General features: G+C 67.3%; 51 protein-coding genes (2 of these 51 running past the window's edge). 19 read left to right on the top strand and 32 right to left on the bottom strand.

Translation table 11 applies throughout. From position 1 onward, the window contains the following. A protein-coding gene (locus tag ACT2FV_RS10860; protein WP_444503834.1) for a methyl-accepting chemotaxis protein crosses the window boundary here: on the bottom strand, window positions 1-1,513 show its 5' portion. It extends 116 nt beyond the left edge of the window; the window shows 1,513 of its 1,629 coding nt (coding positions 1-1,513); the start codon lies at window positions 1,511-1,513; the stop codon falls past the left edge of the window. 271 nt (window positions 1,514-1,784) lie between these two features. Between ACT2FV_RS10860 and ACT2FV_RS10855 the strand changes: the two genes are divergently transcribed. Continuing rightward, entirely contained in the window at window positions 1,785-2,228 is a 444-nt protein-coding gene (locus ACT2FV_RS10855) for a PaaI family thioesterase (RefSeq protein ID WP_059467287.1), read from the top strand. Between the two features lie 274 nt (window positions 2,229-2,502). Here ACT2FV_RS10855 and ACT2FV_RS10850 read toward each other — a convergent pair whose 3' ends face one another. The 5 genes from ACT2FV_RS10850 to prpB form a co-directional block, all read right to left on the bottom strand. Beyond that, the gene (locus ACT2FV_RS10850) at window positions 2,503-3,555 is read right to left on the bottom strand and encodes a CaiB/BaiF CoA transferase family protein (protein ID WP_444503833.1); all 1,053 of its coding nucleotides are present in this window, start codon (window positions 3,553-3,555) and stop codon (window positions 2,503-2,505) included. A gap of 421 nt (window positions 3,556-3,976) precedes the next feature. Continuing rightward, window positions 3,977-5,167, bottom strand: a complete 1,191-nt coding sequence (gene prpF / locus ACT2FV_RS10845; RefSeq protein ID WP_174906861.1) for a 2-methylaconitate cis-trans isomerase PrpF — start codon at window positions 5,165-5,167, stop codon at window positions 3,977-3,979. A gap of 26 nt (window positions 5,168-5,193) precedes the next feature. Further along, window positions 5,194-7,788 (bottom strand): Fe/S-dependent 2-methylisocitrate dehydratase AcnD, encoded by a 2,595-nt coding sequence (acnD, locus tag ACT2FV_RS10840; RefSeq protein WP_444503832.1) that lies wholly within the window; start codon window positions 7,786-7,788, stop codon window positions 5,194-5,196. Between the two features lie 82 nt (window positions 7,789-7,870). Next, a complete protein-coding gene (gene prpC, locus ACT2FV_RS10835) occupies window positions 7,871-9,043 on the bottom strand; it encodes a bifunctional 2-methylcitrate synthase/citrate synthase (RefSeq protein ID WP_059598931.1) in 1,173 nt (390 codons plus the stop codon). A 115-nt stretch (window positions 9,044-9,158) separates the two neighbouring features. Beyond that, window positions 9,159-10,052 (bottom strand): methylisocitrate lyase, encoded by an 894-nt coding sequence (gene prpB, locus ACT2FV_RS10830; RefSeq protein ID WP_059598930.1) that lies wholly within the window; start codon window positions 10,050-10,052, stop codon window positions 9,159-9,161. A 171-nt stretch (window positions 10,053-10,223) separates the two neighbouring features. Between prpB and prpR the strand changes: the two genes are divergently transcribed. After that, complete coding sequence (prpR, locus tag ACT2FV_RS10825) at window positions 10,224-12,203, top strand: propionate catabolism operon regulatory protein PrpR (RefSeq protein ID WP_059598929.1); 1,980 nt, start codon at window positions 10,224-10,226, stop codon at window positions 12,201-12,203. Between the two features lie 52 nt (window positions 12,204-12,255). Here the strand turns inward: prpR and ACT2FV_RS10820 are convergent, their stop codons facing one another. After that, window positions 12,256-12,900, bottom strand: coding sequence for a CGNR zinc finger domain-containing protein (locus ACT2FV_RS10820; RefSeq protein ID WP_444503831.1), 645 nt, complete (start codon window positions 12,898-12,900; stop codon window positions 12,256-12,258). Between the two features lie 100 nt (window positions 12,901-13,000). Here ACT2FV_RS10820 and ACT2FV_RS10815 point away from each other — a divergent pair, with 100 nt between their 5' ends. Continuing rightward, complete coding sequence (locus ACT2FV_RS10815) at window positions 13,001-13,384, top strand: VOC family protein (RefSeq protein WP_059508454.1); 384 nt, start codon at window positions 13,001-13,003, stop codon at window positions 13,382-13,384. A 199-nt stretch (window positions 13,385-13,583) separates the two neighbouring features. Here ACT2FV_RS10815 and ACT2FV_RS10810 read toward each other — a convergent pair whose 3' ends face one another. After that, the gene (locus tag ACT2FV_RS10810; RefSeq protein WP_444503830.1) at window positions 13,584-14,432 is read right to left on the bottom strand and encodes an ureidoglycolate lyase; all 849 of its coding nucleotides are present in this window, start codon (window positions 14,430-14,432) and stop codon (window positions 13,584-13,586) included. Window positions 14,433-15,098: 666 nt separating this feature from the next. Here ACT2FV_RS10810 and ACT2FV_RS10805 point away from each other — a divergent pair. From ACT2FV_RS10805 to ACT2FV_RS10795, 3 genes are all read left to right on the top strand, one after another. Next, entirely contained in the window at window positions 15,099-15,920 is an 822-nt protein-coding gene (locus ACT2FV_RS10805) for an IclR family transcriptional regulator (protein ID WP_059598963.1), read from the top strand. Window positions 15,921-16,167: 247 nt separating this feature from the next. Then, window positions 16,168-16,719 (top strand): hypothetical protein, encoded by a 552-nt coding sequence (locus ACT2FV_RS10800; protein WP_059598926.1) that lies wholly within the window; start codon window positions 16,168-16,170, stop codon window positions 16,717-16,719. Between the two features lie 568 nt (window positions 16,720-17,287). Further along, entirely contained in the window at window positions 17,288-17,422 is a 135-nt protein-coding gene (locus tag ACT2FV_RS10795) for a hypothetical protein (protein WP_444503829.1), read from the top strand. Here ACT2FV_RS10795 and ACT2FV_RS10790 read toward each other — a convergent pair. The 5 genes from ACT2FV_RS10790 to ACT2FV_RS10770 form a co-directional block, all read right to left on the bottom strand. After that, window positions 17,400-19,757, bottom strand: a complete 2,358-nt coding sequence (locus tag ACT2FV_RS10790; RefSeq protein ID WP_151049302.1) for a GNAT family N-acetyltransferase — start codon at window positions 19,755-19,757, stop codon at window positions 17,400-17,402. The genes ACT2FV_RS10795 and ACT2FV_RS10790 overlap by 23 nt on opposite strands. Window positions 19,758-20,327: 570 nt before the next feature. Beyond that, window positions 20,328-20,624, bottom strand: a complete 297-nt coding sequence (locus ACT2FV_RS10785) for an H-NS histone family protein (protein WP_059467298.1) — start codon at window positions 20,622-20,624, stop codon at window positions 20,328-20,330. Between the two features lie 103 nt (window positions 20,625-20,727). After that, window positions 20,728-21,012, bottom strand: a complete 285-nt coding sequence (locus ACT2FV_RS10780; RefSeq protein WP_226115234.1) for a hypothetical protein — start codon at window positions 21,010-21,012, stop codon at window positions 20,728-20,730. 61 nt (window positions 21,013-21,073) lie between these two features. Then, window positions 21,074-21,601 (bottom strand): BON domain-containing protein, encoded by a 528-nt coding sequence (locus ACT2FV_RS10775; RefSeq protein ID WP_059598924.1) that lies wholly within the window; start codon window positions 21,599-21,601, stop codon window positions 21,074-21,076. 66 nt (window positions 21,602-21,667) lie between these two features. Then, on the bottom strand, window positions 21,668-23,155 hold the full coding sequence (locus tag ACT2FV_RS10770) for a sigma-54 interaction domain-containing protein (RefSeq protein ID WP_444503828.1): 1,488 nt from the start codon (window positions 23,153-23,155) through the stop codon (window positions 21,668-21,670). Between the two features lie 326 nt (window positions 23,156-23,481). Between ACT2FV_RS10770 and ACT2FV_RS10765 the strand changes: the two genes are divergently transcribed. Beyond that, window positions 23,482-24,885: a GntP family permease gene (locus ACT2FV_RS10765; RefSeq protein ID WP_059598922.1), complete on the top strand. Its 1,404-nt coding sequence runs from the start codon at window positions 23,482-23,484 to the stop codon at window positions 24,883-24,885. A gap of 476 nt (window positions 24,886-25,361) precedes the next feature. Then, window positions 25,362-25,613, top strand: coding sequence for a DUF4148 domain-containing protein (locus ACT2FV_RS10760; protein ID WP_059598962.1), 252 nt, complete (start codon window positions 25,362-25,364; stop codon window positions 25,611-25,613). A 48-nt stretch (window positions 25,614-25,661) separates the two neighbouring features. Here the strand turns inward: ACT2FV_RS10760 and ACT2FV_RS10755 are convergent, their stop codons facing one another. Next, window positions 25,662-27,257 carry a thioredoxin family protein gene (locus ACT2FV_RS10755; protein WP_444503827.1) on the bottom strand — a complete coding sequence of 532 codons (1,596 nt, stop codon included), beginning with the start codon at window positions 27,255-27,257 and terminating at the stop codon, window positions 25,662-25,664. 257 nt (window positions 27,258-27,514) lie between these two features. Beyond that, window positions 27,515-28,015, bottom strand: a complete 501-nt coding sequence (locus ACT2FV_RS10750; RefSeq protein ID WP_151050607.1) for a GNAT family N-acetyltransferase — start codon at window positions 28,013-28,015, stop codon at window positions 27,515-27,517. Window positions 28,016-28,593: 578 nt separating this feature from the next. Between ACT2FV_RS10750 and ACT2FV_RS10745 the strand changes: the two genes are divergently transcribed. The 3 genes from ACT2FV_RS10745 to ACT2FV_RS10735 all read left to right on the top strand — a co-directional run bounded on the left by ACT2FV_RS10745 (window position 28,594) and on the right by ACT2FV_RS10735 (window position 32,565). Continuing rightward, complete coding sequence (locus tag ACT2FV_RS10745) at window positions 28,594-30,903, top strand: phosphocholine-specific phospholipase C (RefSeq protein ID WP_444503826.1); 2,310 nt, start codon at window positions 28,594-28,596, stop codon at window positions 30,901-30,903. A gap of 236 nt (window positions 30,904-31,139) precedes the next feature. After that, on the top strand, window positions 31,140-31,409 hold the full coding sequence (locus ACT2FV_RS10740) for a hypothetical protein (RefSeq protein ID WP_059598918.1): 270 nt from the start codon (window positions 31,140-31,142) through the stop codon (window positions 31,407-31,409). A 163-nt stretch (window positions 31,410-31,572) separates the two neighbouring features. Further along, window positions 31,573-32,565: a DedA family protein/thiosulfate sulfurtransferase GlpE gene (locus tag ACT2FV_RS10735; RefSeq protein WP_059528794.1), complete on the top strand. Its 993-nt coding sequence runs from the start codon at window positions 31,573-31,575 to the stop codon at window positions 32,563-32,565. Between the two features lie 64 nt (window positions 32,566-32,629). On the opposite strand, the gene ACT2FV_RS10730 is transcribed toward ACT2FV_RS10735, so the two are convergent. The 7 genes from ACT2FV_RS10730 to ACT2FV_RS10700 form a co-directional block, all read right to left on the bottom strand. After that, window positions 32,630-34,102: an OprD family porin gene (locus ACT2FV_RS10730; protein WP_444503825.1), complete on the bottom strand. Its 1,473-nt coding sequence runs from the start codon at window positions 34,100-34,102 to the stop codon at window positions 32,630-32,632. Window positions 34,103-34,262: 160 nt separating this feature from the next. Next, window positions 34,263-35,285, bottom strand: a complete 1,023-nt coding sequence (locus ACT2FV_RS10725) for an ABC transporter ATP-binding protein (RefSeq protein WP_059528798.1) — start codon at window positions 35,283-35,285, stop codon at window positions 34,263-34,265. Further along, window positions 35,282-36,274, bottom strand: coding sequence for an ABC transporter ATP-binding protein (locus ACT2FV_RS10720; protein WP_124901733.1), 993 nt, complete (start codon window positions 36,272-36,274; stop codon window positions 35,282-35,284). Before ACT2FV_RS10720 ends, ACT2FV_RS10725 begins: the two co-directional genes overlap by 4 nt. Before the next feature lies 1 nt (window position 36,275). After that, window positions 36,276-37,178, bottom strand: coding sequence for an ABC transporter permease (locus ACT2FV_RS10715; protein ID WP_444503824.1), 903 nt, complete (start codon window positions 37,176-37,178; stop codon window positions 36,276-36,278). Between the two features lie 13 nt (window positions 37,179-37,191). Beyond that, the gene (locus ACT2FV_RS10710) at window positions 37,192-38,130 is read right to left on the bottom strand and encodes an ABC transporter permease subunit (protein ID WP_059598913.1); all 939 of its coding nucleotides are present in this window, start codon (window positions 38,128-38,130) and stop codon (window positions 37,192-37,194) included. An 11-nt stretch (window positions 38,131-38,141) separates the two neighbouring features. Further along, window positions 38,142-39,755: a peptide ABC transporter substrate-binding protein gene (locus ACT2FV_RS10705; RefSeq protein ID WP_124624504.1), complete on the bottom strand. Its 1,614-nt coding sequence runs from the start codon at window positions 39,753-39,755 to the stop codon at window positions 38,142-38,144. Between the two features lie 177 nt (window positions 39,756-39,932). Beyond that, a complete protein-coding gene (locus ACT2FV_RS10700) occupies window positions 39,933-40,514 on the bottom strand; it encodes a cupin domain-containing protein (protein ID WP_059448921.1) in 582 nt (193 codons plus the stop codon). Between the two features lie 497 nt (window positions 40,515-41,011). On the opposite strand from ACT2FV_RS10700, the gene ACT2FV_RS10695 reads away from it, so the two are divergent. Further along, complete coding sequence (locus ACT2FV_RS10695) at window positions 41,012-42,535, top strand: peptide MFS transporter (protein ID WP_059680248.1); 1,524 nt, start codon at window positions 41,012-41,014, stop codon at window positions 42,533-42,535. A 120-nt stretch (window positions 42,536-42,655) separates the two neighbouring features. Then, window positions 42,656-42,862, top strand: coding sequence for a hypothetical protein (locus tag ACT2FV_RS10690; RefSeq protein ID WP_059598910.1), 207 nt, complete (start codon window positions 42,656-42,658; stop codon window positions 42,860-42,862). A gap of 87 nt (window positions 42,863-42,949) precedes the next feature. Here the strand turns inward: ACT2FV_RS10690 and ACT2FV_RS10685 are convergent, their stop codons facing one another. From ACT2FV_RS10685 to ACT2FV_RS10675, 3 genes are all read right to left on the bottom strand, one after another. Then, complete coding sequence (locus tag ACT2FV_RS10685) at window positions 42,950-44,074, bottom strand: OpgC domain-containing protein (protein WP_151050597.1); 1,125 nt, start codon at window positions 44,072-44,074, stop codon at window positions 42,950-42,952. Between the two features lie 387 nt (window positions 44,075-44,461). Continuing rightward, a complete protein-coding gene (rarD, locus tag ACT2FV_RS10680; RefSeq protein ID WP_059598908.1) occupies window positions 44,462-45,361 on the bottom strand; it encodes an EamA family transporter RarD in 900 nt (299 codons plus the stop codon). A gap of 12 nt (window positions 45,362-45,373) precedes the next feature. Then, complete coding sequence (locus ACT2FV_RS10675) at window positions 45,374-45,670, bottom strand: acylphosphatase (protein ID WP_012367074.1); 297 nt, start codon at window positions 45,668-45,670, stop codon at window positions 45,374-45,376. 202 nt (window positions 45,671-45,872) lie between these two features. Between ACT2FV_RS10675 and hpnA the strand changes: the two genes are divergently transcribed. Both hpnA and ACT2FV_RS10665 read left to right on the top strand, forming a co-directional pair. Beyond that, entirely contained in the window at window positions 45,873-46,880 is a 1,008-nt protein-coding gene (hpnA, locus tag ACT2FV_RS10670; RefSeq protein WP_444503823.1) for a hopanoid-associated sugar epimerase, read from the top strand. A gap of 108 nt (window positions 46,881-46,988) precedes the next feature. Then, window positions 46,989-48,374, top strand: a complete 1,386-nt coding sequence (locus ACT2FV_RS10665; protein ID WP_444503822.1) for a phage tail protein — start codon at window positions 46,989-46,991, stop codon at window positions 48,372-48,374. Window positions 48,375-48,479: 105 nt separating this feature from the next. Here ACT2FV_RS10665 and ACT2FV_RS10660 read toward each other — a convergent pair whose 3' ends face one another. After that, the gene (locus ACT2FV_RS10660; protein ID WP_059680243.1) at window positions 48,480-49,667 is read right to left on the bottom strand and encodes a glycosyltransferase; all 1,188 of its coding nucleotides are present in this window, start codon (window positions 49,665-49,667) and stop codon (window positions 48,480-48,482) included. A 418-nt stretch (window positions 49,668-50,085) separates the two neighbouring features. Between ACT2FV_RS10660 and ispH the strand changes: the two genes are divergently transcribed. Together ispH and hpnH are read left to right on the top strand one after the other, a co-directional pair. Further along, a complete protein-coding gene (gene ispH, locus ACT2FV_RS10655) occupies window positions 50,086-51,027 on the top strand; it encodes a 4-hydroxy-3-methylbut-2-enyl diphosphate reductase (protein ID WP_059598904.1) in 942 nt (313 codons plus the stop codon). A gap of 12 nt (window positions 51,028-51,039) precedes the next feature. Next, the gene (gene hpnH, locus ACT2FV_RS10650; RefSeq protein ID WP_044844979.1) at window positions 51,040-52,200 is read left to right on the top strand and encodes an adenosyl-hopene transferase HpnH; all 1,161 of its coding nucleotides are present in this window, start codon (window positions 51,040-51,042) and stop codon (window positions 52,198-52,200) included. A 150-nt stretch (window positions 52,201-52,350) separates the two neighbouring features. Here the strand turns inward: hpnH and ACT2FV_RS10645 are convergent, their stop codons facing one another. The 4 genes from ACT2FV_RS10645 to ACT2FV_RS10630 all read right to left on the bottom strand — a co-directional run bounded on the left by ACT2FV_RS10645 (window position 52,351) and on the right by ACT2FV_RS10630 (window position 53,877). Continuing rightward, window positions 52,351-52,611 (bottom strand): hypothetical protein, encoded by a 261-nt coding sequence (locus tag ACT2FV_RS10645; protein ID WP_151052503.1) that lies wholly within the window; start codon window positions 52,609-52,611, stop codon window positions 52,351-52,353. Between the two features lie 182 nt (window positions 52,612-52,793). Beyond that, window positions 52,794-53,273 carry a hypothetical protein gene (locus tag ACT2FV_RS10640; RefSeq protein ID WP_444503821.1) on the bottom strand — a complete coding sequence of 160 codons (480 nt, stop codon included), beginning with the start codon at window positions 53,271-53,273 and terminating at the stop codon, window positions 52,794-52,796. Further along, window positions 53,270-53,485 (bottom strand): hypothetical protein, encoded by a 216-nt coding sequence (locus tag ACT2FV_RS10635; RefSeq protein ID WP_444503820.1) that lies wholly within the window; start codon window positions 53,483-53,485, stop codon window positions 53,270-53,272. The genes ACT2FV_RS10640 and ACT2FV_RS10635 overlap by 4 nt, the downstream gene beginning before the upstream one ends. A 14-nt stretch (window positions 53,486-53,499) precedes the next feature. Continuing rightward, window positions 53,500-53,877 (bottom strand): hypothetical protein, encoded by a 378-nt coding sequence (locus ACT2FV_RS10630; RefSeq protein ID WP_059598959.1) that lies wholly within the window; start codon window positions 53,875-53,877, stop codon window positions 53,500-53,502. A 492-nt stretch (window positions 53,878-54,369) separates the two neighbouring features. Here ACT2FV_RS10630 and ACT2FV_RS10625 point away from each other — a divergent pair, with 492 nt between their 5' ends. Together ACT2FV_RS10625 and ACT2FV_RS10620 are read left to right on the top strand one after the other, a co-directional pair. Next, window positions 54,370-54,723 (top strand): DOPA 4,5-dioxygenase family protein, encoded by a 354-nt coding sequence (locus tag ACT2FV_RS10625; RefSeq protein WP_444503819.1) that lies wholly within the window; start codon window positions 54,370-54,372, stop codon window positions 54,721-54,723. A 118-nt stretch (window positions 54,724-54,841) separates the two neighbouring features. Then, window positions 54,842-55,273, top strand: a complete 432-nt coding sequence (locus ACT2FV_RS10620) for a nuclear transport factor 2 family protein (protein ID WP_151050529.1) — start codon at window positions 54,842-54,844, stop codon at window positions 55,271-55,273. A gap of 33 nt (window positions 55,274-55,306) precedes the next feature. Here the strand turns inward: ACT2FV_RS10620 and trhA are convergent, their stop codons facing one another. Together trhA and ACT2FV_RS10610 are read right to left on the bottom strand one after the other, a co-directional pair. Beyond that, complete coding sequence (gene trhA, locus ACT2FV_RS10615) at window positions 55,307-55,927, bottom strand: PAQR family membrane homeostasis protein TrhA (RefSeq protein WP_059448906.1); 621 nt, start codon at window positions 55,925-55,927, stop codon at window positions 55,307-55,309. A gap of 227 nt (window positions 55,928-56,154) precedes the next feature. Continuing rightward, window positions 56,155-56,268: the 3' portion of a YbdD/YjiX family protein gene (locus ACT2FV_RS10610; protein WP_444503818.1), read on the bottom strand. The gene runs 93 nt beyond the window's last position; 114 of the gene's 207 nt are visible here — the last part of the coding sequence; its start codon lies beyond the right edge, outside the window; the stop codon is at window positions 56,155-56,157.

Raw genomic sequence — 56,268 nt, 5'->3', positions numbered from 1 at the left:
GCATCAGGTGCGCGGTCTGGTCGTTCAGCGACGCGGCCGCCGCCGCGACTTCCTCCACCAGCGCCGCGTTCTGCTGCGTCAACTGGTCCATCTGCGTGACTGCCTGATTGACCTGCTCGATGCCGACGCTCTGCTCGACCGACGCGGCCGTGATCTCCGACATGGTCTGCACGACCCGCGTGATCGACGCCGATACCGTCCGCATCGCGTCGCCCGCCCGTTCGACGAGTTCCGAGCCGCCGTCGATCTGCGTGACCGACTCCTCGATCAGCGCCTTGATCTCCTTCGCCGATTGCGCGCTGCGCTGCGCGAGCGAGCGCACTTCGCCCGCGACCACCGCGAAGCCGCGGCCCTGCTCGCCGGCCCGCGCGGCCTCGACCGCCGCGTTCAGCGCGAGGATGTTGGTCTGGAATGCGATGCCGTCGATCACCGAGATGATCTCCGCGATGCGCCCGGAGCTTTGGGCGATGGCCCGCATCCGGTCGATCACGCTGTCGACCACGCCGCCGCCGTGACGCGTCGCGTCGAGCGCCGCGTCGGCCAGCGCGCTGGCCGCACGCGCGCTGTCGGTGTTCTGGCGGACGGTCGCGGTCAGCTCCTCCATGCTCGCGGCGGTTTCCTCGAGCGACGCGGCCTGGGTGCCCGTGCGCGCGGACAGGTCCGCGTTGCCGCCGGCGATCTCGCCCGCGCCGAGGTGGATCGCATCGGACGCGTGACGCACGGTGCGCACGGTGTCAGCGATGCTCGCCTGCATCGCGGCAAGGCCGCGCAACATCCGGTCGATCTCGAACACGCCGCCTGCCCGCACGGCTTCGTCGAGCCGGCCCTGCGCGATGCGCTCGAAATGGCGGCCGGCTTCGCCCAGCGGCGCGACCACCGCGCGCCGCGCGGCAGCGTAAATCGCCGCGCTCGCCGCGAGCATCGCCGCCAGCAGCACGATGCCGACCCACTTGAACCACTGAATCCCGCTATCGATCGTGGCAAGCGCGTCGCGGCTCGACGCGGCGCCGTAGTCGGCGAAGCGGTGCAGCTCGGCGAGGTACGCGTCCTGGAAACCCTGTGTCGGCTGGTCGAGGAACGCCTGGATGTTGTCGGCGTCGAGGAACTGCACGAGTTCGCCCAGCGCGCCGCGCAGCGCGCGATAGCGCTCGGCGAGCGCCGCTACGCGCGCACGGTTCGTCGCGTCGACGGCCTGCGCGGCCGTCAGCGCGGAGAACGCCTTGTCCGCTTCGGCGAGCGACGCGCTGGCATGGCGGATGATCTCGTCGGGCTTCGGGCCGCCGCGTACCATCCGCGTGCCCGCGCGCGACAGGTTCACGCGTGCGTCGAGCAGGCGCTCGGTCGCCTGGCTGGCCGCGTCGACCTGCCCGATCGCGACGTTCGACAGATCGTCGACGCCGCTGCGCGTCGATGCGAGCGCCCAGAAGCCGAGTGCCTCGATCGCGAACAGAAAGAGGCAAAACACGGTCAACACGCCGAGCAGACCCGACGCGAGCTTGATTTTTCCGAACATGGGGGAGATTCCTGGAAAGGCGACGATGGAGCAATGCCCCGGCATTAGCGGCATTTCTTCGTCGGACTTTAGGAATGCGGGTGAGAAGCGGCCGGCCGAGCCCCGCCATTGCCGCCGAATCGCCAGCAAACGAGAACGATGTGCGCGTTCGACGCAATAATCGCGTCGCATCGCGCCGGCCATTGTGCGAAATGCGGACGAATTTCCTTGCTTATCCGCAGCCCCCTTCCTAGAGTTCAGCGCAAGCGGACACGCATTGCGAGGGCAGTCGATGACGGACATCACGGACCACGCGCGCGGCGCATTGCGCGCGCAACCGTTCAGCATGCTGCTGGGCACGGAGCTGATGCATATCGGCGACAACGAAGTGTCGCTGTGCCTGCCCGTGCGGGAAGAACTGCGGCAGCAGCACGGCTTCGTGCACGGCGGCGTGATCGGCTACCTCGCCGACAACGCGCTGACGTTCGCAGGTGCGCTCGTGCTCGGCCCGCGCGTCATCACCGCCGAATACAAGATCAACTACCTGCGGCCCGCCGTGAACGGCACGCTCGTCGCGCGCGCGAAGGTCGTCTACGCGGGACGGCACCAGGCGACCTGCCAGTGTCATGTGTTCGTCATCGACGGCGATCACGAGCGGCTCGTCGCGATCGCGCAAGGCACGATCAATCGCGTCGGCGACGGCAAGATGCCGGATGCGCCGGAGGAAACGGCGTGAATTGTCGCGGACGCAAAGGCCATCGGATTACCTGCCGGCGTCGTCCTGACGATCGCGCCCCGTGCCTGTGATGCAACATCGCAACCACCAGCCGCGGCACGCGCGACGCGCACCGTCCGGTTCCATCGCTTCATCGCGGCAGCGATAGACGGCGTCGCGATCACGGCGACCGACTGCGACGTCCAGCACGATCACTTCCGCTCGATCCGCCCGGCAAGCCGGGATTTGAACGGGTCGTGTCGAACCGAATCCGCGGATCGACGCTTCGGCCGACCTATTCCGCAGTGCCCGCTTTCAACGGCAGAAACCGCGGCGCCACGCGCACCCGAACGTTACCGCTCGCGTCGGTGCGGTAAATCCCGCGCGCCGCATTGTGCGGATGCTCGACCGCGTCGGCCACGCTCAGCACCGGCGCGAAACACACGTCGGTGCCTTCGAGCAGCGCGCGCCAGTGCGCGGACGGCTGCTGCGCGAACACGTCGGCAAAACGCGCCTTCAGCGCCGGCCAGCGTGCGCGATCGTACTGCGACGCCGGATCGACGTCGGTCAGCCCGAGCCGCTCGACCAGCAGCGCGTAGAACGGCGGCTCCAGCGCACCGATCGTCACGCATTCGCCGTCCGCGCAGCGATACACGTCGTAAAACGGCGCATCGTGGAAGAGGCTCGGCTGCGTGCCATCGAGCTGCCCGTTCGCGCGCGCCCACAGCGCGAGCGAGCCGAGCATCGACACGATGTCGACGATCGCGCCGTCGACCACGCGCCCCGGGCCGCCGCCGCGCACGTCGAACAGCGCGCAGATGATCCCGAATGCGAGCCCGAGCGCGCCGCCGGCATCGCCGACGACGGTCGGCGGCACGCCCGGCCGGCCGTCGCGCGGCGCGGACAGCGACAGCAGCCCCGTCAGCGCGACGTAGTTCAGGTCGTGCCCGGCGGCCGTCGCGAGCGGTCCGTCCTGGCCCCAGCCCGTCATCCGTCCGTACACGAGCTTCGGATTGTCGCGTGCGCAATCGTCCGGGCCGAGACCGAGGCGCTCCATCACACCGGGCCGCAGCCCCTCGATCAGCGCGTCGGCCTGCGCGATCAGCGCGAGTGCCGCGTCGCGGCCGGCCGGCGTCTTCAGATCGAGTTCGACGATCGTCTTGCCTTCGCGCAGCAGGTCGCCGTCGCGGCCCTGCAGCGCGTCCGGCGCGCTGGTGCGGCCCGCGGGACGCGCGATCAGCGTGATGCGCGCCCCCATCCCGGCGAGCATCCAGCCCGCGAGCGGGCCGGGGCCGAGGCCTTCGAATTCGACGATGTGGACGCCGGAAAGCGGGACACCAAGCGACATACGATTCTCCTGTCGACCCGCGTTAGTGCTTCAGCACTTACGCTGGTCCCATGCTTCGCGGTCGACCAGCGTTCGTGCTTTAGCACTTACGCGGGTCCCATGCTTCGCGGTCAACCAGCGTTCGTGCTTTAACACTTACGCTGGTCCCATGCTTCGCGGTCGACCAGCGTTAGCGCCTTAGCGCCTACGCGGGCCCCATCCGTTGCGGTCGATCCGCGATGACTCAAGCCAGCGCGAACCCCCGTGCATCATGACCGCAATGCGCTTCAACGCACCGGCACGGTCACCGATGCGACGCTTTGCGTCGCGAATTGCCGTCATCACACGTGCGCCAAACGAAAAATCCCTGCGCAGCAGGTCCGCTTCGCAGGGATCGGTCCGTTTCAGCACTGCAGGGTTGCGCGCGCGAACCGCGACACGCTCAGAACGCATCCCCCGGCACCCGCACCCAGCCTTCCATCAGCACGCGCGCGCTGCGGCTCATGATCGCCTTCGTGACGGTCCATTCGCCCTTTTCGAGCCGGGCTTCCGCGCCGACGCGCAGCGTGCCCGATGGATGGCCGAAGCGCACCGCGTTGCGTTCACCGCCGCCCGCCGCCAGGTTGACGAGCGTGCCGGGAATCGCCGCGGCCGTGCCGATCGCGACCGCTGCCGTGCCCATCATCGCGTGGTGCAGCTTGCCCATCGACATCGCCCGCACCAGCAGGTCGACGTCGCCCGCATTCACGCGCTTGCCGCTCGACGCGACGTAATCGGCCGGCTTCGCGACGAACGCGACCTTGGGCGTGTGCTGACGCGTCGCGATCTCGTCGAGCGTGTCGATCAGGCCCATGCGCAGCGCGCCATGCGCGCGGATCGTCTCGAACTTCTCGAGCGCCTTCGCGTCGCCGTTGATCGCGTCCTGCAGCTCCGTGCCGGTATAGCCGATCGCCTCGGCCTCGACGAAGATGGTCGGAATCCCCGCGTTGATCATGGTCGCCTTCAGCGTGCCGATGCCCGGCACGACGAGGTCGTCGACGAGGTTGCCGGTCGGGAACATCGAGCCGCCCGAGCCTTCTTCCTCGGCGGCCGGGTCCATGAACTCGAGCTGCACTTCGGCGGCCGGAAACGTGACGCCGTCCAGCTCGAAATCGCCCGTCTCCTGCACCGCGCCGTTCGTGATCGGTACGTGCGCGACGATCGTCTTGCCGATGTTCGCCTGCCAGATACGCACGGTCGCGATGCCGTCGCGCGGCACGCGCGACGCATCGACGAGGCCACCGCTGATCGCGAACGGGCCGACGGCCGCCGACAGGTTGCCGCAGTTGCCGGTCCAGTCGACGAACGCGCGGTCGATCGAGACCTGCCCGAACAGGTAGTCGACGTCGTGACCGGGCCGCGTGCTCTTCGACACGATCACCGTCTTGCTGGTCGACGACGTCGCGCCACCCATCCCGTCGATCTGCTTGCCGTACGGATCGGGGCTGCCGATCACGCGCAGCAGCAGCGCGTCGCGTGCGGCGCCCGGCGCCTGCGCGGCGTCCGGCAGATCCTGCAGCCGGAAGAACACGCCCTTGCTGGTGCCGCCGCGGATGTACGTCGCCGGAATCCTGATTTGAGGAATGTGAGCCATGTTTGCGTTGTCCCTGTGTGACCCGGTCAGGCAGCCTGCGACGATTCGAGGAAGTCCTGCGCGAAACGCTGCAGCACGCCGCCCGCGTCGTAGATCGACACTTCCTCGGCCGTATCGAGCCGGCACGTCACCGGCACCGCGATACGCTCGCCGCTCTTGCGGTGAATCACGAGCGTGAGATCGGCGCGCGGCGTGCGCTCGCCGATCACATCGAAGGTCTCGGTGCCATCGATGCCGAGCGTCGCGCGGTTCGTGCCCGGCTTGAACTCGAGCGGCAACACGCCCATCCCGATCAGGTTCGTGCGGTGGATCCGCTCGAACCCTTCGGCGACGATCGCCTCGACGCCCGCGAGCCGCACACCCTTCGCGGCCCAGTCGCGCGACGAGCCCTGGCCGTAGTCGGCGCCGGCGACGACGATCAGCGGCTGCTTGCGATTCATGTACGTCTCGATCGCTTCCCACATCCGCATGACCTTGCCTTCCGGCTCCACACGCGCGAGCGAGCCCTTCTTCACCACGCCGTCGACCACCGCCATCTCGTTGACGAGCGTCGGATTCGCGAAGGTCGCGCGCTGTGCGGTCAGGTGGTCTCCCCGGTGCGTCGCGTACGAGTTGAAGTCTTCTTCCGGCAGGCCCATCTTCGCGAGGTATTCGCCGGCCGCGCTGTTCGCCATGATCGCGTTCGACGGCGACAGGTGGTCGGTCGTGATGTTGTCGCCGAGCACCGCGAGCGGGCGCATGCCCTTGAGCGTGCGCTCGCCGGCCAGCGCGCCTTCCCAGTACGGCGGACGGCGGATGTACGTGCTTTGCGGACGCCAGTCGTACAGCGGCGCCGCACGCTCGCCGGCATCCGCGCTGCGCGCGAACATCGGTTCGTAGACCTTGCGGAACTGCTCGGGCTTCACGCTCGATGCGACGATCGCGTCGATCTCCTCGTCGGTCGGCCAGATGTCCTTCAGCGTGACGGGCTTGCCGTCCTGATCGTGGCCGAGCGCGTCCTTCTCGATGTCGAAGCGAATCGTGCCGGCGATGGCATACGCGACGACGAGCGGCGGCGACGCGAGAAACGCCTGCTTCGCATACGGATGGATGCGGCCGTCGAAGTTGCGGTTGCCGGACAGCACGGCCGTCGCGTACAGGTCGCGATCGACGATCTCCTGCTGGATCTTCGGATCGAGCGCGCCCGACATCCCGTTGCAGGTCGTGCACGCGAACGCGACGATGCCGAAGCCGAGCTTCTCGAGTTCCGGCAGCAGGTTCGCTTCTTCCAGATACAGCTCGACCGCCTTCGAGCCCGGCGCGAGCGAGCTCTTCACCCACGGCTTGCGCGTGAGGCCCTTCGCGTTCGCGTTGCGTGCGAGCAGGGCCGCGGCGATCACGTTGCGCGGGTTGCTGGTGTTCGTGCAGCTCGTGATCGCGGCGATGATCACCGCGCCGTCGGGCATCTCGCCCGGCTTCTCTTCCCACTGGCCGGCGATGCCGCGCGCGGCGAGGTCGGAAGTCGGCAGCCGCTTGTGCGGGTTCGACGGGCCGGCCATGTTGCGCACCACGCTCGACAGGTCGAACGTCAGCGTGCGCTCGTACTGCGCGCCGTTCAGCGTGTCGGCCCACAGGCCCGCTGCCTTCGCGTAGGTCTCGACGAGCTTGACCTGCTCGTCGCTGCGGCCGGTGAGACGCAGATAGTCGGTCGTCTGGCCGTCGATGAAGAACATCGCGGCCGTCGCGCCGTATTCGGGCGCCATGTTCGAGATCGTCGCACGGTCGCCGAGCGTGAGGCTCGCCGCGCCCGCACCGCGGAATTCCAGATACGCGCCGACCACCTTTTCCTTGCGCAGGAATTCGGTCAGCGCGAGCACGATGTCGGTCGCGGTGATGCCGGGCTGGCGCTTGCCGGTCAGTTCGACGCCGACGATGTCGGGCAGGCGCATCCACGATGCGCGGCCGAGCATCACGTTCTCCGCCTCCAGCCCGCCCACGCCGATCGCGATCACGCCGAGCGCGTCGACGTGCGGCGTGTGGCTGTCGGTGCCGACGCAGGTGTCCGGATACGCCACGCCATCCTGCGCCTGGATCACCGGCGACATCTTCTCCAGGTTGATCTGGTGCATGATGCCGTTGCCCGGCGGGATCACGTCGACGTTCTCGAACGACTGCTTGGTCCATTCGATGAAGTGGAAACGATCCTCGTTGCGGCGATCCTCGATCGCGCGGTTCTTCGCGAACGCGTCCGGATCGAAGCCGCCGCACTCGACGGCGAGCGAGTGGTCGACGATCAGCTGCACGGGCACGACCGGATTCACCTTCGCCGGGTCGCCGCCGCGCTCGGCGATCGCGTCGCGCAGGCCCGCGAGGTCGACGAGCGCCGTCTGGCCCAGGATGTCGTGGCACACCACGCGCGCCGGGAACCACGGGAAGTCGCGTTCGCGCTTGCGCTCGATGATCTGCTTCAGCGAATCGGCGAGGATTGCCGGATCGCAGCGGCGCACGAGGTTTTCGGCGAGCACGCGCGACGTGTACGGCAGCGTGTCGTACGCGCCGGGGGCGATCGCTTCGACCGCGGCACGCGCGTCGAAGAAGTCCAGCGACGTGCCGGGCAGGGGTTTGCGGTAGGCGGTATTCATGATGTGGGGCGGAAATCGGGGTAAGACGTTCCGCGCGCGCCGGCAACCCGCATCACGGGCGCCGGCGCGCGCGGCAGGCGTTTCAGCGCTTCTCGATCGGCACGAACTGCAGGTCTTCCGGACCCGTGTAGTTCGCGCTCGGGCGGATGATCTTGTTGTCGATGCGCTGCTCGATGATGTGCGCGCTCCAGCCGGACGTGCGCGAGATCACGAACAGCGGCGTGAACATCGCGGTCGGCACGCCCATCATGTGATACGACACGGCGCTGAACCAGTCGAGGTTCGGGAACATCTTCTTCGCTTCCCACATCACCGACTCGAGGCGCTCGGCGATGCCGTACAGCTTCAGGTCGCCCGCTTCCTTCGACAGCTTGTGCGCGACGCCCTTGATCACCTTGTTGCGCGGATCGGAGATCGTGTAGACCGGATGGCCGAAGCCGATCACGACTTCCTTGTTCTCGACGCGGCGGCGGATATCGGCTTCGGCGTCGTCCGGCGAGCTGTAGCGGCTCTGGATTTCATACGCGACTTCGTTCGCGCCGCCATGCTTCGGCCCGCGCAGCGCACCGATCGCGCCGGTGATCGCCGAATAGATGTCCGAGCCCGTGCCCGCGATCACGCGGCCGGTGAACGTCGATGCGTTGAACTCGTGCTCCGCGTACAGGATCAGCGACGTGTGCATCGCGTCGACCCACGACTTCGACGGCGTCTTGCCGTGCAGCAGGTGCAGGAAGTGGCCGCCGATCGAGTCGTCGTCGGTTTCCGTCTCGATGCGCTTGCCGTTGTGCGAGAAGTGATACCAGTACAGCAGCATCGAGCCGAGCGACGCCATCAGGCGGTCGGCGATGTCGCGCGCGCCCGGCAGGTTGTGATCGTCCTTCTCGGGCAGCACGGTGCCGAGCACCGACACGCCGGTGCGCATCACGTCCATCGGGTGGGCCGATGCCGGGATCTGCTCGAGCGCGGCCTTCAGCGCGTTCGGCAGGCCGCGCAGCGCGCGCAGCTTGGTCTTGTACGCGGCCAGTTCGGTCAGGTTCGGCAGCGTGCCGTGCACGAGCAGGTGCGCGATTTCCTCGAACTCGCACGATTCGGCGACGTCGAGAATGTCGTAGCCGCGGTAGTGAAGGTCGTTGCCGGTCTTGCCGACCGTGCACAGCGCCGTGTTGCCGGCCGTCACGCCCGACAGCGCCACCGACTTCTTCGGCTTGAATGCGCCTGCGGCGGCCGGTGCTGCTGCGTCTTTCGTCTCGCTCATGTTTCGATTCTCCAATGGGTATCGGGGTGTCATGTCGGCCGGGCGCGGCGCGGGTGCGCGCGTTCCGGCTTCATGCAAAGCATTCCGGGAACCGTGTCCCGGCGCGCGGGCCGCGTTACTTCTTGCCCTGCGCGAACAGTTCGTCGAGCTTGCGCTCGTATTCGTGATAGCCGAGGAAGTCGTACAGCTCGGCGCGGGTCTGCATGGTCGGCACCGCAGCCTTCTGCGTGCCGTCGCGACGCAACGTCTCGTAGAAATTCAGCGCGGCCTTGTTCATCGCGCGATAGGCGCCGCAGCAGTACAGCGCGATGTCGACGTTCGCCTCGCGCAACTCGTCGAGCGTGAACAGCGGCGTCGAGCCGAATTCGGTCAGGTTCGCGAGGATCGGCACCTTCACGGCGGCCTTGAAGCGGCGGTAGTCGTCGAGCGTCTTCATCGCTTCCGGGAAGATCATGTCGGCGCCGGCTTCCACGTATGCGATCGCGCGCTCGATCGCGGCGTCGATCCCTTCGGCGGCTGCCGCGTCGGTGCGGGCCATGATCACGAACTGGTCGTCGGTGCGCGCATCGACCGCGGCCTTCACGCGATCGACCATTTCGTCGGTCGGCACGACTTCCTTGCCCGGACGGTGGCCGCAGCGCTTCTGGCCGACCTGGTCCTCGAGGTGGACGGCCGCGACGCCGGCCTTGATGAACGAACGGACCGTGCGCGCGATGTTGAACGCGCCGCCCCAGCCCGTGTCGATGTCGACCAGCAGCGGCAGGTCGGTCGCGTTGGTGATCCGGTTCGCGTCGATCAGCACGTCTTCCATCGTGCTGATGCCGAGATCGGGGATGCCGAGCGAATTCGCGGCGACGCCGCCACCCGACAGGTAGACGGCCTTGAAGCCGACGGCCTGCGCCATCTTGGCTGCATACGCGGTAATCGCGCCGACCACCTGCAGCGGCTGCTCGGCCGCGACTGCCGCGCGGAATTTCGCGCCGGCGCTCTGAAGATGCGTGTTGCTCATGAACGGCCTCCTGAAGGAATGCCCATCAAACAGCAAGGACCGGGCCAGCTCGCGAAACACCGCTAACCCACTGATTCTTAAGCAACCGGCACGTGCGATGAATCGTCCGGTGATTTCAATTCGGCAATTTCATGTTTCAGAAATGAAATCCCGCGCGCATAATCGGTCGCCATGGACCTCTCCTCGACCAAGCCCGTCGGCCCGGCCGACCGCACCGTTCGCCCGCGCATCTGGGCGATGGGCATCAGCCGCCTGCGCGACCTGTTTCGCGAGATCGCCGGCGAATTCGACGAACGTGCCGACGTGCGCATCGTCACGCGCGCGTACGAAGATGCGTTGAGCGCGATCGCGGAGGCCGGCACCGCGCGGCCCGACGTGATCGTCGCGGCCGGCTCGAACGGCGGCTTCCTGAAAACGCGTGCGCAGGTGCCGGTCGTGGTCGTGTCGCCGACCGGCTTCGACGTGATGCAGGCGCTCGCGCGCGCACGGCGCGATGCCACGCGGATCGCGCTCGTCAGCGCCGGCGAGACGCCGCCCGAAGTGCGTCGCTTCGTCGCCGCTTACGGCCTCGACGTGCAGTTTGCGTCATATCAGTCCGCGCAGGAAGCGGAAGCCTGCGTGCACGACCTGCACGACCGCGGCATCGAGACGATCGTCGGCCCCGGCCTCGTCACCGATCTCGCGGCGAGCGCCGGCATGGGCGCCGTGTTCCTGTATTCGCACGCGTCGGTTCGCCAGGCGGTCGAGACGGCGCTCGAAGTCGCGTACGCGACACACGCCGAGGCGTTTCGCCGCCAGCGGCTCGACAACCTGTTGCAGCATCTGCGCGACGGCGTGGTCGCGCTCGATGCGCGCGGTCGCGTCGAAGCCATCAACGAACGGCTCGCGTCGGCGCTCGGGGTCGAACCCGCGGCGGCCGTCGGCCGCGCGCTGGTCGACCTGCGCCCGGAGTTGCGCACGCTGCGCGGCGAGGACGGCGACGCGCTTGCGACCGTGCGCGGCGTGCGCTACGTCGTGCATCGCGGGCCGCTCGTCGATCGCGGCGTGACGTCGGGCAGCGTGCTGACGTTCCAGGAATCGCGCGCGGTCGAACGGCTCGACCGCGCGCTGCGCTCGCAGCCGAACACGCAGCAGTTCGCGGCGCGCTACACGCTCGACGACGTGATCGGCGCGTCCGCGCCGATGGCGCGCGTGCGCGATCTCGTGCGGCGCTACGCGAAATCCGACGCGACCGTCCTCGTGCTCGGCGAAAGCGGCACCGGCAAGGAGATGATCGCGCAGAGCCTGCACGCGCTGTCCGTGCGGCACAGCTATCCGTTCGTCGCGATCAACTGCGGCGCGTTTCCGGAGGCGCTGCTCGAGAGCGAGCTGTTCGGTTACGAGGAAGGCGCGTTCACCGGCGCGCGGCGCGGCGGCAAGACCGGCCTGTTCGAAGCCGCGCACCGCGGCACGCTGTTTCTTGACGAGATCGGCGAAATGCCGCCGTCGCTGCAGAGCCGGCTGCTGCGCGTGCTGCAGGAGCGCGAGGTGATCCGCCTCGGCTCGACCGAGCCGATCCGCATCGACGTGCGCGTGATCGCCGCGACGCACCGCCCGCTGCTCGCGGCCGTCGAGGACGGCACGTTCCGCGCGGACCTGTATTACCGGCTCAACATCCTGAACATTGGCCTGCCGCCGCTGCGCGAGCGCGCCACCGACATTCCGGCGCTCGCGGCCACGCTGCTCGTGCAGGCTGCGCGGCGCGAACCGCGGCTGGCCGAACGCGTGCGCGAGGTCGGCGATGCGGTGCGCGTGCTCGACGCGACGCAGGCGACGCTCGCTCGCTACCGATGGCCCGGCAACGTGCGGGAACTGCAGAACGTGGTCGAGCGGATCGCGGTGGAACTGGCCGAGGAAGTCGACGCGCATCCGGGCGCCTCATGCGCGGCGCTCACGCCCGATGCGCTGCAGGCGATCGCGCCCGAGTTGTTCGCCGCGCCGCCGGACTCGACCGACACCGACGACGCGCAGACACTCCACGCGCGCCGCCGCCGCGCCGAAGCCGACGAGATCCGCGCGGTGCTCGACGCGTGCGGCGGCGATCGCGATCGCGCGTGCGCGATGCTCGGCATCAGCAAGACGACGCTGTGGCGGAAGCTGTCGGCGAAATAGGTTCGGGCGAGGCAGGAGCGGCAGGTAATGACGCGCCGGACGCGCGCCGCCGTCAATCGGCCTTGTGATAGTGGCGGTAAGCCTTCGCGCGATTCCCGCACGAAGACATCGAGCACCAGCGACGGCTGCCGTTCTTGCTGTCGTCGATGAACAGCCACTGGCATGCGTCGTTCGCGCAGCGCTTGACCTTCGCGAGCCGCGCGCCGCCCAGCAGGTCCGTCGCCGACCACAGCACCGGGCTCAGCAACCTCGCGAGCGTCGCGTCCGCTGCCCCGATCCGCCACGCGTAGCCGCCGTCGATCCGCGCGAGCGCGACGCGCGGCGCCGCTTCCGCCAGAAAACCGCCCAGCAGCGCGAGATCGTCGGCTTGCGGCTCGCGCCGCTCGGCCTGCGCGTGAAAGAGCCGATACAGCGCCTCGCGTAACGCGAGCGCGCGCGCCAGCATCGCCGGCTCGCTCTCCTTCTCCTTCACTTGTGCACGACATACGTCGGCCAGGCCGGCCGGCATCCCCGCCTGCTCGCGGCACCATGTGAACAGGTCATCCAGCGTGCCGAAGGTTTCGGTCGGTGCGTCCGCGCCGCGCCAGTACAGCGTGTTCGCGAAATCGATGCTCAGCGTTTCGGACGGCGCCGGAACCAGGCAGTCCGCGACGGAAGGTTGCGTTTTGCTCATGACGCGATCGTATCTAACCACCATACCGGTTGACAAGTGGCCGGACGCTTTCTAACATAACCAGCATGGTGGTTAAAAAAGGTTTGCTGCACTGACGTCCCCCCTTCAGTTCAAGGAGCCACAGATGATCGATCACCTTTCGTTCGGCGTTGCCCACATCGACCGCAGCCGCGCGTTCTACGACAACACGCTTGGCGCGCTCGGCTACAAGCGGCTGTACAGCGACGACGGATCCCTCGGCTACGGCACCAGCGAACCGGTGCTGTGGTTGCAGCACGCGGCGCGTCCGGTCGTCGCCGATCCCGATTCAGGGTTGCACGTGTCGTTTCGCGCCTCGTCGCCCGTGGAAGTCGATGCGTTCTATCGCGCCGCGCTGCAGCACGGCGGACAGGACAATGGCGGGCCGGGCAAGCGCGAGCACTACGGCCCCGGCTATTACGCGGCATTCGTCGTCGATCCCGACGGGTATCGGCTCGAAGCCCATTGCGAGCTGGACAACGTCGTCTGATCCGGTTCGCACCGACACGGGTGAACGACAAGGGCCCGATTCCGCATCGCGCGGAATCGGGCCCTTGTCTTTGCTGCATCGATGGCCGGTTCGCGACGGCCACCGCGAGCAATCACGCCAGTGGCCGAGCGGACGGTCGGACGGCACGGCCGGGTTGCGGTCGATTGCGCCCGCGATCCGGCCCGCGCCGCACACTGGCCTACTGCGCGTTGCGCGTGCCCTGCCGTTGCTCGCCCAGCCCCTCGACCCCGAGGCGCACGGTCTGGCCGGCCTTCAGGAACACCGGCGATGGCTTGATGCCCATCCCGACGCCCGGCGGCGTACCAGTCGTGATCACGTCGCCCGGTTGCAGCGTCATGCAGGTCGACAGGTAGGCGATCAGTTGCGCGACGGTGAACACCATCGTGCGCGTGTTGCCGTTCTGGTAGCGGTGGCCGTCGATCTCGAGCCACAGGTCGAGGCGCTGCGGATCGGGCACCTCGTCGCGCGTCACGAGCCACGGGCCGATCGGGCCGAACGTATCGAAGCCCTTGCCCTTGTCCCACTGGCCGCCGCGTTCGATCTGCCACTCGCGCTCGGAGACGTCGTTGACGACGCAATAGCCGGCGACGTAATCCAGCGCGCGCGCCTCGTCGACGTCCTTGCACGTCGCGCCGATCACGACGCCCAGCTCGACTTCCCAGTCCGTCTTCACCGAGCCCTTCGGGATGTCGATACCGTCGTTCGGGCCGCAGATCGAACTCGTCCATTTGCCGAATACCACCGGCTCCTTCGGTACCGGCATGCCGGCTTCGGCCGCGTGATCGGCATAATTCAGACCAATGCCGATGAACTTGCCGACGCGCCCGACGCACGCGCCAATGCGCGGCTCGCCAGCGACGAGCGGCAGCGTGGCCGGGTCGATCGCGCGCAGGCGCGCGAGCGCGGCGTCGGACAGCGCGTCGCCAGCAAGATCCGGCACGTGCGCGGACAGGTCGCGAATCCGGCCGTCCGCGTCGAGAATACCGGGCTTTTCCTGGCCCGGCGGGCCATAGCGAAGCAGTTTCATCGTGCTCAACCTCTGTTGTCGAATGTGACAGGATACCGGCCGACGCAGCCGTTGACGGCCACTCGCCGGACTGAATGTCGATCGTCGATGACGCGCGTCGGCGCCGCATCCGGCAGGCCAATCGACACGCGAGGCTCGCGCAGGCGCAGCGATCGCGGCGCCGCACCGGAGTGCGACGCGCATCGAACGGGCGGCCGCCGGTCTGCGCATCGGCGACGACGGCGCGGCATTCGCGACACGTGCCGGCCTGTGCTGTGCCGGCCGGCTTCACGCGCGGCCGCGCCGTCGCTGGCCCGCCGCTCTTTGTACCACCGGCGGCCCGCCGTGAAATGGCGCGCGACGGATACCGACTATTGGTGCGCTCATGGAGGTTGCACCGCAGCATCCGGCCTGCCGAACCGTTCGGCTTTACGCCGAAAGTCGCCGTCCGTCGACACCAAAAGATGAATTGCGAATATTTCTTATGAACCTGTCATCGGGAACGATATGTAATCCGTTCTTGCTGGGTAACGATCGGTAAAAAGACGCTGCATTGCACACTGAACGTTTGTTGTTAAGCTCGCGCGGATGGCAGTCACATCCGCATGCGGCTTCACGAATTCGCGTGCAAAACCGGCCGGCGTGCGTCGCCACCCGATTGGCAATCCCCGGACTTCCTACCCCATGATGCAAACGACCAATAACCCGCTCCCCGGCAGCGACGCACGGGAGTCGATGGGCACAGCCGACCGCTATCGCGCGCCCGCGCTCGACAAGGGTCTCGACATTCTCGAACTCCTGTCGGAACAGAAGGAAGGACTCACCCGCACCGAAATCACGAAGGAACTCGGCCGCAACGCGAGCGAGATCTACCGGATGCTCGAGCGTCTCGTCGCACGCCGCTACGTGATGCGCTCGAGTGGCGGCGACCGTTACACGCTCAGCCTGAAACTGTTCGCGCTCGCGCATCGGCATCCGCCAATGAACCGGCTGATCGCCGAGGCCTTGCCGCTGATGCAGCGCTTTGCCGACGCGGCGGAACAGTCGTGCCACCTGACCGTCTACGATCGCGGCAACCTGCTCGTGATTGCGCAGGTGGACGGCCCCGGCCCATGGGGTGTGTCGGTGCGGCTCGGCTCGCGCGTCGGGCTCGCCGATACGGCGTCGGGGCGCGTGATGCTGTCGTTCCAGGGTGCCGAGCAGCGTGCGCACATGCTGGCCGAGCATCGCAAGGTCAAGGGCGAAACCCCGATGAACGAGCAGGAACTCGCGCATGCGTGCCAGTCCATCCGCCAGTCCGGTTATGTGCGCCAGGACAGCCGCCAGGCATACGGCGTGACCGACCTGAGCGCGCCGATCCTCGGCCCGGCCGGCCATGCGATCGCGGTGCTGACCTGCCCGTACATGCGCCGGATCGACGCGCATATGGCGCCGTCGGTCGAGGTCGTCGTCGTGGGACTGCGCGATACGGCAGGCCAGTTGTCGATGTACCGCGCGGAGACTTGCTGAACGTTGCGGAACGGTCGACCGCTCTGAAGGTGGCAGACCGTTCGGGCGCGGCGGTCGTTCGGTCACACGGCCAGCGGGCAGGCGGGCGGGCTCGACATCGCGCACGCGGTGTGCGATGCGTGCCGGCCACGCGGGCTCTCGTACCGGCATCCGGCAGACCGTTTCCGGATGCGCGGACGCCGCGCTACGCTAGAATAGCGGCCCTCTCAAAAACGACGACGGCCGGCTGTCGCGGCCGTCGTATCCGATGGATGTCATGGCCAAACTTCTGAACGATCAAGAATTCCAGCGTTTCTCCGAACTTCAGCAGAAGCAGGCGAGCTTCACGATCACGCCCGAGGAAGCGGACGAGCTGCGCGACATCGTCGCGCGTGCGCAGAAGAAGCGCGACGACCGTGCCGAAGCGATGCGGGCGATCGAGAACTACATCGAGCAGTTCGACATCACGCCCGACGAACTCTTCTCGCCCGAGCAGATCGGCGACGCTGCGCGCACCTACGGCCTGATCACGGCCACCAAGAAGGAGCGCACGCTGCCGCCGTCGATCACGTTCAACGGCAAGCCGTACCAATGGACCAAGACGCTTCCGGACGACGTGCGCGGCGCGCTGTTCGATGCATTTACGTCCGGCGAATCGGTCAAGCGCTTCATCGCGATGCCGAAGGACACCGCGCGTTGCGCCCTGACGATCGCCCGCCTCGAGCGCGAAACCGGCGGCGTTTATGCCGACGCGCACCTCGAAGAACTCGCGATTTCGCGTGACCAGGTGAACGACGCAGCGTCGAAACTTGCTGCATAAATGCCATCGCGGGCACGGTTCATGCGTGCCCGCACCGGCGCGGACGCTGGCCGAAACCCGCGCCGCGCCAGACGGAGCACTGCGTCCGTGGGCTCCCGAAAAGTCTCACCAAAGCATCCCGTAAGCGCTCACCTGAGCATCCCGTAAAAGCTCACCTGAAGTTTCCGGAGACGCTCACCAGCCCCTCCCGAACGTCCTCACCGACGCATCCCGCAGACGCTCCCCCCTTCCCGGAAAGGCTCACCGGGGCCTCCCGCAAGGGCTCACCGGCAGCTCCCGCGAAGGATCACCGGGTGCTTCCGTATCGACTCACCCGATTGCTCCCGGAAAAGCTCACTTTCGGCTCCTGAAAAATCTCACCTTTGGTCCGCTTTCAATGCTGGCGGTGCGCAAGGCGGGCGTCAGTGCGCTCGAATATTGCGCCGGAACCGGCGATACGCCGAGGTCACCAGCATACGCAACCGCCCGCCGCGGACGCTGTAACTCGACGAGATCGCCCTTTCCCGCCGGTCGCGAAGCGAGCGTCGTACCGATCCGCACAGTGAGGCGAAAGAGTCGAACGATCTGCATGCCGAACTACAACCAGTTCGCCCGGTCGCGGCTGCGCATCAACGACATCGCGCGTTCCGTAGCGGCTGCGCACGACACCGCCGAACGTTCAGGCACACTCGCCGACGCGATTACGGTTGCAGCTTCATCCTGAACCCCACCACGCCGGGCTCCTCCGTCGTCGACACCTCGAAACCGCAGGATTTCGCCAGCGAGATCATCGCGGTGTTCTCGCGCAGCGCCTCGCCGACCATCCACGCGGTGCCGCGCGATCGCGCGTAGTCGATGATACGCGCCATCATCAGCCGCCCGAGCCCCTTGCCCTTCTGATCTGGCCGGACAGCAATCGCGAACTCGGCCGTCTCGTTGTCGGGATCGGCAACCGCGCGCGCCACCGCGAGTGTGTGCGACCGGCCCGATACGTCGGTGAACGACACGATGAAGGCCATCTCACGGTCGTAGTCGATCTGAGTCATGCGCGCGACTTGCGAATGATCGAAGCTGCGCACGGCACCGAAGAAACGCATCCGCAAATCGTCCGGCGTCATCGCGCCAAGCAGTTCGTTGTGCGCTTCTTCGTCTTCCGGACGGATCGGCCGGATCGTCACGGTCTCGCCGCGCCATTCGAGCGTCTGCTCGAGATGGCGCGGATACGGCATGATCGCGAGCCGGCTGCGCCCGGCCGCCAGCGTGATGCGCGGCGCGACCACGTATGCCCGGTCGGACAGCACGCGCAGCGTGACCGACATCGCGACGACCTCGCGCACGTCGCAAACAACTTGCGACAGCGCCGTCAGCGCATCGAGCGTGGGTTCGACGGGCGTGCGGCGCGCATAGGGTGAACGCTCCATCACCGCGCGGGCGAGCACCGTATTCAGCGGTGGCAGCCCGTACACGACGAAAGGCGCCGATACGCCGTCGGTCGGCGGCACGGCATAACGAAACACCGGGCCGAAGTTCGAATCGTCGTACATGTCGACTGTGACGTCGACGACTCTGGTGCCCACCGGCGCATCGGCCGGCTCGCCGTGCACGCCGAAGTGCGACAACCAGCGCAACGCTGCTTCGCCGGCCAGTTCATGCTCGCCGGCCTCGACCATCCGTCGGGCCTCGGCCTGCGCGGACGCAACGCACTCGGCCGGCTGCAGCGGCGTGCCCTCGGGCGTCTGCATCAGCAACTGCCGCCCGAGGTTGTAGTCGACGAGCCGTGCGTATGCGCGCGCAAGCCGCTGCGGTGTGGTGTGCACCGGAATGCCGTTCGCGTGCAGTGCGTCGCGCGTCGCCGCGTCGACCGCACCGAAGAAACACGCGAGGATGCCGCGGTGCGCGTACTGCCGAGATTCGATCAGCGTGCGCGCGACCGCGTCGGCCGGCGCGCTGTGGGACGTCGAATGCACGACGAACAGCGTGCCCGTTTGCGGAAACGGCGCGAGCGCCTTGATGGCGGCGCCGAAATGCTCGGGGCGCGCATCGTCGCCGAGCGTCAGCGGATTGCCGGGCCCGCGGAGATGCGGCAGCGCGGCCGCGACCGCCGACGTTGCCTCGGCCGGCCAGTCGACCAGCACGTCGCGCACCTCCGCGACCGCATCGACCGCGAGTTTCGCGACGCCTGCGTCGCTCGTCACGAGTGTGGCCGCGCCGCGCGCGGTGACGCGCCCGACGCCGAGCGTCTCGATCTCGTCGAGCAGATCGTCGAGTGCATCGACACGCACCATCCCCGCACGCTGGAACGCCGCCGTGTAAAGCGCATCGCCGGGATCGGCGCGCCCGGTGCGCAGCGCGAGCACCGGTTTGTTGCGCGCCGCCGCACGCGCTGCCGACATGAACTTGCGCGCGGCACACACGGTGTCGAGCTCGAGCAAGATCGCGCGCGTGCCGGGATCGCTCGCGAGGTAGTCGAGCACATCGCCTGCATCGACGTCGGCCTCGCTACCCAACGCGACGACATGTGAAAAGCCGAGGCCTCGCGCATCGGCCCAGCCGAGTACCGCATTCGTCAGCGCGTTCGATTGCGACACCCAGGCGACGCCACCCGATCGCACCGTATAGGCCGGCGCGCCGAAATGCGCATGCCGCGCGGGCGACAGCACGCCGAGACTGCCGGGCCCGACGATACGGAGCACGAACGGCTTCGCGGCCTTGAGCGTGCGATCGAGCGCGGCGCGGTCGGCGTCGGTGCGCGCCTCACCGACAATCACCGCGACACGCGTGCCGATCTCGCCGAGCTTGCGCACGATGCCGGCCCACGTGGCAGGCGGCGTGCAGATCACGGCGACCGAGGGCGGGGCGGGCAGCCGTTCGACATCGGCCACGACCGAGTACCCGTTCAGCTCGCGATACTTCGGATTGACGGGCCACACGGGCCCCTCGAACGCGCCATCGAGCACGCGCGCCCACACCATCGCACCAATACTGCCCGCGCGCGACGATGCACCGACGACCGCAACGGACCTGGGCTGGAACAACGCATCGAGATGGCGGACGGTCACATCGGCTCCACACGGTAATGAAAAACGACCCGACCCGCACACGAGCCGAATGGCCGTGCGCCGGTCGACGCGAACTCCAAGCATAGGCGAACCCGATGCGGCTGCCTATATGCCAAACGGCCGACTGTGCGACGCGCATCAATGCCCGCAACATGAGCCGGTCACCGCGTCTTTGCACGACGCAACGGGCGAAGGCGACACGATGCGCCCATCCGGTCGCCGTTTCAAAGGTGAGGAGATACAGGAGGCATGGTGAGCAAGTTCGGGAATTGCAGGGCACGCAGCGCAAGTACGCGAGAGGTGATCGCAATCGGCGGTACGTCTGCACCGCGAAGATCGAGAATGCCAATGCGCGCATGCCGCGAAATTACGGGGTTGTTTACGGGAATTCACGGCAATACCCGGTCGAATCGCGGCGAATTCGCAAAACGATATCCGTTAATCGCGCGGCATTGGTGTTCAACTCGCGGTTTCGAGTCCTGCTGCGACTGCCCAAAAACAAAACGGTGCGACGGCCGCATGGCCGTTCGCACCGTCAGTCAGCGCACGAAAGGTGAGGATTTTCGGGAGTCAGTCCTTGATCAGGAAACGCGCGCGGTTCTTGCCGAGCCATGCCGGCGCCCGCCCGCGGCCACTCCACGTTTCGCCCGTCTTCGGGTTCAGGTACTTCGGCGGCAACGGACGCTTCGGTTTCGCGGCAGCAGCGGCGCCGATCGGTCGAAAACCGAGTTCTTCCGCGGTGATGTCGAATTCCTCGATTTTTGCCCGAATGGCGGCAATCGCATCGGCAATCGCCTTTTCGCGTTCCTTGTCGATCTTTTGCTGAAGTCTTTCGAGCTGCGCTGTCAGTTGCCTGTAGGTCGCCATATGGATGGGACTCCGTGAGTGTTATTCATGAAAAATAGCCGACTCCAAGCTAATAGAAAAGCGTCTCACCCGACTACGGTCTCTTTATCCGATCATGTCGGGATCAATAACCGCTTTTCTTCTTGCATGCGAAGAGAAGATTTCGCATTGCGTCATCGGTCGATTGCTGAAGGACGTCGAATTCACCGTTGCAGATGGCTCGGGCATTGTCCGTGCAATTGCTCCAGTCGCTACCGGTGCACTGCACCTGCGTGGTCGGGCGCCCATCCGAAGTGAACAGTGGCGCCCCGCCGCCGCACCCGCCGAGCCCCGCAACGAGGGCCAACAATCCGGCCCGACGCCAATGCATTCGAGGCCACCGACAGACCGACGCAAGCATGTGTTTCATTGTTCTTTCCGTCAACCGATTTTTTAATGCCGCGAGTATGCCATGCACCGCCGTCAGTCGTTCAGTCAGGCGCCCGGTCCGGCCGTCCGCGCGTCTTGTACGGCACGGCCCGGTGCGGATCGTCGGTGATGCGAACGAACACCTGCTCGACGTCGGGAAGCGCGCCGAGTTCGCGCTCCAGCGCCTGCCGATCGAATGCCGGATCGGCACAGCCTTCGACATAGATGAAGCGCCGCTGCACGGTGATCCACAGGCTCGTGCCCTGCAGACGATCGGTGCCCGCGAAATGCGCTTTCGCCGCCTCGGCGATCGGCGCGTCATACATATACGAATTCGGTTTCGTGCAGCGGTGGGCGAGCCAGCAGGTGGTCCCGCGCTCGACGCGGTAATGCGCGTCGTCTTCCATCTCGGCGCGCGTCATCCACGGGCCGAGCGGCAGCGGGCATTCGGCGAAGCCTCGCGACAGTGCGACGAACGGATCGTTGTACCAGTTGCGTCGCACCGCGGGTGTGTCCGCGTCACCCGCCTGTGCGAGCGAGGACGTCGCCACCAGTACGGCCAGCCATCCGGCAATTGCGATTCGCTTCATCGTCGTCTCCTGTCGGGCACTTCACCGGTGCCGTTCCTCATGTCCGGGCGCATCCACCGTCGCTTGCTACCGGGCGATCCCGAGCGCCGTCAGTTTCTTGTACAGCGTCGCCCGGCCGATGCCGATGCGCGCGGCCGCTTCGACCACCTTCCCGTCGCATGCCGCAAGGGCGTCGATCAGGAACTGACGCTCCCACGCGGCCAATGCATCGGTATACGAAACGACCGGCGCACCAGGCGCCCCCGCTGCATCGCCCGCATCCCGGCCGACCGGCGACGGAGCAGCCCGCGTGCCCGCCGGCACGCTATCCGGCACCACGCGCACCGGCCCGAGGAACGGCGCGAGCGCACCCGCATCGATCACCGAGCGATCCGACAGCATCAGCGCACGCTCGAGCGTGTTGCGCAGCTCGCGTACGTTGCCCGGCCACGGGTACGCGCACAGCATCCGCAGCGCATCGTCGGTCAGTTCGCAGTGCGCAGCGCGACCGTGCTGCGCGGCCAGCTCCTCGAGCGTCGCGTAGACGAGCGCCGCGATGTCGGACGCGCGTTCGCGCAACGGCGGCGCATGAATCGTCAGCACATTGAGCCGGTAATAGAGATCCGCGCGAAAACGGCCGGCCTCGACCAGCGCGGGCAGGTCAGCCGACGTCGCGGCGATGATCCGCACGTCGGCACGCACGATCCGGTTCGAGCCGACCGGTTCGAACTCCTTGTCCTGCAATACGCGCAGCAGCTTGCCCTGCAGCGGCAGCGGCATGTCGCCGATCTCGTCGAGAAACAGCGTGCCGCGATCGGCCAGCTCGAACTTGCCGACGCGTCCCTTGCGATCGGCACCGGTATACGCGCCCGGCGCCGCGCCGAAGAATTCGGTTTCGAGCAGCGTGTCGGGAATCGCGGCCACGTTGACGGTCACGAGCGGCTGGAGCGCGCGCGCCGACGCCGCGTGAATCGCATGCGCGAGCAGTTCCTTGCCGGTGCCCGTCTCGCCGAGCAACAGCACCGGCGAATCGACCTGTGCGGCGCGCCGCGCCTGCCGCTTGGTTTCGAGGCTTGCGGCGCTCGTGCCGACGAAACTCGCGAACGTGTATTTCGCACGGCGTGCCTGCGCGAGCGAACGCTGCGTCGCGATCAGCTGCTGCTGAAGCTGCGCGTAGCGGGAAAAGATCGGCGTGAGCGTCTTCAGTTGGTCGAACAGTGCGAAGCCGATCGCGCCGACCGTCTCGCCCGCCTCGTTCTTCAACGGCAGGCGTGTGACGACGAGCGGCTCGCGGCCCGTCTCCATGATGTCGAGCAGGATCGGCTGTCCGGTCGACACGACCTCACGCATCAGGCTGTTCGGAATCACCGCCTCGCAGTCGAGGCCGACCGCCTGCTGCGGATCGGCGAACCCGAAGCGCGCCGCATAACGCTCGTTCATCCACACGACGCGTGCGTCGCGATCGACGACCACCGTGCCCGCGCTCGAATCCTCGAAAGTCCGAAACAGCGACTCGGCGGCGCGCCGCAGCACATCGCCGTAATTGACGGGCAGGCGGACCCGGTCGTTCATCATCGTGTCGTTGTCTCCGCGTATGCTTGGCCGGATATCTCCGGAACGAGACGCAGTATCTCATTTCGGAGACATCCCGGAATCCCTTGTCCGGGAAAGCCCTGCCCGATTCAGAGGGCGGTCTTGGCGGCCGAATCGTCTCCCGATGGAGACGATTTATGTAGAATCTTCAGACATTGGCCGGCGCGGGCCCGCCAGCCAGCGCCGGATCCACGTCCGGCGGCGCAATCCGGCCGATGGCACGAAACCTGCACGAACCTGAGCCGGTTCGCGGCGCGTCCCGCGATCGAACAACAACCAAAGCCATTCCAAGCTATTAGGAGACTCCCTTGTCTTTCGTGATCGTCCTTGCCGCGCTGGCGTTCCTGATGTTCGCCGCGTATCGCGGCTACAGCGTGATCCTGTTCGCGCCGATCGCCGCGCTCGGCGCGGTCCTGCTGATCGAACCCGCGGCCGTCGCACCGGTCTTCTCCGGCATCTTCATGGAGAAAATGGTCGGCTTCGTCAAACTGTATTTCCCGGTCTTCATGCTCGGCGCCGTGTTCGGCAAGGTGATCGAACTGTCCGGATTCTCCGAGTCGATCGTCCATGCCGCGATCCGCTACATCGGCCGTTCGCGTGCGAATGCGGTGATCGTCGCGGTGTGCGCGCTGCTCACCTATGGAGGCGTGTCGCTGTTCGTCGTGGTGTTCGCCGTGTATCCGTTCGCGGCCGAACTCTATCGCCAGAGCAATATTCCGAAGCGGCTGATGCCCGGCGCGATCGCGCTCGGTGCGTTCTCGTTCACGATGGATTCGCTGCCCGGCACGCCGCAGATCCAGAACATCATCCCGACCACGTTCTTCAAGACGACCGCCTGGGCCGCACCCGCGCTCGGCACGATCGGCTCGCTGTTCATCATCATCGTCGGCCTCTCGTATCTGGAATGGCGCCGCCGTTCGGCGATGGCGAAGGGCGAAGGCTACGGCACGTCGCTCGTCAACGAGCCGGAGCGCGTCGAAGCGACGGCACTGCCGCATCCGGCGCTGGCGATCCTGCCGCTGATCCTCGTCGGCGCATCGAACTTCACGTTCACGAAACTGATTCCGCAGTGGTACGGCGCCGCGTCGTACACGGTCGCGCCGGACGTGCTGCCCGGCGTGCACACGCCGGTCACGACGTCGATCAAGACCGTCGTCGCGATCTGGTCGGTCGAGGCCGCGCTGCTGCTCGGCATCGTGCTGGTCGTGCTCACCGCGTTCAAGCGCGTCAGCGACCGCTTCGCGGCCGGTTCGAAGGCCGCCGTCGGCGGCGCGCTGCTCGCCGCGATGAACACGGCGTCGGAATACGGTTTCGGTGGCGTGATCGCCGCGCTGCCGGGCTTCCTCGTCGTCAGCGACGCGCTGAAGAGCATTCCGAACCCGCTGGTGAACGCGGCTGTGTCGGTCAGCTCGCTCGCCGGCATCACCGGTTCGGCGTCGGGCGGCATGAGCATCGCGCTCGCCGCGATGTCGGACCTGTTCATCAAGGGCGCGCAGGCAGCCAACATTCCGATGGACGTGCTGCACCGGGTGGTCGCGATGGCCAGCGGCGGCATGGACACGCTGCCGCACAACGGCGCGGTCATCACGCTGCTCGCGGTCACGGGCCTCACGCACCGCGAGTCGTATCGCGACATCTTCGCGGTCACCGTGATCAAGACGCTCGCAGTGTTCTTCGTGATCGCCGTGTACTACACGACGGGCCTCGTGTAAGCCCCGCATCGGGCGGCGTTCCGAACGCCGCCGCACCTCGTCCGGCCGCATCGCGGCGGCCGGCGCACCTTCCTTCCTCTGCACGCCAGGGCTGGGCAACCGGCCCGGCATCGTCGAAGCAGGCAGCGCAACGCGGGTCGCGACGCGCCGCACCTTCCCGACACCTCCGCGCGCAAACCGGGGCGGATCGCAGGGGTTCTCATCCGCCGGTTCGTCCCCCGCCCGACCGGAGCCGCTCGGCGCTATCTCGCCGCACGGCCCGGACGGCCCGACGCCCGTCACGCACCGCCATCCGGCACCGTCCACGTCCACGTCCACGTCCACGTCCACGTCCGCCATCCATTGTTACCGGCGGCAGAACACTGAGTTAGGCGCGACCGCATTTTTCGCGCGCGTGGCCGGGCCTACACTGCTTTCAACCGCCGCCGCTCCGTCGAAAGGCCGGCCGCACAGCTGGAAACATGGAGGTCACGATCATGAAGCGCCTGATTCACGCAGTTGCCGTTGCCCTGGCCGTATCCGCGCCGCTCGCCGCGCAAGCGCAGTCGAACCCGCCGCTCACGCGCGCGCAGGTTCATGCCGAAGTGAAGGCGCTCAAGCAGGCCGGCTTCCAGCCGAGCGATTGGTTCTACCCGGCCAGCATCGTTTCCGCCGAAGCGAAGATCGCCCATCAGCAGCGTGCCGGGTATGGCAGCGACCAAGGTGCATCGTCGGAGTCGAGCCACTAATCGCCGTCACGACGCGGCCGTCCCGTCCGGCCGCTTCCGCGCAAGCCTTCACGCCTTCACCGGCTCGATCAGTTTCGCGCATGCCGCTGCCTGCGGATCGCCCGCAGGCAACTTCGCGCACACCGCGTCGAACTGCTTCACGACCGACCTGACCGACGCATCGTGCGCGCCGCCGCCGCGCCAGCGATTCAGTTGCGTGACGACCTTGGTCAGCGCGCGCAGGTTCGCCCCATAAAACGCATCCTTGGTCTTGCCGGCCTGCGCGAGCACGCTCGCGGCGATCGCTTCGATCCGCGCCGAATCGTCCGGCGCCAGCGCGACCGCATTCGCGAAATAGGTCGCGCCCCAGCGCAGCTTCGTCGCCGGGCCGCTCGCCGAGTCGTACGCCTTCCGGTACCAGTCAAGCGCCGCGGCCTTGTCGCCGCGCGCCTTCGCATTCGCCGCCAGTCCCGACATGAAGTAGTACGGCGTCGCCGAACGCGGCAACTCGGCCTTCAGCAAGACGTCGGATTCGTCGTACAGCCCGGCGTCGGTCAGCGTGTCCGCCGCTTCGCTGACGAGCGCCTGCCGCTCGTACGCGTTCGCGGCGCCCTGCACCGATGCCGCGATCTGCTTGCGTGCGGTATCGACCAGCGCCGGCGCGGCGAGCGGCGCGCCGTCGTGCGCGTCGCCGCGCGCGAGCAGCACGCGGCCGTGCAGCGCCATCAGGCGGTCGATCGACGACAGCGTCGTATCGTTCGACAGGCGCGCGAGCGCCGTGTCGTACGCGCCGCGCAGCTTCGTGCGCTGCGCGGCGTCGGCGCCGAGGTACGCGACCACGCGCGCGGGCGCTGCGACGAGCACGTCCGAATCGGCGCGCGCCAGCGCCGGCTCGCGCAGCACCGCGCGCAGCGCGTCGACGAGCGCCGCCTTGTCGAGCGCGCCGGCCTGCGCGGGATCGTCCGATGCCGCCACCACCGCCGACTTCAGCGCAAACCGCGCGGCGTCCGCCTTCGCGCCGGCCGCACGCGCACGTTGCGACAGCGTCTGCAGCGTCACCGCGACACGGTCGGACGGCACCGGCAGCGCGCCGTCGGTGTCCCAGGAATAGTCGGCCAGCAGATGCCATTCGGCCGGCGTCAGTGCCGCGCCGTTGTTCAGCGCGGTCGCGAGCGTCTGCCGCACCGGATGCGCGGCCGTCATCCCGAGCGACAGCGCCTGCATGTAGCGTTCGAGATCGGCCTCGCCCGGCAGCCGCGTCACTTCGGTGCCGTCCGGGCGGAACAGGATCATCGTCGGATAGCCGTGCACCTTGAAGCGCTCGCCGAGCTTCTGCGCGCTTTCGGTATCGCCGTCGAGATATACGGGCACGAAGAACGACGAGCGGGTCTTGAATGCCTGCTGGCTGAAGATCGTCGACTTCACCTGGTTGCACGACGGACACCACACGGCGCCCCAGTACAGCAGCAGCGGCTTGCCGGTGCGCTTCGCGCGCGCGAACGCGGCATCGACGTCGCCCTGCTGCCACGCGATGCCGGGCGGCAGATGCGCGCCGTCGGGCGATGCGTTCGCCGCCGGGGCGCCCGCGGGCGCGGCAGCGGCAAGCGCCGCACTGGCGGCAGCGAACAGGCAGGCGGCGGTGAGATTGCGAAGAGCGGTTTTCATCGAAGCGGGTTCCGTTGAACAAGACGGTTTCAGGGAGATGCCGCGCACGCAACGAGGGCCGTGAAGCGATGACGATGAGGCCGGCCGACATGCAGCGCCGCGCATGTATCGATACGGAAAAGCGAAGCCGGCCGCAGCGACCGGCACATCGTTCGACGATACGACGGGTACAACCGAAGGAAAACGAACGAATTCTCGATTGGATATCACGCGCGGCGTCGCGGCCGCGTGCCGTCACGTCCGCGACGGCCGGTCCTTCACTGCGGCGCCTTGATCCGGGCCATGTGATACACGGACGCATGCACGCCGTCGCGCAACGCGTAATCCGGCGATTCGCCCTCGATGCGGAAACCGTGTTTCTCGTAGAGCGCGATCGCCGCGCGGTTGTCGGTGAACACGGTCAGCTCGAGACGCGTGATGTTCAGCCAGTTCTCCGCGAGATCGATCGCGGCCGCGAGCAGCCGGCCGCCGATGCCGCGCCCGTGACGGGCCGCGTCGACCATCATGCCGAGCGCCGCCGCGTGGCGCCGGCGCGGATTCGGCTCGGGATGCAGGCCGAGATGGCCGACCACCGTGCCGTCGATTTCGGCAACGAGGCTCACGCCGTGCTCGCGCACGTTGTCGAGCCGCTTCTGCCATTTTTCGAGCGACGGAAACGGCTGCTGCAACGTATTCATGTACACCGCGGGATGCGCGGCAATCTGTCGGATCGCGTCGACGTCGTGCGTCTCGCTGTGCCGGATCGTGATATCGGTCATGGGTGGGCCGGTTCCGAAATGTCGCGCCGAAGGCGCGGACTGCGCAGGCGCGCAGCAACGCATCGAGCTTAGCCGATTTCACGCATTTGAAACACGGGTGTCACGCCGTTGCACGTCAGGTTGTATCCGCAACGAAGCGTGCTCGTGCGATCCGCGCCAATCCGGAAAATTCTGACCGGTCACGCATACGGCGATCGGTAATTTATTACTGTTTTCAACCTCACATCGCGCTCGAACGAATCGTTGCGCACGCAACGTCATGTGCGCGACATGCGATGTCATTTCTTCATCACGTCGACGTCATGTCGCCTCCCTAGACTGGGCGCCGCTCCAGCCCGGCACGCGCCGGTCCGGTGTGTGCCGACACCTGCCCCGCGCATCACGAGCGCGCGGCACGCAGGATTGCCACGGCGGCCGCGCCATCCGCGCGACGTCGCGCATCGCGCATCGCACATCGCCGCGATACGCGTCCGATGCCCCGAACGCGCACGCATCGCCGATCGTCCCGGGGCGCGACGATGCCCGGTCACCGCCAGACGAACTCGCGAACGCTCCCACCCTCACAGGATCCAAACGCCATGACGTCACGCCGCAAATTCCTTCAGCAGACCGCCGGTTCCGGCCTCGCCGCCGCCGCGCTGTCCGCGTTTCCGCCGAGCATCCGCCGCGCGCTCGCCATTCCCGCCTTCCACGAAACGGGGACCATCAAGGACGTCAAGCACGTCGTGTTGCTGATGATGGAGAACCGCGCGTTCGACGGCTACTTCGGCACGTTCAAGGGCGTGCGCGGTTACGGCGACCGCTTCGCGGTGCCGTCGCCGAACGGCCGCGACGTGTTCTACCAGACCTACACGAAAGCGACGCCCGCGACCACCTTCACGCCGTACCACCTCGACGCGAGCCAGGGCAACGCGCAGCGCGCGGGCGGCACGCCGCATACGTGGGCCGACGCGCAGGCCGCGTGGGACCACGGCCGGATGAACCGCTGGCCCGACGCGAAGACGCCGCTGTCGATGGGCTATTACGACGCGGCCGAGGTGCCGTTCCAGCGCGCGCTCGCCGACGCGTTCACGCTCTGCGACCACTATCACTGCGGGATGCACACGGGCACCATCGCGAACCGGCTGTTCTACTGGAGCGGCACCAACGGCCCGAACGGCACCAGCCCGGCCGACGGCAGCCGCGTGAAGGTCGCCGCGCTGAACAACCAGTTCAACGGCGGCAACGACATCGGCCCGTCGAGCCAGGGCTGGACGTGGACGACCTACGCCGACCGGCTGCAGCAGGCCGGCGTGAACTGGAAGGTCTACCAGAGCCTGATCGACAATTTCGGCTGCAACGAGATGATGAGCTTCCGCCACTGGCGCGCGGCCATCGAGCAGATGCCGGCCGCACGCCGGCCCGCGTACGTCGCGTCGACGGACATCACGCAGCCGGTGACGGCGGCCGGCGCGTTCTACGATCCGGCGATCGACGATCCGTTGAGCCCGCTCGCGAAGGGCTTCGGCAACACGATGCCGTACGGCTTTCTCGAAACGTTCCGCGACGACATCCGCAACGGCAAGCTCCCCGAGGTGTCGTGGATCATCCCGCCGTCCGTCTACAGCGAACATCCGGGGCCGTCGAGCCCCGCTCAGGGCGCGTGGTACGTGCAGGCGGTGCTCGACGCACTGACGGCGAATCCGGACGTGTGGAGCAAGACCGTGCTGCTGATCAACTATGACGAGAACGACGGCTTCTTCGACCACATGCCGTCGCCGGCCGTGCCGTCGCGCAACGCGGACGGCTCGCTCGCGGGCGGCCATACGCTGGCGGCTGCCGACGTCGACGTCGAGTACCACGACTTCGCGCCGGCCACGTCGAGCCAGCCGGCGGCCGACGGCCGGCCGTACGGGCCGGGCCCGCGCGTGCCGATGTGGGTCGTGTCGCCGTGGAGCCGCGGCGGCTGGGTCAACTCGCAGGTGTTCGACCATACGTCGACGCTGCTTTTCCTCGAGAAGCGCTTCGGCGTCGTCGAGCCGCAGATCAGCGCATATCGCCGCGCGGTGTGCGGCGACCTGACGAGCGCGTTCAACTTCCGCGCGCCGAACGACGAACCGCTGCCGACGCTCGCGGGCCGCACGACGAAAAGCCAGGTCGACACGCTGAGCACCGCGCAGCAGGCCGCGCCGAAGATCACGCCGCCGGCCACGCCGTCGCCGCCTGCACAGGCCACCGGCGTGCGCCCGTCGCGCGCGTTGCCGTATGAGCTGCATGCGAGCGCGCAGGTCGATCCCGGCAAGGGCACCGTCACGCTGAAGTTCGCGAACACGGGCCGCGCGGCCGCGGTGTTCCACGTCTACGACAAGCTGCATCTCGACCGCGTGCCGCGCCGCTACGTCGTCGAACCAGGCAAGGCGCTGCGCGGCGACTGGGCGGCGCTGGCCGACGACGGCGGCAAATATGACCTGTGGGTGCTCGGCCCGAACGGCTATCACCGCCGCTTCACCGGCGATCTGGCCCGGCTGACCGGTGCACGCACGCCGCATCCGGAAATCCGGGTCGGCTATGCGGGCGCGAGCGGCAACCTGCATCTGCGGCTGCGCAACGACGGCGGCAGCACGGTGCGCTTCACGGTGAAGTCGAACAAGGTGTACGGCCAGTTGTCCGGCCGCGGCGCGACCGACGATCGCGGGCACGGCAACGACACGGGCACGACGTGGACCGTCCCGGTACACGCCGGCGGCCAGTCGGAACTGCACTGGAACCTCGACTCGACCGGCCACTGGTACGACTTCGTCGTCACCGCCGACAGCGACGCGAGCTTCTCGCGCCGCGTGGCCGGCCGCGTCGAAACGGGTCGCCACTCGGTCAGCGACCCGGCGATGGGGTTCGCCGACCGCTTCTGACGGCACCTGCGCCCGCCCGGCCCGAGCACCGGCCGGGCGCCTGGCGCGGCGCGGTCCGATCCGGCTGAAACGCCCGCCCGGCGCGGCTCAAACATCAGAAGGATAGGTGGTGCAGCCCTCATTTCCTGTCCACGAAAATGCTCCGTGTTGCGGCCCGTTCGCGTTAAACTTCGTCAAGCTGCATTCAACAACGACATCTTCGCCAATCTGGCACACACGACACGAGGATAGGTTCGATGCGCACTACCGGCTCATCCGGGGCAATGACCCTGCTCACCGAACACGACCCGGCCGACGGCCGCGAACTGCGCTCGCTCAGGCTCGAATCGACCGCCGACGGCAAGAGCGTGCTGCTGATCGAGATCGACGAACGCAAGCCCGGCATTCACCGCGAGGTCCGCTACGAGATCACGCCGGCCGAACTGATCGCCGCGATCCGCTCGCACGGCGCCGAGCTGCCCGGAGAAAACCACGGCGCCGCCTCGCTCGCCCGCTCGTCTTCCTGATGTCCGACGGTGAGCCACGTGCAACGCACTGGCTCACCGTTCTGTCCGCATTTCCCTGCCGCCGTCAGGCGCTTTCCGTCATTCCCCTCCGCCCGGTTGAAAATGGCCGATAATCGGCCAATCCGCGCATCTTCCTCACGCGCTTCCTTTTCGGCCAGCCGTCATGCTCCGTGACCTCGTCGCCCAATACGGGCCGCTTCTCGTCTTCGCCAATGTACTCGCGGCGGCCATCGGCCTGCCCGTACCGGCGATGCCGACGCTCGTGCTGTTCGGTGCGATGGCCGCGATGCATCCGGCGATGATCGGCTCGCAGCTCTTGACGGTGCTGGCGCTGTCGGTCCTCGGCGCGCTGATCGGCGACACGGTGTGGTACGTCGCCGGGCGGCGCTACGGCGGCACGACGCTCAAGACGATCTGCCGGCTGTCGCTGTCGCGCGATACCTGCGTGAGGAAAACCGAACGCTTCTTCGGCCGCTACGGCGTGCGCGTGCTCGCGGTCGCCCGCTTCATTCCGGGGCTGTCGCTCGTGTCGGTGCCGATGGCCGGCGCGCTCGGCACGCGCTATCGCACGTTCGCCGGCTACGATGCGCTCGGCGCCGCGCTGTGGACGACCGTCGGGCTCGTCGCGGGGCTCGTGTTCTACCGGCAGATCGACTGGCTATTCGCCGGCGCGAGCCGGCTCGGCCGCGCGGTGCTGCTGGTGATCGTCGCGCTGCTAGCCGTCTATGCTGCCGTGCGCTGGATGCGCCGCCGCGCGCTGATCCGCCAGCTCGCGAGCGCGCGGATCGGCGTCGACGAGCTCGACCTGCTGCTGCGCGACGCGGCCGCGCCGGTGGTGCTCGACGTGCGTTCGCCCGAGCACCGCAAGCTCGACCCGTTCACGATTCCCGGTGCGCAATTCGCGGACGAGCGGCACATCGAGGACATCGTCGCGCGCTACCCGTTCTCGCAGAAGTTCGTCGTGTATTGCTCGTGCCCGAACGAAGTGACGGCCGCGCTGATGGCCAAGCGCCTGCTCGATGCAGGCTTCACCGACGCACTGCCGCTGCGCGGCGGCCTCGACGCCTGGCGCGACACGGGGCGGCAGCTCACGTCGCTGGTGGAAGACATCCCCGCCGCGAACGATCCGGTGGCGGGGTTGCACAAGCCGGCCTGATCGAGCTGATCGCAGGCCGGCCGCGCACGAACAGTTTCGAAGGGGGCGTTGCGCCCCCCTTCGATCAGAACGCGTGCAGCGGCACGTTCACGACCAGACGGTATTCCTTGTTGGTCGCGTCCGAGTAGTGCGCGGAACCGTTGTGCCACATCGCGATGAACGTGACCTTCGTGTCCTTCAGCTTGCCGCTCTGGAACGTGTACGACGGGATGAAGCCGAACTCGTGGTGACGGCCCTGCACCGGTGCGCCGTTGCTCCAGTAGATGCTCGACTTGCTCGGATCCGCCGCCGCGCCCGCGCTCGCATCCGCGCCCCAGCCCGTCACGCCCCATACCATCGCCTTGAAGCCCGGCAGGCCCGCTTCCTTGCCGTAGAACGTGTAACGCAGCTGCAGCGACTTTTCGTGCGGCGCGTTGTAGTCGACGTCCATCGAGTTGGTCAGGAAGATGCCGTTGGTTTCATTGAGGTAGTCGAAGAACTGGTCGCCGAGCACTTGCTGATAACCGAGCAGCAGTTCGTGCGGACCGTGTTGCGCGGCCAGCGACAGGCTGTACGCGTTGTTGTTGATCTTGCCCTGCAGCGCGTCGCCCGTATCGTGCGTCGAGTAAACGTTACCAAAGCCGGTCCACTTGATCGACTTCACATCGCCGATGCTGTGCTTCACCGACGCGTAGTACTGGTGCCACACGTCATCGGCCTGGTTCGCGTACAGCGCGACTTCGCCGTTCTCCGAATAGTCCCACGTGCCGCCGACGTAGGTCAGGCGATTGATGCGCGTGCCGCCATACTGCGTCGCGAGGTTGGTGAGCGTCGTGTGGCCGCGCGCATCGGTCTTCGTGAAGCTGCCGGCCTCGAGCATCACGTTCTTGAATTCGTTGCTGACGATCGTCGCGCCGAGAAACGTCGGCGGCAGCGCGCGGTTGTCATGCTGCTCCATGAACGGGTTGTCGACGGCCTGCAGACCGTACTTGACCACCGTGTTCGAGATGCGCGCCTTCACGTCGTAGATGCCCGGATAGGCCCACGCGAGCTGGTTCGAACCGCCGCCACCCTTCGCGATGTGCACCATGCTGCCGGCGCCGGCGCCGCCGTCGAGCTTCAGCGCCGCATACAGCGACGCGTCGAAACCGATGCCGATCAGGCCGGTCGTGTAGCCCGACTCGAAGTTCGCCATCGCGCCCTGGACCCACGCGTGACGATGCGGTCCGCCCTTGTTGTCCAGCGTGTCCGCATAGTTGCGGAACAGGAAGTTCAGGTGGCTGTCGGCAATGAAGCCGTTCGACTTCGACTGCGCCGAAGGCTCATCGGGCGGCGTGACGGCCTGGTTCGCCTCGGCGTTGATAATGGCGTTCGGGGTCGTTGCCTGCGCAACCGACGTGCTTGCGCCGGCGGACGGCGCGGCCTGCGCGACCGTCAGCGGTGCGGGGGCCGCGTCGTCGGCGTGCGCGACACCGCTCAGCGATACGCCGGCAAGCGCAGGCAAGCCCCATGCAAGCAGCATCTTCGATGCCGTCCCGATCGTCTTTTGCTTTTTCATCGTCATTCTCGTCTTGTGTTGATGTCGTCCACGCCGGTTGCGATCCGCTTCCAGCCCCCCGGCGAGCCCGGTTAAGGACGCGCCTTTACCCGCGACGCGAAGATCGTTCGCGCCGCACCCTACCCCTGTTGACCTGCCTGGTTATGTTTGCTGCGTCACTTCACGCCGCCACGCCCGCCCGGATGCACGCGACACGCGCCGCCGAGCCGTGCCGCACTTCCGGCAGCGGCACGTCCTGCGCACACGCGTCGATCGCGACCGGGCAGCGCGTGCGAAACGCGCAGCCGGACGGCGGGTTGAGCGGCGACGGCATCTCGCCCGCCAGCAGCATCGGACGGCGAGCACGCTCGCGCGCCGGCTCCGGCGTCGGCGCCGCATCGAGCAGCGCCTTCGTGTACGGGTGCTGCGGCACGCCGTACACGTCATGCCGCGTGCCGAACTCCATCACGCGGCCGAGATACATCACGAGCACGCGCTGGCTGATGGCCTTCACCACCGCCAGGTCGTGCGCGACGAACAGATAGGACAACGACAGTTCGCGTTGCAGATCGCGCAGCAGGTTCACGATCTGCGCCTGGATCGACACGTCGAGTGCCGATACGGGCTCGTCGCAGATCACGAGCTTCGGCTCGCCGATCAACGCGCGCGCGATACCGACGCGCTGGCACTGTCCGCCCGAAAATTCGTGGGGGTAGCGCAGCAGGTGATGCGCGTTCAGGCCGACACGCTCGAGCATCGTGACCACGCGGCGCCGCACTTCGGCGCGGCCAAGGCCGGCGTGGTGCGTGACGAGCGGCTCCGCAACGATCTGTTCGATCGTCATGCGCGGATCGAGCGACGCGAGCGGATCCTGGAAGATCATCTGCACTTCGCGGCGCATCGCGGTGCCGCGCAGGTGATCGGGCGCGACGGCTTCGCCGCGCCAGCGCACCGTGCCGGCCGTCATCGGCACGAGGCCGATCAGCGCACGCGCGAGCGTCGACTTCCCGCAGCCCGACTCGCCGACGAGCCCGACCGTCTCGCCGCGCTTCACGTCGAACGACACGCCGTCGACCGCGCGCAGCGTGCCCTTGGGCGACCACGGATAGCCGCCGAGCGGCACGCGGAAATGCACCTTCAGATCCTCGACGGACAGCAGCGTGTCGCCCGTCGCGCCGGCATTGCGGCGTTCATCGACGCTCATCGCAGACCTCCCGTCAGATCGGCCAGCGGCCGGTGGCACGCGCGCACCGCGCCCGCGACGCCATAGGTTTCGAGCGCGGGGCGCGCGGCACCGCAGCGCGCCTCCGCATACGTGCAGCGTTTCGCGAACGCGCAGCCGGCCGGTGCGGTGCCGGGCATCGGCGGATTGCCGGGAATCGCGACGAGCGGCGCATCGTCGGCGTCGGTCAGGCGCGGCAGCGCGTTGAGCAGACCGATCGTGTACGGATGCGACGGCGCCGCGAAGATCGATTCGGCCGGCGCGTATTCGACGGTTCGGCCCGCATACATGACCATCACGTCGTCCGCGAGGCCTGCGACCACGCCCATGTCGTGCGTGATCAGCACGATCGCGGTGCCGCGCTCGCGGTTCAGCTCGCGCAGCAGATCGATGATCTGCGCCTGCACGGTCACGTCGAGCGCGGTGGTCGGCTCGTCGGCGATCAGGATTTCCGGCTCGGACAGGAGCGCCATCGCGATCATCACGCGCTGGCGCATGCCGCCGGAGAATTCGTGCGGATACATGCGGATGCGGCGCGCCGCATCCGGAATGCGCACCGACTCGAGCGCCTCGATCGCGCGCCTGGTCGCCTCCTTGCGCGACAGCTTGCGATGCAGTTGCAGCGTCTCGGTCATCTGCCGCTCGATCGTCAGGAACGGATTGAGCGACGTCATCGGATCCTGGAAGATCATCGCGATCCGGTCGCCGCGCACCGCGTTCAGCGCGCGCGTATCCATCTCGAGCAGGTTGTCGCCGCGATAGCGCGCGGCGCCCGTCGTCGTGCCGTTGCCGGCCAGGAGGCCGAGCAGCGCCATCACGGTCTGGCTCTTGCCCGAGCCCGATTCGCCGACGATGCCGAGCGTCTTGCCGGCTTCGAGCGAGAACGACACGCCGCTCACGGCGTCGATCGGCGGCGCGTCCTTGCGCGTGAAGCGCACGCCGAGGTTGTCGACTTCGAGTAATGCAGTCATCTCAGCGATCCTTCGGGTCGAGCGCGTCACGCAGGCCGTCGCCAACGAAGTTCACGCAGTAGAGCGTCACGCACAGCATGACGGCCGGAGCCAGCAGCAGCCACGGCATCGATTCGAGTTTCTGCGCGCCGTCCTGGATCAGCACACCCCAGCTCGTCATCGGTTCCTGCACGCCGAGGCCCAGGAACGACAGCACCGATTCGGTCAGCACGATGTTCGGCACCGAAACAGTTGCATACACAACGACCACGCCAAGCAAGTTCGGCACGACATGGCGCACCACGATCGATGCCGGCGACACGCCGATCGCGCGCGCCGCGTCGACGAACTCGCGGTTGCGCAGCGACAGCGTCTGGCCGCGCACGACGCGCGCCATGTCGATCCACGAGAACGCGCTGATGGTCAGCACGACCAGCATGAACGAGCGGCCGAACAGGGTCATCATCAGGATCGCGATCAGCAGGTACGGGATCGCGTACATCATGTCGACGACGCGCATCATCGCGGAGTCGGCACGGCCGCCCGCGAAACCGGCGGTCGCGCCCCATGCGACGCCGAACAGGCCGGACACCAGCGTGCCGAGCAGGCCGACCTCGATCGACACGCGGCCGCCGATCAGCGTGCGCACGAGCAGGTCGCGGCCGAGTTCGTCGGTGCCGAACCAGTGCTGGTTCGCGAGCGTCGGCGGGAGGCTGATCGCGCCCCAGTCGCTCGCGGCGGGATCGGCGGCGAGCAGCCACGGGCCGACGAAACACGCGAGCGTGATGAGCGCGAGCAGCACGAGGCTGAACACGGCCGCGCGGTTGTGAAGGAAGCGCGCGAACGCGAGCGCGAGCGGCGAGCGCGAACGCGGCGGCGAATCGGTCTGCACGGGCAGGCCGACGACGGGAGTAGTCGGAGTCATCGCGGTGCCTCGCTCAATAACGGATGCGCGGATCGAGCCACGCATACGCGAGGTCGACCAGCAGGTTGAACAGCACCGCGCAGACGGTGGTCAGCACGACGAGGCCGAGCACGAGCGTGTAGTCGCGGTTGATCGCGCCGTTCACGACGAGCTGCCCGAGCCCCGGCAGCGCGAACACCGATTCGGTGACGACGGCCGCCGTGATCGACGTGATGCAGACCGTGCCGAACAGCGACACGACCGGCATCAGCGCGGGCTTGAGCGCGTGGCGCAGCACGATCGTCGAGCCCGGCAGGCCCTTCGCGCGCGCGGTGCGGATGTAGTTGCTCGACAGCGTCTCGATCATCGAGCCGCGCATCACGCGTGCGAGCAGCGACACGTTGATGAAGGTCAGCAGCACGATCGGCAGCAGGCGGTACTGCCAGCCGCCGTCGCCCCAGCCGCCGGCCGGCAGCCAGCCGTTGCCGGCCGACGTCTTCAAGAGGATTGCGAAGATCCACACCAGCACCGGCCCGAGCACGAAAGGCGGCACGACGTTGCCGAAGTTGCCGATCAGCATCACGAAGCGATCGATCACGCTGTCGCGGCGCACGGCCGCGACGGTACCCAGCAGCACGCCGAACACGATCGAGATCGGGATCGACACCCCGCCCACGCCGAGACTCACGGGCAGCGCCTTCTTCACGAGATCGTTCACCGACCAGTCGACGTAACGGAACGACGGGCCGAGATCGCCTTGCAGCAGCGAACCGAGATACAGCAGGTACTGCTTCCACAGCGGCTCGTCGAGGTGGTACTTCGCGTTCAGGTTCGCGAGCGTCGCCGCGGACAGCTGCTTCTCCGTATCGAACGGACCGCCGGGCGTGAAGTGCAGCAGCAGGTAGCAGACGGTGATGACGGCGAGAATCGTCGGCACCGCCCACAACGTGCGTCTCAATGCGTAGGCCAGCATGATCGCTCCGCTCAGTGCTTGATCAGGTACATGTCCTGCGAAGCACGCATGTCGATCACGTTCTTCAGCGAGTAGCCGCCCACGTAGGGCTTCACGAGACGGTCCGCCGAGTACTGGAACAGCGGCACCATCGGCGTGTCGTTCATTGCCGTGTCGTGCGCCTGCGTGAGCTGCGCGGCGCGCGCCTTGTCGTCGAGCTTCTGGTTGCCGTCGTCGACGAGCGTGTCGACCTGCTTGTTGCAGTAGCCGACGGTGTTCTGCGAGCTGCCGCAACGGATCAGGTCGAAGAAGGTCATCGCGTCGTTGTAGTCGGCGAACCAGCCGTCGCGCGCGATCTGCACCTTGCCGTCATGCCGTTCCTTCATCAGCACCTTGAACTCGACGTTCTCGAGCTTCGTGTTGATGCCGAGCTTCGTCCGCCATTCCGATGCGGTGAACAGCGCGACCTTCTTGTGCAGGTCGTTGGTGTTGTACGTGAGCGTGAACGACAGCGGCTTCGCGTCCGAGTAGCCGGCCTGCTTCAGCAGGTCCTTCGCGGTCGAGATGCGCTTGGCCATCGGCCACGACGCCCACTCCGGCGTGAACGGCTGCACGCCCTTCGTGCCGTTCGGCATCAGGCCGTACATCGGCTTCTCGCCCGCCTGCGTGAGCTTCGACGTCAGCACGTCGCGATCGATCACCATCGACAGCGCCTGGCGCACGCGCTTGTCCTTGAGCGCCGCATCGCTGTTGTTCAGGTAGTAGTAATAGGTCGCGAGCTGCAGGCCCGGGCGCAGCTCGCCGCCGAACTGCTTGCTGACCTGCTGGAAGATGCCCGACGGAATCGAGTAGCTGTAGTCGATCTGGCCGGCCTGGTACATGCGCATCGCGGTTTCGTCGCTTTCGATCGGCAGGTACGTGACCTTGTTGATCACGACCTTCGGCGCGTTCCAGTACTTCGCGTCCTTCGAGATCACGATGCGGTTGTTCGGCTGCCAGTCGACGAGCTGGTACGCGCCGTTGCTGACGATGTTGCCCGGGCGCGTCCATGCGTCGCCGAACTTCGCAACCGTGTCCTTGTTCACCGGCGCGAGCGGCACCATCGCGGTCAGTTCGGGGAAGAACGCGACGGGCACGTCGGTCGTCACTTCCAGTGTGTACGGGTCGACCGCGCGCACGCCGAGCGTCGTCGGCGCAGCCTTGCCGGCGATGATGTCCTTCGAGTTCTTCACGAACTCGACGAGGATCGTGTACTTCGAGCCCGTCTTCGGATCGACGAGGCGCTGCCACGCATAGACGAAATCGGCGGCCGTCACCGGCTGGCCGTTGCTCCACTTCGCATCGTGGCGCAGCTTGAAGATCCACGTCTGCGGCGACTTGCGCTCCCACGACTGCGCGACGCCTGGCACGACCTGGCCGGCTGCATCGATGCGGGCGAGGCCTTCGAACAGGTCGAGGCCGATCGTGTTGCCGGTCCACGACTCGATGTGCGCCGGATCGAGCGACTCGACTTCGGCGGGCACCTGGCGCGTCAGGTCCTGTTGAGGAGCGAGCGCGACGTTCGACGGAACGGTCACGGCGTGAGCGGCGGGCGTCGTCAGGGCGAGCGCGGCCAGCACGGCCGACATGGCATGCAAGGATTTCATCGTGGCGGTCTTGAGAAGGTTGTTCGGTGAGCGATGCGCGGCGAATGCCGCGGTTACGCTTGAGACGCTGACGGGTGCAGCGGTTGAGGAGGCCCGTGATTCTCGTATTGCATCTTAGTATTCCTTACGTTTCTTTCGACAGGTATTCCGTCTCCGAAACGAAGGAATACCTGTGCGTTAGAACAGCCGCGGCGTACCGACCCAGACCACCACCGACTCGATCTTCGCGGTGTTGACCCAGCTGTGCGGGACCGTCGACTGATAATGCGAACTGTCGCCGGCCTGCAGGACGAACGTCTTGCCTTCCAGCGTCAGCGACACTTCCCCTTCAATCACGTACAGGAACTCCTCTCCTGCATGTGTCGTCACTTCCGACCGCTTCTGCCCCGGCGGCATCCGCACGAGGATCGCCTCGAGCTGACGCCCTTCGGTCACGTTGGTCAGCCTCGCGAACAGGTTCGCCGAATCGGCGAATCCGAAGAAGCGCAACTGATCGCCTCTGCAGACCGAGCGTTCCTCGCTCGGCGTATCCACGAAGTACTGCACCGTCACGCCGAGCGCCTGTGCGATACCGGCCAGCGACGTCAGCGACGGCGACGCCAGCCCGCGTTCGACTTGAGACAGAAACGGCTTCGAAATCCCCGCGGCGGTAGCGGTGTCGTCGAGCGTGCGCTTGAGTCGTTGGCGCAACGCGCGGATCTTGCTGCCCAGTGCTGCGGCAGCGTCTGCCGACTGCGAGTTTTCAGTGGGGGGAACCATAGCAGGCCGAAAAGTGGTCGTCAAAAAATGTTTGATGGAAAGTAACTAAGTTAGATCGATTTGGCTTAGTCTTCGGGTTCGCACACGTCTTCGGTGTTGAGCCCGGTGCACTAAACAGGGCACGAGGCGAGCGAAACGACGCGCTATCTTGCCAGACTCGCCCGCTTCACAGGCAAGCTGCAAGCGGCTCTCCGGGAATTTGCGGAGAACGAGCGCGATTCTTACAAATAGATGATGAGACGAATATTCCTGAAAGCTGCTGCCATATCGGGAGTTTCCCTGAGTGGCGCGGACCTGACGCACCGGACCGGCAAACGTTACCATTCGCGCGCCGGTCGGGGTCGTGCACCGCCTTGCCTGGCGGCGTCCGACCCCGGCCCGGGCTAACCGCCCGACTGCTCCATCGCCGACGCAAAGCCTACCCGGCCACAGTGCTCCGGCGCCAGTTCGACCCCAAGGCGACGCGCGATCCGCGCCGTCCGTTTCAAACGAGATTGATGATGCACGCACCTGTTTCACAGACCCGATCGTTTACGACGGTCTTCCTTATCGAAATGTGGGAGCGCTTCGGCTACTACGGCATGGCCGCGCTCCTGGTCCTCTTCATGGTCGACCGGCTCGGTTTCACCGACAGCCATGCGAACCTGACCTGGGGCGCGTTCACCGCGCTCGTCTACGCGTCCCCGTCGATCGGCGGCTGGATCGGCGACAAGGTGCTCGGCGCCCGTCGCACGATGATCATCGGCGCGGCCGTGCTGTGCGCCGGCTACCTGATGCTGGCGGTGCCGAACGACGCGCTGGCATACATGTATGCGTCGCTCGGCGTGATCGTCGTCGGCAACGGCCTGTTCAAGGCCAACGCGGCGAACCTCGTGCGCCGCATCTATGAAGGCGACGATGCGCGCATCGACAGCGCGTTCACGATCTACTACATGGCGGTCAACATCGGCTCGACCGTGTCGATGCTCGCGACGCCATGGATCAAGGATCACTGGGGCTGGCACACCGCGTTCGCGGTCTGCTGCGCCGGGATGCTGCTCGCGATCCTGAACTTCATGCTGATGCACCGCACGCTCGCGCACATCGGCTCGCAGCCCGACGACGAGCCGATCCGCTGGAAGCGCCTCGGCGGCGTGGCGGCAGGCGGCGTCGCGCTCGCGCTGATTACGCTGTACGTGCTGCAACACAAGCAGCTCGCGGTCGCGAGCGTGTGGACGGCCGCATTCGCGATCCTCGCGATCTTCGCGTACATGATCGCGAAGTCGGAGCGTTCGGAGCGCGCGGGCCTGATCGCGGCGCTCGTGCTGATCGGCCAGGTGATCCTGTTCTTCATCTTCTACGTGCAGATGTCGACATCGCTGACGCTGTTCGCGCTGCGCAACGTCGATCCGCGCTTCATCCTGTTCGGCACGACGCTGTTCACGTGGAGCGCCGCGCAGTTCCAGGCGCTGAACCCGATCTGGATCATGATGCTGAGCCCGGTGCTTGTGTGGATCTACAACGCGGTGTCGAAGAGCGGCCGTGACCTGCCGGTCGCGGCGAAGTATGCACTCGGCTTCGGCGCCGTGGCCGCCGGCTACCTGGTGTTCACGATCAGCGGCCGCTACGCGGTGGACGGTCGCGTGTCGTCGTGGTTCATGGTGTGGGGCTACGGCCTCTACTCGCTCGGCGAACTGCTGGTGAGCGGGCTCGGCCTCGCGATGATCGCCCGCTACGTGCCGGCGCGCATGAGCGGCTTCATGATGGGCGCGTATTTCGTCGCGACGGGTGTGTCGCAGTATCTGGGCAGCGTCGTCGCGAACTTCGCGCAGATGCCGTCGCACGACCTGCCGGCCACCGAATCGCTGCCGCTCTACCTGTCGCTGTTCGAGAAGCTCGGCTGGCTCGCCGCGATCGGCATGCTGCTCGCACTTCTGCTGCTGCCGATGATGAACCGCCTGTCGCGTCAGCATCAGCGCTGCGCGGAAGAGCGCCGCGAGGAAGAAGCGGTTCAGGCGCAGGCGATGGCCTCGGCGCAGTAAGTACTATCCCTCGGCGTGCGGCCTGCACGCCACATTCTCCCGCCAGCGCGGCCAGCACGTCCTACACTGGTTGCAACGGCGCATCCGCTCCGTCGCGATGCGCACTGGCGGGAGAAGATCATGAAAAGCAAAACGACTCGGCTCTTGAGGATACTGTCGGACATCCGGCACGCGCAGCGCTGCACCGCATTGCGCGCCGCCCGGGCCGCGGCCGAAGCCGACGCGGTGCTCGCGGAGCAGGACGATCCGACGTCCGACGAACGCGACGACGCTGAATCCGACGACGCGACCGCCGTCCCCCGCTCCCGCATCGGCTCACCTCACTGACCGCACCGACGCCGCGCGGCGCGCTGCGTGCCGCCTCCGTGCTTCCGCGTTGCCCGCGCTTTCGCGTTACCCGTGCTTTCGCGCCGCTCATGCGGCCGCGCCGCGCCAGCGCGCGAACCACGTTCCCGAACCCGCCACGGCCATCATCATCCCGATCGCGCATGCGTCGGCCGCAAGACCCACGCCGATATGCCGCAGCTCGGCGCCGTTCGCGACCGGATGCAGCAGCGAATCGATGACGAGCGAGATCGCCGCACCCGCGACGAAGCAGATCAGGCCGCGCCGGCCGACCGCGACGACGGGCTGCACGGCCTGCGCGATGCGCGCGATCCAGCCGCGGCGCACGCAATCGGCCATCAGCCACGCGATCGCGGCGAAGCTCACGATACGCGGCAGCGCGAGATCGCGCTTGAGCACGCCTTCCGGCACCGGCAGCCCTGAGAACAGCTTGTAGCTCGCGCAACCGAGCACGATCGCGCACGCGACGCCGGTCGCCGCGGCGCCCCAGCGACCGAGCGCGACACGCCGGTAGAACGGCTGGCAGCGCGCGAGCACGCCGGCGACGAACATCAGTTGCCATGCAAACGGGTTGAAGCTCCAGCGGAACCCATCGGTATCCAGCAGCTCGGGGCCGAGCCAGCCGGCCGCGACCCACGACGTCGCGCTGAACGCGACGAGCAGCCACGGATGCCGACGCGCGAACGGCACGATCACCGGCGACGCCAGCGCGAACAGCACGTACATCGGCAGCACCGACGCGAGATACGGCTGGCGCTGGAACGTGAGCAGCTCGGCCGCACCCGTGAGCGGCGACGCGAGCATCACGCTGACGTCGTCGAGCGCGAGGTTGGGCGCGTCGATCCCGTAATGGTCGAGCACGGCGGACACGACGAGCATCAGCGTCGACGTCGCGAGAAACGCGCGATAGATCTGCATCGCGCGCCGCACGAACCGCTGCTGCGCGGCGCGCGCGCCGTGCCGGTCGGCGATTGCGCCGTACGCGCTCGCGGTAGCGAAGCCGCCGAGGAACACGAACACCTCGGCTGCGTCGCACAGCGCGAATGCGTGGAGTGTCACGCGCGACAGCATGCTCGCGCCAATGTGATCGACGACGATCATCAGCAGCACGATGCCGCGGAAGAAATCGACTTCGATCAGGCGGCCGCCGCGCGCCGGCGGCACCGAGACGGCGGGCGGCAGGCTCAACGACATGGCCGCACCTGCGCGACGCCGGTGCGGCACGCACCGGCGGAGGATTCGGAAGGGAGAAGGCGAACGCGATCAGCGGCGATGCGCGTATGCTCGCATCGCGCCAACCCGGCCGGCCCGGCACGGAGATGACCGTTCATGGAAAAGCCGCATACGAAGAGAAGACGGTCAGGTCAGTCTAGCGGCCGGTCGGGGGATACCCTAAGTAACAAAGTGCAACGGAATCTTCTGTTCGATTACAGGCGTGACGTCGGCGATGCAAAGCTGGCAAGGCCGCCAGCCGGACGTCAGCGCGATGCCAGTTCGACGCCAGCATCGCGAGATTCGACGCAACGAACACACGATGCGCGGCACGTTCGTTGCCGCGGTCGCGCCGCCGAGCGACGGCGCTCAGCCGCGCATGGGCAAGCGCCGCATCAGCATCGCGCTGTGCCACGCGGTCAGCGCGACGGCGGCCCAGATCGGCCCGTACGTCGCGAGCTGCGCGACGCTCAGTGTTTCGCCGAGCAGCAGCAGCGACACCGCGACGAGCAGCACCGGCTCGACGTAGCCGAGGATCCCGAACAGCGCCATCGGCAGCATCCGGCTCGCCTTCAGGTAGCTCGCGAGCGCGAGCGTGCTGAGCACGCCGAGCCCCGGCAGCAGCATGGCCCACAGCAGCGGGTGGCTGGCGACCGGCGTCGCACTTGCCGACACCATCGCGAGCGCGACCGGGCACAGTAGCGCGATCTCAAGCGCGAACGCGGCGAGCGAATCGGCGTTGATCCGGCGACGCAGCACGAAATACGGCGGATAGCCGAGCGCGACGACGAGCGTCGGCCACGCGAACGCGCGCGTCGCCCACACCTCGTGCGCGACGCCGAGCGCCGCGCACGCGACCGCTGCCCATTGCAGCGGGTCGAGGCGTTCGTGATAGTAGAAGCGGCCGACGAGCACCATCGTCAGCGGCAGCAGGAAATAGCCGAGCGACACTTCGAGCATGCGCCCGTGCAGCGGCGCCCACAGGAACAACCACAGCTGCAGGCCGAGCAGCGCCGCGCTCGCCGGCAGCGCGATCAGCAGGCGCCAGTCGCGCACGCTGCGCCGCACGAGTTCGACGAGCGCCGGCCAGCGGCCGCGCAGCGCGATCAGCGCGAGCGCGCCCGGTGCGGTCCACAATATGCGCCACGCGAAGATGTCGAGCCCCGTGAGCGGCGCGAGCAGTTTCGCGTAGGCGGACATCAGCGCGAACAGCGTCGACGCCAGCACCGACAGCATGATGCCGCGCCCGGCCTCCGGATACCCCGTCATGTTGTTTTCGCCTTACTGCTGCTGGAAGCGCTCGAAACGCTTTTCGATCGGACGCTCCTCGAACGTGACCTCGGTCACGCGTGCGGACGGCGGCCCGTGGCGCAGCCACGCGAGCATCCGGTCGATCTGCGCGCCGGGGCCCTGGATCATCGCCTCGACGCTGCCGTCCTCGAGATTCGCGACCCAGCCGCGCAGCTTCAGCGCGTGCGCCTCGCGCACCGTCGCGTGACGGAAGCCAACGCCCTGCACGACGCCGCGTACCCGCACGTAGTAGGTCTCGATCCGTTCGTCCAGTTCATTACGGCTCATCGCGTCGCCCTCCCGTAGCATTCAAGCCCGGCATTGTAGTCGCGTCGGCCGCTTCGCACACGTGCCCGGCAAGCCGGCCGCACGCGGCGGCCGTCGCCCGCTGCGGCCGCCGTGGGGCGCTCGCGTCGCCGGGCGCGCCGACCACGTACAATCTCGCCGACGCACAACCGCCGCGCCGCCCGCGCGGCCCTGAAGGAAACGCATGACTGATACCTCCCGCGATCTCGTTCTCGTCACCGGCGCGTCCGGTTTCGTCGGCTCGGCCGTCGCACGCATCGCGCAGCAGAAGGGCTATGCGGTGCGCGTGCTGGTGCGCCCGACCAGCCCGCGCACGAACATCGCGGATCTCGACGCCGAGATCGTCACCGGCGACATGCGCGACGAGACGTCGATGCGCGCCGCGCTGCGCGGCGTGCGCTACCTGCTGCACGTGGCGGCCGACTACCGGCTGTGGGCGCCGGATCCGGACGAGATCGAGCGCGCGAACCTCGAGGGCGCGGTCGCGACGATGCGCGCCGCGCGTGCCGAAGGCGTCGAGCGGATCGTCTACACGAGCAGCGTCGCGACGCTGAAGGTCACGAGCGCAGGCGATCCGTCCGACGAAAACCGCCCGCTGACCGCCGAGCAGGCGATCGGCGTGTACAAGCGCAGCAAGGTGCTGGCCGAGCGCGCGGTCGAGCGGATGATCGCCGACGAAGGGCTGCCGGCCGTGATCGTCAACCCGTCGACGCCGATCGGCCCGCGCGACGTGAAGCCGACGCCGACCGGCCGCATCATCGTCGAGGCCGCGCTCGGCAAGATTCCCGCGTTCGTCGATACCGGGCTGAACCTCGTGCACGTCGACGACGTCGCGCACGGCCACTTCCTCGCGCTGGAGCGCGGCCGCATCGGCGAGCGCTACATCCTCGGCGGCGAGAATCTGCCGCTGCAGCAGATGCTGACCGACATCGCGCAGATGACGAATCGCAAGGCGCCGACGATCGCGCTGCCGCGCTGGCCGCTCTATCCGCTCGCGGTCGGTGCGGAGGCCGTCGCGAAGTTCACGAAGAAGGAGCCGTTCGTGACCGTCGACGGCTTGCGCATGTCGAAGAACAAGATGTATTTCACGTCCGCGAAGGCCGAACGCGAGCTCGGCTACCGCGCACGTCCGTACCGCGAAGGACTGCGCGATGCACTGGACTGGTTCGCCTCGGCGGGCTACCTGAAGTAACACAAAGCGGCGTGCGTCACGCCGCTTTGCGCACTTTGTTACACGTCGCTGACGGACCGGCACCGGCGCAGCGGTTAAAATCGCGGGTCTTACGCAGAGAAGACACGCATGAACCTGAACGAACAGATCGATTCGCTCAACGCGGGCGTCGATCGGCTCCTCCACGATCACCATGCCGCGCAGCAGGCGGCACGCAGCGCGGAAGCGTTCGCGCGCGCCGCCGCCGCGGAAGCCCAGGCCGCAGCCGAACGTCACGCCGCCGCCGAGACCGAAGCACTGGCCGCCGCGCAGCGCCACACGGCCGCAGCCGCCGACGCCGAGGCCGCGCAGCAGCGCCACGCCGACGCCACCGCCGAGGCCGAAGCCGCCGCCCAACGCCACATCGAATCCGCCGCCCAGGCCGAGGCCGCTGCCCAGCGGCACGCCGAGGCGACCGCGCTGACCGAAGCGCTCGCGCAGCGTCATGCGGATGCCGAAGCCGCGTCGCAGCGTCATGCGGCCGCGATCGCCGAAGCCGAGGCCGCCGCGCAGCGTCATCACGCCGCCGCGACCGAAGCGGATGCAGCCGCGCAACGTCATGCAGCGGCCACCACGGAAGCCGAAGCCGCCGCGAAGCGCCACGCAGCCGCGATCGCCGAGACCGAGGCACTCGCGCAACGTCACACGCAGGCGATCGCCGAGGCCGAGGCGCTCGCGCAACGTCACATGCAGGCGATCGCCGAAGCGGAAGCCGCCGCGCAGCGCCATGTCGAGGCAACCGCCGAAGCACAAGCCGTCACGCTGCGTCACACCGAAGCGATCGCGCAAGCCGACGCGGCCGCGCAACGCCACGCGGCGGCGACTGCCGAGGCCGAGGCCGTCGCGCAACGCCACGCCGAAGCGATCGCACAGGCCGAAGCGGCCGCCGAGCGTCACGCGAAGGCGATCGCCGACGCGGAAGCGCTGGTCGAAGCCGTCGTGAAGGACGCCGCGACGAACGCGGCGGTTGTGGCAGCCACACCGGCCGTCGCGGCTGAAGTCGCCGAACCGGTTGTCGAATCCGCTGTCGAGCCGGTGGCGGACGCAGCCGCGGCAGCGTCCGCCGAGGCCGGCACCGCCGTCGTCGCGCCGGCCGCCTGCACCGCAATCGAAGTCGCCCCCGCTGCCGAAACAGCGGACGCCGCCGCGGACAAGCCGACGTTGCACGTCGCTCGCCCGTCGCAGAACGAACTGACGCTGACCGTCAACGGCCAGTCGATCACGCTGCACCCGGAGCAGCTCGGCCAGCTGATCGAGGAACTCGCGCATGCGCGCGCGTCGATGCAGCCGGAACCGCCGCCGGGCATCCCGGCCGGCTGGCGCTTCGTGACGACGAAGAACCCGATGATGGCCGTGCAGAAGCAGTCGAACGGCGACCGCCTGCTGGTCGCGCGCCACACCGGCTACGGCTGGGTGCCGTTCACGTTCTCGCCGGACGTCGTGATCCAGATGTACATGATGCTGACGCAGCGATAAGCACGCGTGGCGACGCCGTAAACGACAAAGCCCGATCGACTCACAACCGATCGGGCTTTTTGCTTTCCGGAATCCGGAGGAACGACCGGCGTCCGCCGGCGCCTGTCAGCGCTCCACCGGCGCCTGCACGCGCGCCTTCCACTGGCCGCCCTTGCCGCGCCAGTAGCGCCACGCCGACGCGAACGTCGCGCCGACGTAGAACAGCGCGACGAGCGGCAGCGCTGGCGCCCACAGAGGCGAGCGGCGGTAGTAGCGCAGCATCGGCGCATAGGCGGTGCACATCGACGCCCATGCGAGCCACGCCGGCCAGGCGCGCGCGCCGTACGCGAGCGCGGCGACGGGCGGAACGAGGTAGATGATCGTCATGCCGAGCAGCGTGCCGGCGAGCAGCAGCGGTGAATAGTGGAGCTGCGTGAACGCGGTGCGCGCGATCATGTTCCAGATGTCGCGCCAGCTGTCGTACGGACGCAGCGACACGCTGCGGTCGGCCAGATCGAGCCGAATCGGATGCCGGCCGCTGCCGCGATGCTTGATCTGCGCGGCAAGGCTGCAGTCGTCGATCAGCGCGCCGCGGATCGATTCGATGCCGCCCGCCTCCTCGAGCGCGCTGCGCTTGACCAGCATGCAGCCGCCCGCGGCGCCGGCCGTCCGGTTGCGCGGATTGTTGATCCACGAGAACGGATAGAGCTTCGCGAAGAAGAACACGAACGCCGGAATCAGCGCCTTTTCCCAGAAAGAGTCGCAGCGCAGCCGTACCATCAGCGATACCAGATCGCGCTGTTCGGCCTGCGCGCGCGTGACGAGCTGGGCGACGGCGTCTGGCGGATGGCCGATGTCGGCATCGGTCAGCAGCAGATAGTCGGCCGGCAACCCGAGCGTGCGCACCGCGGCGATGCCCTGCGACTGCGCCCACACCTTGCCCGACCAGCCGGCCGGCAGCGGCTTCGCGGCCAGCACCGTCAGGCGGTCGGCGCGGTTGATCGCGAGCGCGGCGGCGCGCGCCGCGTCGGCGGTGCCGTCGTCGCTGTGGTCGTCGACAATGATCAGATGAAAGTCGCCCGGATAATCCTGCTCGAGCAGCGACGTCGCCGCGCGGGCGATCACGTCTGCCTCGTTGCGCGCCGGCACGACCGCGACCACGGCCGGCCAGCCGGCCTCGGCCGCGGCGCCGCGCGCCTCGGGCGGCAGCGCCCGCGCGGGGCGCGCGCGCCAGAAGCCCCCACGCGCAACGAGCAGCACGATCCAGATCAGCAGTGACAGGCCGGACACCAGGAACGTAATTGCCAGCATCATCGGCACGCCTCCTGCCGGATGCCGGCGCGAGCGGCACCGGATCGTCCGGCCATAATCAGGGTCGGAGTGAAAACACCCGTGACCGCATCGGCGGCAGGGCAATATGCGTAAGAATCGACGGTCATCGAATGGCCTTGAAATGAGCGCGACGCCGGGCAGCCGGACAGGCTGCCCGCGAAACCGCGCAGTTTACCGGGTTCCGCGACCGCGAGCGCCGACGCGGCTCTGCGGCGAATGCAACACGGCCGATACGGCACCAGAGCAAGGACGGCGCGATAGGGTTAAAATGCGCGATTAATTCGGGGTTCCGGGGCCTGGCCTGGCCGGTTCGTTTCCTGCCTTCATAACATCAAGCCGGGGCGAGCGAGCAGTGCCAGCTCCTCGAACCCCGGCGTCTGTCGTCGGAGTTCGCTCACTTATGCGAGTCATCCTTGCCCAGCCCCGCGGCTTTTGTGCGGGGGTTGTCCGTGCGATCGAGATCGTCGATCGCGCGCTGCAACAGCACGGCGCGCCGGTCTATGTGCGTCATGAGATCGTGCATAACCGGCATGTCGTCGAAAACCTGCGTAATAAAGGGGCACGATTCGTTGAGGAGCTCGACGAGGTGCCGCATGGCGCCGTGGCGATCTTCAGCGCGCACGGTGTTGCCCAGACGGTCGAACGCGACGCCGAAACGCGCGGGCTCGACGTGCTGGACGCCACCTGCCCGCTCGTCACGAAAGTGCATGTGCAGGGCCGCCAGTACGTCGCGGCGGGCCGCCGGCTGATCCTGATCGGCCATGCGGGCCATCCGGAAGTCGAGGGCACGATCGGCCAGATTCCGGCCGAGGTGATCCTCGTGCAGAGCGAGGCAGAAGTCGCTACGCTGACGCTGCCGATCGATACGCCGGTCGCGTACGTCACGCAGACGACGCTGTCGGTCGACGACACGCGCGGCATCATCGAAGCGCTGCAGCGCCGGTTCACCGACATCGTCGGCCCGGACACGCGCGACATCTGCTACGCAACGCAGAACCGCCAGGCCGCCGTGCGCGAGTTGAGCAGCCAGGTCGACGTGCTGCTGGTCGTCGGTGCGACGAACAGCTCGAACTCGAACCGCCTGCGCGAGATTGGCACCGAAAGCGGTGTGCCGAGCTATCTCGTCGCCGACGGCTCGGAAGTGAAGCCCGAATGGTTCGCGGGCGTGCAAACGGTCGGCCTGACCGCCGGCGCGTCGGCGCCCGAGGAAATGGTTGAGGATGTAATCGGCGCGCTGCGCGCGCTGGGGCCCGTCGATGTCACGACGATGACGGGCCGTGAGGAAAAAGTCGAATTCAAGTTGCCGGCGAAGCTTACGCAAGCTGTCGCCCGCGAAGTTTAAGGAGGACAACTCTTGTCTATTCCGCTGCTCCAGCAAGTCCGCGTCGGCGCATACATCATGCGCCAACACCTGTCCGGCAACAAACGCTATCCGCTCGCGCTGATGCTCGAGCCGCTGTTCCGCTGCAACCTCGCCTGTAACGGCTGCGGCAAGATCGACTATCCGGACCCGATCCTGAACCAGCGCCTGTCCGTCGAGGAATGCCTGGAAGCCGTCGACGAATGCGGCGCGCCCATCGTGTCGATCGCCGGCGGCGAGCCGCTGCTCCACAAGGAGATGCCGGAGATCGTCAAGGGCATCATGAAGCGCAAGAAATTCGTGTACCTGTGCACGAACGCGCTGCTGATGGAAAAGAAGATGGACGACTACCAGCCGAATCCGTATTTCGTCTGGTCGGTCCACCTCGACGGCGACAAGGAGATGCACGATCACTCCGTGTCGCAGGACGGCGTGTACGACAAGGCCGTCGCGGCGATCAAGGAAGCGAAGCGTCGCGGCTTCCGCGTGAACATCAACTGCACGCTGTTCAACGATGCGATCCCCGAGCGCGTCGCGAAGTTCTTCGACACGCTGGGTCCGATCGGCGTCGACGGCATCACCGTGTCGCCGGGCTATGCGTACGAGCGCGCGCCGGATCAGCAGCACTTCCTGAACCGCGACAAGACGAAGAACCTGTTCCGCGAAATCCTGAAGCGCGGCGAAGGCGGCAAGCGCTGGTCGTTCAGCCAGTCGTCGCTGTTCCTCGACTTCCTGGCCGGCAACCAGACGTACAAGTGCACGCCGTGGGGCAACCCGGCGCGTACGGTGTTCGGCTGGCAGAAGCCGTGCTATCTGGTCGGCGAAGGTTACGTGAAGACCTTCAAGGAACTGATGGAAGACACGAACTGGGACAACTACGGCGTCGGCAACTACGAGAAGTGCGCGGACTGCATGGTCCACTGCGGCTTCGAAGCCACCGCCGTGATGGACACGATCGCGCATCCGCTGAAGGCGTTCGCCGTGAGCCGCAAGGGCATCAAGACCGAAGGCGCGTTCGCGCCGGACATCTCGATCGCGAAGCAGCGCCCGGCCGAGTACGTGTTCTCGCGCCACGTCGAGATCAAGCTCGAGGAAATCCAGCGCGCCGGCAAGGGCAAGCTGCAGAAGCCGGCGAAGCCGGCAACGGCGGCTTAAGCGCGTATCGCCGCACGGAGGTTCGCGCCTCCGCTGCGGCCCGCATCGAAGAAGCGCCACGGAGTTCGCTCCGTGGCGCTTTTGTTTGTCGGGCGTCGTCGCAAGGCCGCGCGCATTCGTCCGCGCATGAGCCTGCGAACGCCCGCACGCCTAGTGTCTCGACTCCGCCGCCGCGATCAGTTGCCACGCGGTCGGCCCGCGATCGAGCAGCGGGTCGGACGGCGGATCGAGATCGTGCCGATGCGCGTCGTCGGACGGCAGCGCTTGCGACTTCGCGATGCCGATCTCGTCGCCGCATACGGTGCATCGATAGATGCCCGCAACCGGCGTCTCGCTTCCCGGCGGCAGGTTCTCGCTGAATGCGCGGCCGCTTCCGCACGTGAAGTAGCCACCGGTCCTGTATAGCGCCATCGCGCCTCCTGACTGAAACGAATGCATTCGCGGCGACACGCACGATCGCCGCGAACGCGCGGATGGATCGTCATCGACCGAACCCGTTCGGCTCGTGTCGTGACATTGGGCGGCGAGCGTCTAGCCCCGCGGACCGGAACGCGCATGAAACGCAGCCAGGATGCCGGCCGCGTTGCCACCGCTCAATGCAGGACGGCCGGTTCCCGCATTCGCGCCGCCGCCTGCGCGACCAGCCCCGGCTGCTCGCTGGACGCGAACGCGCACACGTGACGCCACAGCTCGGCGAGCCGGTGCCGCGTGAGCGTCGCGACGCACGCGTCGTTCGCCGCGAGCACACGCTCGAGTGCCGCGCACTCGTCGTCGTGCAGCGTCCATGCGCCGCTTTGCGCCGCGCGCGCCATGCTCGCGTCGAGCACGCGCTCCGCGTCGACGCACAGGTCGATGCTCGCATCCGGGGATACCGCGTCGTCGAGCGCGAGGCACACCAGGTAGACGCTCGTGCGCAGCCGCATCAGCAACGTTTCGCTGCCGTGCTCGCCGCGCAGCGCGACGAGCGCCATGTGGCATTTCAGCGAGATGTCGCGCACATGCGCGGGCGGCAGCGGCAGCAGCCACTCGCGCGTCAACGGCGGGTGGCGACGGCCTTTTCGAGCGGCCTTCATGAGCCGCCCTCGCCTGCCGCGTCGTCGTCCGCGTCGAATGCCGGCCACGCGGTGCGGCACGCGACGGCGCCGCGGCTCGCGTCGCGATGGCCGTTCGCGCGGCGTCGCGCGCCGCCGCACACGTCGCCCCGCCGCCGCGTCGCGCACGCCTGGGGCAGCCGGCGCATCGCGGATGCGCGCAACACGTCGGGGAGTCGGTCAAGGCATGCCATGCTCTGCTCCTGCATCAGAACGTGTTCTCGCCCTTCAGGTAATACGCGGTCTTCACGAAGAACGCCTTCACCGGATGGCCGCTCTGCGCTGCGCTGGCCGCGCGCGCTTCCATCGCGGCCTTCTCCTCGCGCGAGCGGTCGGGCACCGGGTACCTCACGCGTTCGAGCGCACGCTGCATCGCGAGCGGATAGTTCTGGTTGCCGGCTGTCGTCGCACGATAGCCGGCGCGCGTCATCTGCCTCAGTTGCACATCGGTTTCGGCACGCGCCGCCGACCAGGTCAAAGGCGCGACGTTCGACTGCCACTCGGTATCGACGGACTGCGCGAAGCTCGCGACGGGCAGCACGGCAAGCGCGCCGGACAGGACAGCAAGGGAAACAACGGATCGCATCATGGCCTCCAGATGGTTGTTTCCGCATCGATCGTCGTCGATGCGGTGCAATCATCGTATGTCGCGTGACCACGCGCTTGAATAGCCGATTCCGCAATGGATATTTTCGGCACCGGCGAACGGGGTGCGATCCACGCGATTCGCCAATGCTGCCTGAGCGGAATTTCTTTATTTCATTCAACTACCTGATCGCGTTTTAGCAGACGAATCGACGAGGCATGTGAATCGCTTTTGCAGTTTTTGAAATGACGTATTGCAGATGCGATTTCGGCGCAAGCCCAGCCTGGCGCGGCTTTCGGCACGATGCCGCACACGCCGGCACAACCGGGAAACGATTCGACCAATGCACAGGATTCCCTGACACACGACAAATCCACCGCGCCGATTGACCGCTTCGCGACGAGACGTGTCCCGCGAGGACGCGAGATAATTGCACATCGCGCCGTCAGGCACGGCTCTTATCCGTTCCCTATTCTTCTCTCGAGTTCCACCATGGCTGCCATCGACACCACCGCCATCGACAGTTGGCACGCACACGTCTACTTCGACGCCGCGAGCCGCGACGCAGCGTGGGCGTTCCGCCTCGTCGTCGAAGAACGATTCGGCGCGATCATCGAGCTCGGCCGCTTTCACGAGCGTCTCGTCGGCCCGCATCCGGCCTGGTCCTACCAGATCGCGTTCGACGCCGCGCAGTTCGCCACCATCGTGCCGTGGCTCGTGCTGAATCATGGCGCGCTCGACGTCTTCCTGCATCCGAATACCGGCGACGATCTGCGCGACCACCGCGACAGCGCGGTGTGGATCGGCAAGTCACATGATCTGAATCTCGGCGCGCTGGCCGGCTGACGGGCGGCACGCGGTCGCGTCCGGCATACGCGACATCCACGTTTCGGCCTGGGCTGAAACGTCCGGCGGCACGGCGTCGATACAGTGGCTCCGTTACCCACGTTTGCCGGAAGCCGCCATGACACAAGCCGACACCGATGCGCAACGCGTCCATCAAGACTGGCACGTCGCCGTCGTCGCGCGCGACCTCGACGCACTGATGTCGCTGTACGCGGACGACGCGATACTCGAAACGCCGCTGATCGTCGTCACGCTGCCCGATCACGGCTCCGGCGTGCTGCACGGCAAGGCCGCGATCGGCGCGTTCTTCGCGGCGGGCCTGCGCAATCCCGGGAACAAGCTCGGACGCTGGTATCGAACCGGGCTGTTCTTCTCGAACGGCCGGCAACTCACGTGGGAATATCCGCGCGAAACGCCGGAAGGCGATCAGGTCGATCTCGTCGAGGTGATGGATCTGCGCGACGGGCTGATCGCGCATCACCGCGTCTACTGGGGGTGGGTCGGGTTCATGGCGCTGCGCGGCGCGGCACAGGCGGCCGGGCACGCATGACACGCGCCGTGCCGCCCGCGTTCACGCTCACGCTCACGCGACATACATCGCCACGCTGACGAACTGGCACAGGCTGCCGGCCAGCACGAAAAGATGCCAGATACCGTGCCCGTGGCGGATGCGCTCGTCGTTGATGAAGAAGTAGATCCCCGCGCTGTAGATGACGCCGCCGGCAACGAGCCATGCGGCACCCACCGGCGGCAGCGCGTGAATCAGCGGGCGGATCGCGACGAGCGCGAGCCAGCCCATCAGCACGTACAGCACCATCGACACGATGCGCGTACGCCGTCCGAGCGTGAGTTCCTGCGCGATCCCGAATGCGGCGAGCCCCCAGCTGACACCGAACAGCGACCAGCCCCACGGGCCGCGCAGCGTGACGAGCGTGAACGGAGTGTAGCTGCCCGCAATCAGCAAATAGATGGCCGAATGGTCGCACTTCTGCAGGATCGCCTTCAGGCGCGGGTTGCGCACGCTGTGATACGCCGTCGAAATCCCGTAGAGCAGGATCAGCATCGCACCGTACACGCTGAAGCTCACGATCTTGTAGGGATCGCGGTCGAGCGCGCCCATCGTCACCAGCGCGACCAGCCCTGCCACCGACAGCACCGCGCCGACGAGATGGGAAATGCTGTTGAAACGCTCACCGACATGCACGACGGGTTCTCCTGCGCGGATTCTTCGGGGAAAAAATGATGCCTCATATGATACCGGCGCCCGGACTTTGCCGCGCTGAACGACGTCAAATGCCGCCGTGACGGGCGCCTCGCGCGTACCACACCGGCCCGCCAAAGAAAAAGCGCCGCGAATGCCTTCGCGGCGCTCCCCGGTCCGTCACCGGTCCGTCACCGGACCGCCTCACCGGCCGGCTGCGCCGGCTCAATTCAGCAACACTTCCCTGCCCCCGACCCGTACCGCGCATTCTGGCGCTCGCGGAAAAACGCCTCGTACGTCATCGGCTCGCGGTCCGGATGGGTTTCGCGCATGTGCGCGACATA

It is taken from the genome of Burkholderia sp. PR2 (genome assembly GCF_052372875.1).
Taxonomy (GTDB): domain Bacteria; phylum Pseudomonadota; class Gammaproteobacteria; order Burkholderiales; family Burkholderiaceae; genus Burkholderia; species Burkholderia diffusa.
The sequence above is the reverse complement of the archived record's forward strand: the minus strand, read 5'-3'. Positions and strand labels throughout refer to the sequence as shown.

Excerpts from the sequence above, each read along its gene's own strand:
- ACT2FV_RS10855 (WP_059467287.1), top strand. The coding sequence starts at position 1,785 with ATGACGGACATCACGGACCACGCGCGCGGCGCATTGCGCGCGCAACCG.
- ACT2FV_RS10850 (WP_444503833.1), bottom strand. The coding sequence starts at position 3,555 with ATGTCGCTTGGTGTCCCGCTTTCCGGCGTCCACATCGTCGAATTCGAA.
- prpF (WP_174906861.1), bottom strand. The coding sequence starts at position 5,167 with ATGGCTCACATTCCTCAAATCAGGATTCCGGCGACGTACATCCGCGGC.
- acnD (WP_444503832.1), bottom strand. The coding sequence starts at position 7,788 with ATGAATACCGCCTACCGCAAACCCCTGCCCGGCACGTCGCTGGACTTC.
- prpC (WP_059598931.1), bottom strand. The coding sequence starts at position 9,043 with ATGAGCGAGACGAAAGACGCAGCAGCACCGGCCGCCGCAGGCGCATTC.
- prpB (WP_059598930.1), bottom strand. The coding sequence starts at position 10,052 with ATGAGCAACACGCATCTTCAGAGCGCCGGCGCGAAATTCCGCGCGGCA.
- prpR (WP_059598929.1), top strand. The coding sequence starts at position 10,224 with ATGGACCTCTCCTCGACCAAGCCCGTCGGCCCGGCCGACCGCACCGTT.
- ACT2FV_RS10820 (WP_444503831.1), bottom strand. The coding sequence starts at position 12,900 with ATGGTGGTTAGATACGATCGCGTCATGAGCAAAACGCAACCTTCCGTC.
- ACT2FV_RS10815 (WP_059508454.1), top strand. The coding sequence starts at position 13,001 with ATGATCGATCACCTTTCGTTCGGCGTTGCCCACATCGACCGCAGCCGC.
- ACT2FV_RS10810 (WP_444503830.1), bottom strand. The coding sequence starts at position 14,432 with ATGAAACTGCTTCGCTATGGCCCGCCGGGCCAGGAAAAGCCCGGTATT.
- ACT2FV_RS10805 (WP_059598963.1), top strand. The coding sequence starts at position 15,099 with ATGCAAACGACCAATAACCCGCTCCCCGGCAGCGACGCACGGGAGTCG.
- ACT2FV_RS10800 (WP_059598926.1), top strand. The coding sequence starts at position 16,168 with ATGGATGTCATGGCCAAACTTCTGAACGATCAAGAATTCCAGCGTTTC.
- ACT2FV_RS10795 (WP_444503829.1), top strand. The coding sequence starts at position 17,288 with ATGCCGAACTACAACCAGTTCGCCCGGTCGCGGCTGCGCATCAACGAC.
- ACT2FV_RS10785 (WP_059467298.1), bottom strand. The coding sequence starts at position 20,624 with ATGGCGACCTACAGGCAACTGACAGCGCAGCTCGAAAGACTTCAGCAA.
- ACT2FV_RS10780 (WP_226115234.1), bottom strand. The coding sequence starts at position 21,012 with ATGAAACACATGCTTGCGTCGGTCTGTCGGTGGCCTCGAATGCATTGG.
- ACT2FV_RS10775 (WP_059598924.1), bottom strand. The coding sequence starts at position 21,601 with ATGAAGCGAATCGCAATTGCCGGATGGCTGGCCGTACTGGTGGCGACG.
- ACT2FV_RS10770 (WP_444503828.1), bottom strand. The coding sequence starts at position 23,155 with ATGATGAACGACCGGGTCCGCCTGCCCGTCAATTACGGCGATGTGCTG.
- ACT2FV_RS10760 (WP_059598962.1), top strand. The coding sequence starts at position 25,362 with ATGAAGCGCCTGATTCACGCAGTTGCCGTTGCCCTGGCCGTATCCGCG.
- ACT2FV_RS10755 (WP_444503827.1), bottom strand. The coding sequence starts at position 27,257 with ATGAAAACCGCTCTTCGCAATCTCACCGCCGCCTGCCTGTTCGCTGCC.
- ACT2FV_RS10750 (WP_151050607.1), bottom strand. The coding sequence starts at position 28,015 with ATGACCGATATCACGATCCGGCACAGCGAGACGCACGACGTCGACGCG.
- ACT2FV_RS10745 (WP_444503826.1), top strand. The coding sequence starts at position 28,594 with ATGACGTCACGCCGCAAATTCCTTCAGCAGACCGCCGGTTCCGGCCTC.
- ACT2FV_RS10740 (WP_059598918.1), top strand. The coding sequence starts at position 31,140 with ATGCGCACTACCGGCTCATCCGGGGCAATGACCCTGCTCACCGAACAC.
- ACT2FV_RS10735 (WP_059528794.1), top strand. The coding sequence starts at position 31,573 with ATGCTCCGTGACCTCGTCGCCCAATACGGGCCGCTTCTCGTCTTCGCC.
- ACT2FV_RS10730 (WP_444503825.1), bottom strand. The coding sequence starts at position 34,102 with ATGAAAAAGCAAAAGACGATCGGGACGGCATCGAAGATGCTGCTTGCA.
- ACT2FV_RS10725 (WP_059528798.1), bottom strand. The coding sequence starts at position 35,285 with ATGAGCGTCGATGAACGCCGCAATGCCGGCGCGACGGGCGACACGCTG.
- ACT2FV_RS10720 (WP_124901733.1), bottom strand. The coding sequence starts at position 36,274 with ATGACTGCATTACTCGAAGTCGACAACCTCGGCGTGCGCTTCACGCGC.
- ACT2FV_RS10715 (WP_444503824.1), bottom strand. The coding sequence starts at position 37,178 with ATGACTCCGACTACTCCCGTCGTCGGCCTGCCCGTGCAGACCGATTCG.
- ACT2FV_RS10710 (WP_059598913.1), bottom strand. The coding sequence starts at position 38,130 with ATGCTGGCCTACGCATTGAGACGCACGTTGTGGGCGGTGCCGACGATT.
- ACT2FV_RS10705 (WP_124624504.1), bottom strand. The coding sequence starts at position 39,755 with ATGAAATCCTTGCATGCCATGTCGGCCGTGCTGGCCGCGCTCGCCCTG.
- ACT2FV_RS10700 (WP_059448921.1), bottom strand. The coding sequence starts at position 40,514 with ATGGTTCCCCCCACTGAAAACTCGCAGTCGGCAGACGCTGCCGCAGCA.
- ACT2FV_RS10695 (WP_059680248.1), top strand. The coding sequence starts at position 41,012 with ATGATGCACGCACCTGTTTCACAGACCCGATCGTTTACGACGGTCTTC.
- ACT2FV_RS10690 (WP_059598910.1), top strand. The coding sequence starts at position 42,656 with ATGAAAAGCAAAACGACTCGGCTCTTGAGGATACTGTCGGACATCCGG.
- ACT2FV_RS10685 (WP_151050597.1), bottom strand. The coding sequence starts at position 44,074 with ATGTCGTTGAGCCTGCCGCCCGCCGTCTCGGTGCCGCCGGCGCGCGGC.
- rarD (WP_059598908.1), bottom strand. The coding sequence starts at position 45,361 with ATGACGGGGTATCCGGAGGCCGGGCGCGGCATCATGCTGTCGGTGCTG.
- ACT2FV_RS10675 (WP_012367074.1), bottom strand. The coding sequence starts at position 45,670 with ATGAGCCGTAATGAACTGGACGAACGGATCGAGACCTACTACGTGCGG.
- hpnA (WP_444503823.1), top strand. The coding sequence starts at position 45,873 with ATGACTGATACCTCCCGCGATCTCGTTCTCGTCACCGGCGCGTCCGGT.
- ACT2FV_RS10665 (WP_444503822.1), top strand. The coding sequence starts at position 46,989 with ATGAACCTGAACGAACAGATCGATTCGCTCAACGCGGGCGTCGATCGG.
- ACT2FV_RS10660 (WP_059680243.1), bottom strand. The coding sequence starts at position 49,667 with ATGATGCTGGCAATTACGTTCCTGGTGTCCGGCCTGTCACTGCTGATC.
- ispH (WP_059598904.1), top strand. The coding sequence starts at position 50,086 with ATGCGAGTCATCCTTGCCCAGCCCCGCGGCTTTTGTGCGGGGGTTGTC.
- ACT2FV_RS10645 (WP_151052503.1), bottom strand. The coding sequence starts at position 52,611 with ATGGCGCTATACAGGACCGGTGGCTACTTCACGTGCGGAAGCGGCCGC.
- ACT2FV_RS10640 (WP_444503821.1), bottom strand. The coding sequence starts at position 53,273 with ATGAAGGCCGCTCGAAAAGGCCGTCGCCACCCGCCGTTGACGCGCGAG.
- ACT2FV_RS10635 (WP_444503820.1), bottom strand. The coding sequence starts at position 53,485 with ATGGCATGCCTTGACCGACTCCCCGACGTGTTGCGCGCATCCGCGATG.
- ACT2FV_RS10630 (WP_059598959.1), bottom strand. The coding sequence starts at position 53,877 with ATGCGATCCGTTGTTTCCCTTGCTGTCCTGTCCGGCGCGCTTGCCGTG.
- ACT2FV_RS10625 (WP_444503819.1), top strand. The coding sequence starts at position 54,370 with ATGGCTGCCATCGACACCACCGCCATCGACAGTTGGCACGCACACGTC.
- ACT2FV_RS10620 (WP_151050529.1), top strand. The coding sequence starts at position 54,842 with ATGACACAAGCCGACACCGATGCGCAACGCGTCCATCAAGACTGGCAC.